The organism is Balneolales bacterium ANBcel1, from assembly GCA_029688905.1.
In the GTDB taxonomy this organism is placed as follows: domain Bacteria; phylum Bacteroidota; class Rhodothermia; order Balneolales; family Natronogracilivirgulaceae; genus SLLW01.
In genome coordinates this window covers 1-57,671 of the sequence record JARULB010000007.1, presented here as the reverse complement: position 1 = coordinate 57,671, position 57,671 = coordinate 1, and the positions used below count along the sequence as shown (strand labels likewise).

The 57,671-nt window shown below is 54.4% G+C and carries 45 protein-coding genes and 1 pseudogene (1 of these 46 running past the window's edge); 32 read left to right on the top strand and 14 right to left on the bottom strand.

Going from position 1 to position 57,671, the window contains the following annotated elements; genetic code table 11:
- Positions 1-411 carry the beginning of an aspartate-semialdehyde dehydrogenase gene (asd, locus tag QA596_10420; GenBank protein MDG5767881.1) on the bottom strand. The gene continues 645 nt to the left of window position 1, outside the view, so only the first 411 of its 1,056 coding nucleotides appear in the window; the start codon lies at positions 409-411; its stop codon lies off the left edge, out of view.
- A 497-nt stretch (positions 412-908) separates the two neighbouring features.
- Between asd and QA596_10415 the strand changes: the two genes are divergently transcribed.
- A complete protein-coding gene (locus QA596_10415; GenBank protein MDG5767880.1) occupies positions 909-2,384 on the top strand; it encodes a glycine--tRNA ligase in 1,476 nt (491 codons plus the stop codon).
- A gap of 188 nt (positions 2,385-2,572) precedes the next feature.
- The gene (locus tag QA596_10410; protein ID MDG5767879.1) at positions 2,573-3,001 is read left to right on the top strand and encodes a peptidylprolyl isomerase; all 429 of its coding nucleotides are present in this window, start codon (positions 2,573-2,575) and stop codon (positions 2,999-3,001) included.
- A 332-nt stretch (positions 3,002-3,333) separates the two neighbouring features.
- Here QA596_10410 and QA596_10405 read toward each other — a convergent pair whose 3' ends face one another.
- Positions 3,334-4,362: an LLM class flavin-dependent oxidoreductase gene (locus QA596_10405; protein MDG5767878.1), complete on the bottom strand. Its 1,029-nt coding sequence runs from the start codon at positions 4,360-4,362 to the stop codon at positions 3,334-3,336.
- A 251-nt stretch (positions 4,363-4,613) separates the two neighbouring features.
- On the opposite strand from QA596_10405, the gene QA596_10400 reads away from it, so the two are divergent.
- The 9 genes from QA596_10400 to QA596_10360 all read left to right on the top strand — a co-directional run bounded on the left by QA596_10400 (position 4,614) and on the right by QA596_10360 (position 14,707).
- Complete coding sequence (locus QA596_10400; protein MDG5767877.1) at positions 4,614-5,279, top strand: DUF2459 domain-containing protein; 666 nt, start codon at positions 4,614-4,616, stop codon at positions 5,277-5,279.
- Between the two features lie 188 nt (positions 5,280-5,467).
- Positions 5,468-7,372, top strand: a complete 1,905-nt coding sequence (locus QA596_10395; protein ID MDG5767876.1) for an alpha-amylase family glycosyl hydrolase — start codon at positions 5,468-5,470, stop codon at positions 7,370-7,372.
- Positions 7,373-7,534: 162 nt separating this feature from the next.
- Entirely contained in the window at positions 7,535-8,932 is a 1,398-nt protein-coding gene (locus QA596_10390; GenBank protein ID MDG5767875.1) for a nodulation protein NfeD, read from the top strand.
- A gap of 161 nt (positions 8,933-9,093) precedes the next feature.
- Positions 9,094-10,074 carry a slipin family protein gene (locus QA596_10385; protein ID MDG5767874.1) on the top strand — a complete coding sequence of 327 codons (981 nt, stop codon included), beginning with the start codon at positions 9,094-9,096 and terminating at the stop codon, positions 10,072-10,074.
- A gap of 343 nt (positions 10,075-10,417) precedes the next feature.
- Positions 10,418-11,233, top strand: a complete 816-nt coding sequence (locus tag QA596_10380) for an undecaprenyl-diphosphate phosphatase (protein ID MDG5767873.1) — start codon at positions 10,418-10,420, stop codon at positions 11,231-11,233.
- Positions 11,234-11,440: 207 nt separating this feature from the next.
- Positions 11,441-12,298, top strand: coding sequence for an undecaprenyl-diphosphate phosphatase (locus QA596_10375; GenBank protein ID MDG5767872.1), 858 nt, complete (start codon positions 11,441-11,443; stop codon positions 12,296-12,298).
- Positions 12,299-12,705: 407 nt separating this feature from the next.
- Entirely contained in the window at positions 12,706-13,344 is a 639-nt protein-coding gene (locus QA596_10370) for a hypothetical protein (protein MDG5767871.1), read from the top strand.
- The gene (locus QA596_10365; GenBank protein MDG5767870.1) at positions 13,292-13,789 is read left to right on the top strand and encodes a magnesium transporter; all 498 of its coding nucleotides are present in this window, start codon (positions 13,292-13,294) and stop codon (positions 13,787-13,789) included. The genes QA596_10370 and QA596_10365 overlap by 53 nt, the downstream gene beginning before the upstream one ends.
- A gap of 174 nt (positions 13,790-13,963) precedes the next feature.
- The gene (locus QA596_10360) at positions 13,964-14,707 is read left to right on the top strand and encodes a hypothetical protein (GenBank protein MDG5767869.1); all 744 of its coding nucleotides are present in this window, start codon (positions 13,964-13,966) and stop codon (positions 14,705-14,707) included.
- 56 nt (positions 14,708-14,763) lie between these two features.
- Here QA596_10360 and QA596_10355 read toward each other — a convergent pair whose 3' ends face one another.
- Both QA596_10355 and QA596_10350 read right to left on the bottom strand, forming a co-directional pair.
- Positions 14,764-15,498, bottom strand: coding sequence for a thioesterase (locus tag QA596_10355; protein ID MDG5767868.1), 735 nt, complete (start codon positions 15,496-15,498; stop codon positions 14,764-14,766).
- Positions 15,499-15,741: 243 nt separating this feature from the next.
- The gene (locus tag QA596_10350) at positions 15,742-18,198 is read right to left on the bottom strand and encodes a TonB-dependent receptor (GenBank protein ID MDG5767867.1); all 2,457 of its coding nucleotides are present in this window, start codon (positions 18,196-18,198) and stop codon (positions 15,742-15,744) included.
- A 718-nt stretch (positions 18,199-18,916) separates the two neighbouring features.
- On the opposite strand from QA596_10350, the gene QA596_10345 reads away from it, so the two are divergent.
- Both QA596_10345 and QA596_10340 read left to right on the top strand, forming a co-directional pair.
- Positions 18,917-19,159: a hypothetical protein gene (locus QA596_10345; GenBank protein MDG5767866.1), complete on the top strand. Its 243-nt coding sequence runs from the start codon at positions 18,917-18,919 to the stop codon at positions 19,157-19,159.
- A gap of 69 nt (positions 19,160-19,228) precedes the next feature.
- Entirely contained in the window at positions 19,229-19,594 is a 366-nt protein-coding gene (locus QA596_10340; GenBank protein ID MDG5767865.1) for a hypothetical protein, read from the top strand.
- 22 nt (positions 19,595-19,616) lie between these two features.
- On the opposite strand, the gene QA596_10335 is transcribed toward QA596_10340, so the two are convergent.
- From QA596_10335 to QA596_10315, 5 genes are all read right to left on the bottom strand, one after another.
- Entirely contained in the window at positions 19,617-20,564 is a 948-nt protein-coding gene (locus QA596_10335; protein ID MDG5767864.1) for a glycerophosphodiester phosphodiesterase family protein, read from the bottom strand.
- A 78-nt stretch (positions 20,565-20,642) separates the two neighbouring features.
- Positions 20,643-21,347 carry a peptidylprolyl isomerase gene (locus QA596_10330; protein MDG5767863.1) on the bottom strand — a complete coding sequence of 235 codons (705 nt, stop codon included), beginning with the start codon at positions 21,345-21,347 and terminating at the stop codon, positions 20,643-20,645.
- Between the two features lie 254 nt (positions 21,348-21,601).
- Positions 21,602-23,137 (bottom strand): AbgT family transporter, encoded by a 1,536-nt coding sequence (locus QA596_10325; protein ID MDG5767862.1) that lies wholly within the window; start codon positions 23,135-23,137, stop codon positions 21,602-21,604.
- A gap of 106 nt (positions 23,138-23,243) precedes the next feature.
- On the bottom strand, positions 23,244-23,879 hold the full coding sequence (locus tag QA596_10320; GenBank protein MDG5767861.1) for a carbonic anhydrase: 636 nt from the start codon (positions 23,877-23,879) through the stop codon (positions 23,244-23,246).
- Positions 23,866-25,020: a hybrid sensor histidine kinase/response regulator gene (locus QA596_10315; protein ID MDG5767860.1), complete on the bottom strand. Its 1,155-nt coding sequence runs from the start codon at positions 25,018-25,020 to the stop codon at positions 23,866-23,868. The genes QA596_10320 and QA596_10315 overlap by 14 nt, the downstream gene beginning before the upstream one ends.
- A 494-nt stretch (positions 25,021-25,514) precedes the next feature.
- Between QA596_10315 and QA596_10310 the strand changes: the two genes are divergently transcribed.
- A complete protein-coding gene (locus QA596_10310) occupies positions 25,515-27,494 on the top strand; it encodes a heavy metal translocating P-type ATPase (protein ID MDG5767859.1) in 1,980 nt (659 codons plus the stop codon).
- Here the strand turns inward: QA596_10310 and pgm are convergent.
- Complete coding sequence (pgm, locus tag QA596_10305; protein MDG5767858.1) at positions 27,449-29,092, bottom strand: phosphoglucomutase (alpha-D-glucose-1,6-bisphosphate-dependent); 1,644 nt, start codon at positions 29,090-29,092, stop codon at positions 27,449-27,451. The genes QA596_10310 and pgm overlap by 46 nt on opposite strands.
- Positions 29,093-29,173: 81 nt before the next feature.
- Between pgm and QA596_10300 the strand changes: the two genes are divergently transcribed.
- The 5 genes from QA596_10300 (at position 29,174) to QA596_10280 (ending at position 34,770) form a co-directional block, all read left to right on the top strand.
- Positions 29,174-29,398: a DUF6132 family protein gene (locus QA596_10300; protein ID MDG5767857.1), complete on the top strand. Its 225-nt coding sequence runs from the start codon at positions 29,174-29,176 to the stop codon at positions 29,396-29,398.
- A 125-nt stretch (positions 29,399-29,523) separates the two neighbouring features.
- Complete coding sequence (locus tag QA596_10295; GenBank protein MDG5767856.1) at positions 29,524-31,695, top strand: hypothetical protein; 2,172 nt, start codon at positions 29,524-29,526, stop codon at positions 31,693-31,695.
- Positions 31,696-31,771: 76 nt separating this feature from the next.
- A complete protein-coding gene (gene proB, locus QA596_10290; GenBank protein ID MDG5767855.1) occupies positions 31,772-32,935 on the top strand; it encodes a glutamate 5-kinase in 1,164 nt (387 codons plus the stop codon).
- 194 nt (positions 32,936-33,129) lie between these two features.
- Positions 33,130-33,459: a hypothetical protein gene (locus QA596_10285; protein MDG5767854.1), complete on the top strand. Its 330-nt coding sequence runs from the start codon at positions 33,130-33,132 to the stop codon at positions 33,457-33,459.
- A gap of 48 nt (positions 33,460-33,507) precedes the next feature.
- Positions 33,508-34,770: a glutamate-5-semialdehyde dehydrogenase gene (locus QA596_10280; protein ID MDG5767853.1), complete on the top strand. Its 1,263-nt coding sequence runs from the start codon at positions 33,508-33,510 to the stop codon at positions 34,768-34,770.
- Between the two features lie 105 nt (positions 34,771-34,875).
- On the opposite strand, the gene QA596_10275 is transcribed toward QA596_10280, so the two are convergent.
- Positions 34,876-36,615 (bottom strand): DUF2207 domain-containing protein, encoded by a 1,740-nt coding sequence (locus QA596_10275; protein ID MDG5767852.1) that lies wholly within the window; start codon positions 36,613-36,615, stop codon positions 34,876-34,878.
- Positions 36,616-36,677: 62 nt separating this feature from the next.
- Positions 36,678-36,995, bottom strand: coding sequence for a hypothetical protein (locus tag QA596_10270; protein MDG5767851.1), 318 nt, complete (start codon positions 36,993-36,995; stop codon positions 36,678-36,680).
- A gap of 676 nt (positions 36,996-37,671) precedes the next feature.
- On the opposite strand from QA596_10270, the gene nifJ reads away from it, so the two are divergent.
- From nifJ to QA596_10205, 13 genes and pseudogenes are all read left to right on the top strand, one after another.
- A complete protein-coding gene (gene nifJ / locus QA596_10265) occupies positions 37,672-41,316 on the top strand; it encodes a pyruvate:ferredoxin (flavodoxin) oxidoreductase (GenBank protein ID MDG5767850.1) in 3,645 nt (1,214 codons plus the stop codon).
- 213 nt (positions 41,317-41,529) lie between these two features.
- Positions 41,530-42,537: a dihydroorotate dehydrogenase-like protein gene (locus QA596_10260; protein ID MDG5767849.1), complete on the top strand. Its 1,008-nt coding sequence runs from the start codon at positions 41,530-41,532 to the stop codon at positions 42,535-42,537.
- A gap of 140 nt (positions 42,538-42,677) precedes the next feature.
- Entirely contained in the window at positions 42,678-43,316 is a 639-nt protein-coding gene (locus QA596_10255) for an NADH-quinone oxidoreductase subunit A (GenBank protein MDG5767848.1), read from the top strand.
- A 92-nt stretch (positions 43,317-43,408) separates the two neighbouring features.
- Positions 43,409-43,885 (top strand): annotated as a pseudogene (locus QA596_10250) (NADH-quinone oxidoreductase subunit B).
- A gap of 188 nt (positions 43,886-44,073) precedes the next feature.
- Positions 44,074-44,559, top strand: a complete 486-nt coding sequence (locus QA596_10245) for an NADH-quinone oxidoreductase subunit C (protein ID MDG5767847.1) — start codon at positions 44,074-44,076, stop codon at positions 44,557-44,559.
- Between the two features lie 81 nt (positions 44,560-44,640).
- Positions 44,641-45,822, top strand: coding sequence for an NADH-quinone oxidoreductase subunit D (locus tag QA596_10240; GenBank protein MDG5767846.1), 1,182 nt, complete (start codon positions 44,641-44,643; stop codon positions 45,820-45,822).
- Between the two features lie 35 nt (positions 45,823-45,857).
- Positions 45,858-46,892, top strand: coding sequence for an NADH-quinone oxidoreductase subunit NuoH (gene nuoH, locus QA596_10235; protein ID MDG5767845.1), 1,035 nt, complete (start codon positions 45,858-45,860; stop codon positions 46,890-46,892).
- A 21-nt stretch (positions 46,893-46,913) separates the two neighbouring features.
- The gene (locus QA596_10230) at positions 46,914-47,633 is read left to right on the top strand and encodes an NADH-quinone oxidoreductase subunit I (protein MDG5767844.1); all 720 of its coding nucleotides are present in this window, start codon (positions 46,914-46,916) and stop codon (positions 47,631-47,633) included.
- Positions 47,634-47,708: 75 nt separating this feature from the next.
- A complete protein-coding gene (locus QA596_10225) occupies positions 47,709-48,215 on the top strand; it encodes an NADH-quinone oxidoreductase subunit J (GenBank protein ID MDG5767843.1) in 507 nt (168 codons plus the stop codon).
- 65 nt (positions 48,216-48,280) lie between these two features.
- Positions 48,281-48,610: an NADH-quinone oxidoreductase subunit NuoK gene (nuoK, locus tag QA596_10220; protein ID MDG5767842.1), complete on the top strand. Its 330-nt coding sequence runs from the start codon at positions 48,281-48,283 to the stop codon at positions 48,608-48,610.
- Between the two features lie 6 nt (positions 48,611-48,616).
- Positions 48,617-50,683: an NADH-quinone oxidoreductase subunit L gene (nuoL, locus tag QA596_10215; GenBank protein MDG5767841.1), complete on the top strand. Its 2,067-nt coding sequence runs from the start codon at positions 48,617-48,619 to the stop codon at positions 50,681-50,683.
- A gap of 39 nt (positions 50,684-50,722) precedes the next feature.
- Entirely contained in the window at positions 50,723-52,306 is a 1,584-nt protein-coding gene (locus QA596_10210) for an NADH-quinone oxidoreductase subunit M (protein ID MDG5767840.1), read from the top strand.
- A 62-nt stretch (positions 52,307-52,368) separates the two neighbouring features.
- Positions 52,369-53,862, top strand: coding sequence for an NADH-quinone oxidoreductase subunit N (locus tag QA596_10205; protein MDG5767839.1), 1,494 nt, complete (start codon positions 52,369-52,371; stop codon positions 53,860-53,862).
- A gap of 743 nt (positions 53,863-54,605) precedes the next feature.
- Here QA596_10205 and QA596_10200 read toward each other — a convergent pair.
- Both QA596_10200 and QA596_10195 read right to left on the bottom strand, forming a co-directional pair.
- Positions 54,606-56,045, bottom strand: coding sequence for a glycoside hydrolase family 31 protein (locus tag QA596_10200; protein ID MDG5767838.1), 1,440 nt, complete (start codon positions 56,043-56,045; stop codon positions 54,606-54,608).
- A gap of 316 nt (positions 56,046-56,361) precedes the next feature.
- The gene (locus QA596_10195; protein ID MDG5767837.1) at positions 56,362-57,639 is read right to left on the bottom strand and encodes a class II D-tagatose-bisphosphate aldolase, non-catalytic subunit; all 1,278 of its coding nucleotides are present in this window, start codon (positions 57,637-57,639) and stop codon (positions 56,362-56,364) included.
- Between the last annotated feature and the right edge of the window lie 32 nt (positions 57,640-57,671).

Sequence of the window (57,671 nt, the reverse complement as noted above, 5' to 3'; positions counted from 1 at the left end):
CGGGTCGAACTTCTGGTCCTTTATAAGCTCAGCGTGGTCCGGGTTCACTTCAGCCACCATCAAAGGTACGGTCTCGTGCTGTCGGTAATTGCGGGCATTGGATATTACGGGGATACCTGCTTTGGCAAAAGAGAGCTCGATATCGGTCGCAACCGCCGAATCGAGTCCGGAGAATACAAAATCGACATCCATATTTCCGGGCTCGCAGGTCGTCACCGTCTGTCCGGCTACATCTTCCGGTATTTCAGTCGATTCCAGCCAGTTTGCGGCATCACGATACGTTTTTCCGGCACTGCGGTCCGATGCCCCAAGCGCGGTAACCTTGAACCAGGGGTGATCACGCAGCAAATGAATAAATTTTTGTCCTACCGCTCCGGTAGCTCCAAGTACACCAACACGATATTCAGCCATGATATCTGATTTTTTAATTCTGTGGTTTTGTTTTCATCGAAATATCCCGCAATTCATGTCGGAGGAAAAACACAATAGTAAAACATGATGGCGGGAGAGGATCCTATATGCGCTGAAAATATCAAAATGGTTTTGCAAAACCTATAAGCGCTTCATTATTAGAGGGATTGTTTCTTGTTTCAGTGTCTGCCAGGTACGGTTTCGACACCCCTGAAAACATCAGAAGTGGCATAGAGCCAATTTTGCCAGTCTGGATATTACAGGAATATGCAACAGTTGCCGTCGGCAGGGTTCCGGCCGCCGAGTTTCATCCGCCTTAAAAATCTGGTATATTTGAGGTTTGCCTGCACCGGGGTGCGGTTGATCTGCGCATTACGTCAGCACGCTCTTATCGAATCCCGGGACGGCAGTGCAAGCTGCCGCATTTGTTCCTGGCAATCCGTTTCATCCTCTCAATCAACATTATTACTCAGTAACCTACCCGGAAACGTATACTTATGGCATCAAAAAACCGACTGGATAAAATCGTATCCCTTTCAAAGGCGCGGGGTTTCATATTTCAATCATCCGAGATTTACGGCGGACTCAGCGCCGTCTATGATTACGGTCCGCTGGGGGTGGAGCTCAAACGAAAGCTGAATCAGGCATGGTGGGCGGCCATGACCCAGAAGCACGATAATATCGTCGGTCTGGATGCCGCCATCCTCATGCATCCCAAAGTGTGGAAAGCCAGCGGCCATGTCGACAGCTTCAGCGATCCCATGATCGATGACAAACAGTCCAAAATGCGCTACCGGGCGGATATCCTCATCGAAGTCCACATCCAGAAACTGCGAGAAAAAGGGGATGACGCGCACGCCGATAACATCCAGCAACTGCTCGATAGCTCCGGAACCCGAAAATCCCTCAATGAGGATTTGTACGATATCATCATGGAGGAACAGATCAAGGGGCCGGACAGCGGCGCGTTTGACTGGACCGAAGTGCGCCAGTTCAATCTGATGTTCAAAACACAGTTTGGTGCCACGGCATCCAGTGAGGAATCAGAGGTGTATATTCGTCCGGAGACCGCACAGGGGATTTTTGTCAATGTTACCAACGTATTGAATACCACGCGTCAGCAGGTGCCGTTCGGGATCGCGCAAATCGGCAAGGCGTTTCGCAATGAGGTGGTGGCCAGGCAGTTCGTGTTTCGCATGCGGGAATTCGAACAGATGGAAATGCAGTATTTTGTCAAGCCCGGAACCGACTCCGACGAGTACGCCCGCTGGAGGGAAGAGCGGTTTGCCTGGCACAAAAGCATAGGAATCAGGCCGTCAAAGCTGCGGTTCCACGACCATCCCGAAGACAAGCTTGCCCACTACGCCAAAGAGGCGGTGGATGTGCAGTACGAGTTTCCGATCGGATGGCAGGAAGTCGAAGGTATCCACAATCGAACAGACTTCGACCTGGGAGCGCATCAGGAGCACTCCGGCAAAAAAATGGAGTATTTCGATCCGCGCAGCCAGGAGCGTTTTATCCCCTATGTGGTGGAAACGTCCATCGGACTTGACCGCTGCCTGCTTATGGTTCTCTGCGACGCGTTTCGCGAGGAAGAGGTGCCCGGTGACAAGGAAGGAACCGTGGAAACCCGAACCGTGCTCAAAATGCACCCCAAACTGGCACCGATCACCGCGGGAGTTTTCCCGCTTATCAAAAAGCCGGAACTGCAGGAAGTGGCGCGGAAAATCACCGACGAACTCTCGGAAGACTACAAGGTGCAGTACGATGAAAAGGGGTCCATCGGCAAGAGATACCGACGTCTGGACGAAGCGGGAACACCGTTCTGTATTACAGTGGATTTTGATGGGCTGGAAGACAATACCGTGACTATCCGCGACCGGGACTCCATGAAGCAGGAACGGATCGGCATCGATAAGGCAGGACAGGTGATTCGTGACAGGATGAAGTCCTGGAATCCGGAAGATGCCTGAACCCGTCAGAGTTACGTGTAACAGATTCGCCGCCTGGTGCGGTCGGAGTGATCGCGGACGTGCCGTGTTTACAGCTCTGAACGCTGTGGCCCCGATCAGTGTACTATTGGAATAAAGTGCATAATATCTCCTGTTTTTATTAGTTTACAGGAGTACGTGATAATTACGAATCAAAAACGAGCAAGATATTGGCTACTATAAAAGAAGGCGATACCGTAAAGGTACATTACACAGGAAAAGTCGCAGACGGAACCGTATTTGATACTTCCAGGGAACGGGAGCCGCTTGAGTTCACCATAGGTGAAGGAAAGCTGATTCCGGGATTTGAAAAGGCGGTTGTCGGTATGAATGTCGGCGACACCAATACGGTCACCATCCCGACTCAGGAAGCGTATGGCGAAAAACGCGACGATATGATCGTTGACGTTGAAAAGAACCAGATTCCGGAGGATATAAAGCCGGAAGTAGGACAGCAGCTGCAAATTCAGCAGCAGGACGGCGGGGCCATCCCGGTGGTAATAACCGATGTTACCGACGACACCGTCAAGCTGGATGCCAACCATCCGCTGGCCGGTCAGGAGCTGATTTTCGAGATCGAAGTAGTTGAAGTAGCCTGACCCGTTTGCAACATTACCGGAGCTGCGCCGGCTCTTTTCATGCCGGCAAAGAATTAGCTGGGAAGCTTCAATGTGAGGCTTCCCTTTTTTTTTGACGGTTTGATAATTGCATCGGCTTGCGGCTTCTGTTTTTGCGGGGAGGGTTGACGCGTTCTATGGATTGACGCGTTCTGATGTGCCACGGACAGGGGCAGTCTGCGCCGGTCCGTGTAAGGCTGCAGAACCACACAAATCAATGGTGCCGAAAGTTTTCAGGTATGTCACCGGCCCCATTTGAAGGCCGAAGCCATTTTCAGGTATGCCGCCGGCCCAATTTGCAAGCCGGAACTCTGTCAGGTTCCCAGTGCCTTGTTCACTGCAGGCGCTACTTCGCTTCCCAGTAGTTCAATGGCGCGCATCACTTTATCATGCGGAATGCTGCCCACCGTCAACTGCAGCATAAATCGCTGGTGCCCGAAAATCTCATGCTGAGCCAGCACTTTCTCGATCACTTCCTGCGAACTCCCAACCGCATTCGCACCGTACATTGTGCAGGAAGCATCGAACTGCTCACGTGTCATCGGCGGCCAGCCGCGCTCGCGCCCGATCCGGTCCATGGTAACTTTGAACGCGGGGTAGGCCTCCTCTTTCGCCTGCTGTGAATCGTCGGCAAGAAATCCGTGGGAATTGATGCTGAGCGCCGGAACAGGATGCCCGGCTTCCAGCGCCGCCTCACGATGCAGCCGGGCGAGTGGCGCAAATTGTGCGGGATTGCCTCCAATGATGGCGATGGCCATCGGCAGGCCCAGCGAACCGGTACGTACCGCCGACTGCGGTGTGCCACCTACCGCCACCCAGACGGGAAGTTGTTCCTGCAACGGCCGTGGATACACCCCGCGATTGTCGATGGCCGGCCGGTGGCTGCCTTCCCAGGTGATACGCTCCGACTCCCGTAACGCCAGCAGAAGCTGCAGCTTCTCAGCGAAAATCTCGTCATATTTGTCGAGCTCCTGCCCGAAAAGGGGAAAAGATTCGATGAAGGATCCGCGACCCGCCATAATTTCGGCCCGGCCACCCGAAAGAAGGTCAAGGGTGGCGTACTGCTGATGTACGCGCACGGGATCCTCCGAGCCAAGAACGGTAACGGCGCTGCTCAGCCGGATGTCCCGGGTCCGTTCCGCAGCTCCCGCAAGTAACAACGGCGGTGTTGACGAGATGTATTCCGGTCGATGATGCTCACCGACGGCAAAAACATCGAGGCCCGCCTGGTCTGCCAGTTCCGCCTCTTCCATCAGGTTACGGATCCGTTCCTGCGGTGTGAGCGTTTGGCCGCTGCCGGCCAATGGAGTATTTTCTACAAAGGTATATATGCCAAATTCCATGGGATGCTGTGCTTGTTGTTACAAGGATATTTTCCGATCTGCTGCCGGTAGCCTTTTGTACCTGAACAGTCTGTTGTCAGGGCCGCAGAAGTCTGACGTTATCCCGGCTGCAGAAAGAATCTTCCGCGCATTGCAGGGCGCCAGGCCTCGCGATGCAGCGAGAATCCGACGGATTCATGAACTTTTCAGGCAGTTCACCGGCAGATTGTTATTTTGCATCAAGAACAACCGAAAACAGTAAATCATTGCAGATGGCCGATATTACCCCGCACTTGCATATCCGCAACGGATTGCTGGCCGTTTTGGCGGTCTGGGCCTGCACAGGATGCCTGGGACCGGTAGCCGAACTCTACCCTGATGATCGGGACGAACGGCCGGTGCCGGTTCATATCGTTAAAGTGGGATGGCATGCCGGCCTGGTGGTGGAATCCGAACATCTTGGCGATGCGTTTCCCGATCATGAGTACATGCCCGATGGCGAGCGATTGAAAATCGGCTGGGGTGACGACAAGTATTATCCGGATTCGGATCCATCGTTCTGGGTGCTCCTGAGGGCGATCTTCTGGCCCAGCCGGAGTGTGCTGCATGTAGTGGGTATGGATGTGCCTGTGGAGCGGTACTTTCCCGGCTCCGATGTGATTACACTGCATATTTCGGAAGAGGGCATGCAGGAGATGACGGACTTTCTTGTGGGATATTTCCGTACAGATGACTCCAATCAGCCGATCTATCACAGCTATGGCCGGTATGGTGCCAGTGCCTTTTTCAAGGCCCGGGGCCGCTATTATATTCCAAAGACATCCAATGTGTTTACCGCCAGGGCGTTGCGGGCGGCAGGAGTGCCGATTACCCCGGTGTATGCCGTCACTGCGGGAAATGTGATGCGCCAGGCCGGAAGGGCCGCGGATGAAGATTGATCAGGAACCGTTTTTTCAACCGTGAGCTAATCTGCTGGTCGGATCTTCCGGCGCGGATATGTTGTACAGATCGTTATCTTTAGCTATGCCATTGCTTGGTTTGACAGCACGTGTGATGTACCTTCGGAACAGGTGAGTGATTCTGCGATATGTAATCGCTATTAAAAAACGGAAATGATACAGACGGCATGAAAAAAAAAAATCTTGGTGCATCTCCCGTAAAGGGCGGATACCGTTTCAGAGTCTGGGCCCCGCATGCCGATGAGGTGTTCATCGTCGGCACCTTCAACGACTGGGACAAAACGTCACATCCCATGAAACCGGAAGGAGACGGAGTGTGGAGCCTGACGATCAGGGGAGCAAAAGCAGGTGACGAATACCGATACCGGATTATTCATGGAAAGGAGGATGCCGGCGAAGCCGATGAAAACGGCGGGGAAAGCCGAAGTCACAAAAAAGGGAGGCCGGGGAAACAGGGCGATGGGAGCAAAAGCGATCCCGGAAACGGCACCGACAAACATGGAAAAGAGCTGCTCCGGATTGATCCTTATGCGCGCAGAGTGACCAACAGCGTGGGCAATACCATCATCAAATATCCCCACTGTAAAAAGCGCATTGACTTCAGACTGCCCCCTTTGAATGAATGGATCATCTATGAGCTGCATATCGGTACTTTCGGCAAGATGGACGGCCATGACGGACCAGGTACCCTCGATGTCGCCATCGATCGACTGTCGTATCTCAAGGAGTTGGGTGTCAATGTGATAGAAATAATGCCGCTGGCCGAGTTTGCCGGGGGATACTCGTGGGGATACAACCCGGCGCATATCTTTGCCGTCGAAAGCGATTACGGCACCCCGCGGTCATTTCGGGAGTTCGTGAACAAGGCGCACCGGCTGGGAATGGCTGTGATACTGGATGTCGTGTACAACCACTTTGGGCCGAGTGACCTGGACCTCTGGCAGTTCGACGGCTGGCACGAAAACAATATGGGAGGTATCTATTTCTATAATGACGATCGGGCGAATACCCCCTGGGGTGATACACGCCCGGACTACGGCCGGCAGGAGGTTCGAAACTACATTCGGGACAATGCCCTGATGTGGTTTGAGGAGTATGACATAGACGGCCTTCGCTGGGATATGACAGCCTTCATCCGTAATGTATACGGTCGTAACAATGATCCGCACAACGACCTGCCTGACGGATGGAGCCTGATGCAATGGGTGAATGAGGAAATCAGGCGCGTCAAACCGGAGGCGATTACCATTGCGGAAGACCTGCAAGGAAATCCCTATCTAACCAAGAAGACCGATGATTTCGGTGCGGGTTTTGACAGCCAGTGGGCCGCACCCTTCGTCCATGCCGTGCGTGACGCGCTAATTGTAGCTGATGACGCAGATCGTGATATGGAAGCCGTCCGAGATGCGGTGCTGCACCGCTACTATCTGAATGCCTTTGAAAGGGTCATATACACCGAATCACATGACGAAGTCGCCAACGGCAAGGCGCGGGTGCCCGAAGAAATAGACCCGGGAAGCGCGTCATCATGGGAAGCCAAAAAGCGATCCACACTTGGTGCGACAATCATGTTTACCTCGCCCGGAATCCCCATGATGTTTCAGGGCCAGGAGTTTCTGGAAGATGACTGGTTTCATGATCAGGATCCCATAGACTGGACCAAAAAGGAGACCTATGCCGGCATTCTGCAGCTTTACCGCAACCTCATCGGCCTGAGGCTTAACAAGACCGGGAAGGCGAAAGGGCTGACGGGGCAGGAGGTCAACGTCTTCCATGTCAATAATGCCGACAAACTGATTGCCTATCACCGCTGGGATAGTGGAGGAGCCGGTGACAGTGTGGTCGTGGTTGCCAATTTTTCGCGGAATAAACATGAACGTTACAATATCGGCTTCCCTCATGTCGGCGAATGGATCGTCCGTTTTAACTCCGACAGCCGGTTTTATGATTCCGGATACCGAGATTTCGGAAGCGATCGCGTGCAGGCCGAAGGGAAGTCTCGTGACGGACTGCCGGCACAGGCCGAACTCAGCATTGCTCCCTACAGCGCGCTTATATTGACGCTGGGGTGAAAGTGGGAAAGGGCCGGGCCTGCATTACGAACATGCCGGCAAGTGAGGCAATGGCATTATAAATGTTCAGTTTTGTGGCTGCCACGCCCTCAAGTTTACAATGTTTGCGTTTTTCGTACCTTGGAAAGGAACCTTATGAAAACCTCAGGCATTTCTGATAGTATGAAACAGATTCATGCCATAGCATTGATGCTCTTTCTAGCGGGTGCCGGATTGGTGCTTGCCGGTGGGGACAGAAGCGTGCCGGAGATGAGCCGGACAGGAGAGACATCTTCTGGAATATTTTCGGTTTTACTTGATGGCGGAGAGCAAAATGATGTGACTCGGGAAGCGAAAACCACGGTGAGCGTGATCCGTGTCGAAGGCTCCATCGGGCCTACGGTCAGCAACTACGTCTCACGGTCACTTGACGAGGCCCGGGAGCGGGAGGATGAAATGCTCATTATTGAACTGGATACCCCCGGCGGGCTGCTGAACGTGACCCAGGACCTGGTGCAGATGATGCTCGCCTCCGAGTTGCCAATTGCCGTGTATGTCTCCCCACAGGGGGCCAACGCCGGAAGTGCCGGCACATTCATCACACTCGCGGCACATGTGGCAGCCATGGCACCAGCTACCAGCATCGGAGCGGCTTCGCCGGTAACCATGGGCGGCGGGGAGGCCGATACCGTCCAGCAACAGAAGGTTTTCAATTACGCCGAGAGTTTCATTGAGAGTGTTGCCGAGCGTCGCGATCGCAACGTTGAGTGGGCAAAGTCGGCTGTGCGGGACGGAGCCTCCATCACCAGCAGTGAAGCGATCGAAATCAATGTCATTAATTTCCTGGCCGAAGACCTGCAGGATCTCCTGGAGCAGATGCACGGTTTTGAAGTGGAAGGGCACAAACTGGTGACCAGTGACGCGGAAGTCAACCGAATCGACCCCAACCTGGCCGAACGCTTCTTCGGCTTTTTGATGAGGCCCGAAATATTGCTGATTTTGACCCTGGTCGCAATTTACGGTATCCTGGGTGAGATCAGTAATCCCGGAGCCATCGTGCCGGGTGTAGCCGGGGTCATTTCACTGGTATTGCTGCTTTTTGGAGTGGCCGCCATGCCCATCAACGTGGCGGGCTTCATCCTGATCGCACTGGCCATTATTCTGTTTGTTATGGAAGCTTTTACTCCTACGTTCGGACTCCTGCTCGGCGGGGGAGCCGTCGCTTTTTTCCTCGGCGCCCTCATGCTGTTTCAGGACCTGCCACAGGATATGCAATTGTCGTTGGCTTGGCTCATCCCCGCTACTGTCATCACCGTTCTGTTTTTTGGATGGGTGGTCTATTATGGTCTCCGGGCGCAGTTCGGCTCCACGCGCACCGGTGTGCAGACCCTGGTGGGGCAGAATACCAGGGCTCTGGAAAAAATTGACGCAGATAAAGGGCGCGTCATGATTCAGGGCGAATACTGGAGCGCTCGCAGCGATCACCCCGTTAAAAAGGGTGAATGGTGTGAAGTGACGGCGGTCGAAGGACTCACTTTACGAGTGAAACCGGTGAATAAAAGCCGGAAAGAAAAGCCGTAATACCATTACCCCAAGCCATGGCTGTTCCGGCCGTTCGGCCGGCAGGCGCGGTCAGCTACCGGTATTCGGCCCTGAGAATCAACTTCTGCAACCGAATTTAATGACGCGATTATTCTGAATCATTACGAAAGTATCATGCAACCCCAAACCAATCTACTGTTATGGATACACTATTTGGAGTTACCGACATTATTACCTGGGTAATTGTGATCGCCATATTTCTCGGAATCGTACTTCCCCAGATGTTCAAAATCATGCGGGAGTACGAACGGGCGGTGGTATTCCGGCTTGGAAAATTTCACATGACCAAAGGGCCCGGTCTGATCATACTGATACCCTTTATTGATAAGATCGAGCGGGTGGACCTCCGGGTTCTCACCATCAATGTGGACAAGCAGGAGGTGATAACCAAAGATAATGTCACCGTGCATGTCGACGCGATCACCTTTTTCCGTGTAGTGGATGCCGAAAAAGCGGTGATCAACGTGGAACATTATCTTTCAGCAACCTCCTGGCTGGCACAGACTACGCTCAGGAGTGTACTTGGACAGGCCGAGCTGGATGAACTGCTCTCCGAACGGGATAAAATCAACAAGCAGATCCAGGAAATCATCGATCAGCATACCGATCCGTGGGGTATCAAGGTGGTAACCGTTGAAGTGCGTGATGTCACGCTGCCCGAATCGATGCAGCGGGCCATGGCGCGTCAGGCAGAAATGGAACGGGAGCGCCGTGCGAAAATCATCAATGCGCAGGGAGAATTCCAGGCCGCTGCAAAACTCGTGGAAGCCGGAAAAATGATTGAAGGAACACCGGTGGCCCTGCAGTTGCGCTTCCTGCAAACCATGTCGGAAATCGGTGATGAGAGCTCAACTCATACCTTCCTGCCTATCCCCATGAACTTCCTGGAAGCGTTCAAACCCACTATTCAGGACAGCTCTGGTCGAAAAGCAACTGCAAGCGTCGATCCCGGGGATGTGGATTTGGACGATCCCGGACTGGAAGACAGTTCCGGCAGTTCTTCGGGTAAGGGGCAATCCGGCGGCGGAAAATCCGGAAGCGGAAAATCCGGAAGCTCCAGGTCAGGTGGAAGAAAAAGCGGAGGAAAGTCCGGTGGAAAATCCAAAGACTCAGAAAAATAGCGGCCGGTCAGATATTTGATGTTTCGGAGGATATTGCCGCCGGTAAATGCTTTTCGGCATTGGATGGCGGGATATTATCCCGGCATGGTTTTTCCGGTTTCGTGTATCTCTGCCAGGTACATGTTGTGCGGCGGCCGGGGGGCAGAGTCTGGTCCTCCGCCCGGGTTCATTAACAAGGCATAATTTCTTTATTCCACTCCGAATCAATATCTTGAGCCAGTTTCCGGGTCAGGTGGCCATTTTGCAGTATCCGGATGATGATCGGACGGAGCGGTCCTGGCTTCACCCGTTGTTCCTCAGGCCCGATCATGTGTCATAACAAAAACTGAAAATATTTATCGGGATGGATCTGCTACATGCGATTTTGCTGGGACTGCTTCAGGGGATTACGGAATTTTTGCCGGTGAGCAGCTCCGGCCATCTGGCACTGGGCCGCGCACTGCTCGGCCGTGACCTGGAGCCGGGAATTACCTTCGAAATTGTGGTGCATTTCGGCTCCTTCTGCAGTATCGCCGTCTATTTCCGGAAAAGAATTCTGGAAATACTCACCGATCTGTTCAAGAGCTTTTCTCCCGCCGGCATCAAAAGCAAACGGTTTGTTACCGACAGCAACACCCGCCTCAGCTACATCATTTTGCTGAGTATGATTCCTGCAGGAATCGTCGGTTTTACCATGAAGGATGCCATTGAGGCGCTTTTCCTGAATCCGTTTTTTGTCTCATGCATGCTGCTGATTACCGGCAGTCTTCTGTACGCCACAAAATTTATGGGCAAACCGGCCGGGGATGTCGACACGGGACGAGGACTTCTGGTCGGGGTGGCTCAGGCTTTCGCCATCATTCCCGGCATCAGCCGCTCCGGATCCACCATATCGGTCAGCCTTTTCAGCGGGATGAGCCGGGAAAACGCCGCCAACTTCTCTTTTCTGATGGTTTTGCCGGTACTGGCCGGGGCCATGTTGCTCGAAATGATGGAAGTTGCCGAAACCGGCATCGAAACCGCAGCGGTAATTAGCCTATTCGCCGGATTCCTGACCTCCTTCGTCTCCGGGTATATCGCTCTGAAGTACCTCATCATACTGCTCAAACGAGAGAAATTTCACTATTTCGCGTTTTACTGCTGGACGGTTGGAATCATCGGAATCGTCTATTTTTATTAGAAAACCAAAACGGTATCGGGATGAGGCAGGCAGTCGCGCGATTCCTTTAAATCCTGTATTTTCAAGACTTCTGCCAGCCGGGGTCACGGCTGCAGATTCCGGCCCATCCCATCGACACGGGAAGACGACGGCCACCGGCCGCACGACACCCGGAACGGGATCCGTTTTCATACCTCCAGTATCGGCATCATCACCAACAGATAACTTATGGCAATTTGGGTAGTCATCATCCTTGGGATCATCCAGGGAATATTCATGTTTTTTCCGGTGAGTTCTACAAGCCATCTGGCGCTTGCACAGCATTTCTTTATCTGGATGGGCCAGGAAATTCCGGCGCCGAATTCTGCCGAGATGATTCTGTTTGATCTGGTTGTGCATGTCGGTACACTGGTATCCATTGCAGTCGTTTTTCGTAAAAGTCTGAGTCGTTTTTTGCGGGATGCCTCCAGAGGATTTCTGGCGGCGGCCAGACGTGACACCTCGCCAAAGGACCGGCTTTTCATCAAACTGACACTGCTGGGCCTGTTTTCCGTGGCCGTTACAGCCATTATCGGACTGCCATTGAAATCTCAGTTTGAGAATGTTTTCGCTCACCCTACTCTTATGAGCGTGACGCTTGTGATCACGGGATTGCTGCTTTGGTGGACCGACATCCTGCCCGATCGAAAAATTGGCTTGCGTCAAATCGGGATTGGAGTCGCCATAGCCATCGGAATCGGCCAGGGGCTGGCGCTGATGCCCGGTCTGAGCCGCAGCGGCCTTACGATCGCTTTTGCCCTTTTTGCAGGACTTAAACGCCGGTGGGCAGCTGAATACAGCTTTTTTATCGCGTTTCCGACAATTCTGGGTGCAACACTGCTCCAGTCGATCGAGGTGTTCCGCTACAGCGGCACCCTGGCTATCGGCTTTCCGGCACTGGCCATCGGTTTTGTCGTTTCCGCACTGGTGGGCATCGCGGCGCTTTACCTGGTCGTACACCTGCTTTATCAGGCGAAGTTTCGTTTTTTCTCCTACTATGTGTGGTGCCTGGCCGCGGTCATCCTGATAGGAAATTACTTTTTTTAAGAAAAAAAATTGACATGCTTGCGCGTAAAAGCCTACCTTTGGCCTGCTTTTCAGGGACTTGCCCGATATTTGATCAGGCAGTCATCCTGCCGGCGGCCGGTTGTCATCACAATAGACATTGGTCAGCGGGCGACAGAATCAGCCGGGTAATACCAAAATAAAATGCCCGGAACGTCGTTAAGCCGCGAACAGATTCATTTTTGTTTGCCAATCAACAACTAAACAATACCGACATGGACGACATCAGTCATTTATGTAGCTATTCAAACTCGCGCCTGAGCGGGCGCTTGTCGTGCCTTGTTGAAACGGTATCACACGTGCAGAGACGCTTCACCTGATGTGATATCCCGGTTTCACCTGGGCGCTGCAACGCCTTCCCCAGGCGCCCTGAATTCTGAGGTGAAACCATGACCAAAGAGCAAAAACTTATTCTGGAACTGGAGGAACGTCTGATCCATGGAGTATCGGACGACCGTACCATTTCGCTGATCCGGAACCATCATCCGGCGATGGCCGCCGAACAACTGGTCCGGTTCTGCGAACCGCACATTGGCGCAAATATCGTTACAAAACTGGAGCATCACCTGGCGGCCGACATGATTGGCCATATGGATGCCGACTACCGGGGCAAACTGCTCGGATTTATGGATACCGAAACAACCGCCGCCGTTTTTTCCAATATGTCGCACGACGATCGTGTCGACTCGCTTCATCTTCTCGACGAGAATACCGCCGAGGCCATTCTCAAAAGCCTGCCTGCAAGCGAACAGGCGGATATCCGAAAACTTGAAGAGTATCCCGAAGGTAAGGCAGGATCGATCATGACAACCGACTTGCTGGAGCTGAAGGCAGAGTTTACCGTCGCCGATGCGCTGGAAACAGCCAGAAAGACAGCCACAGATCGGGAGACCATTTATGTGGGATATGCAGTTCAGCCGGCGCATGTTCGAAGGATCACTGACCTACCCCATCAAGCTCAGAATGGCTTTTCTTATGGTCACTCTTACCGGAGGATTCCTGGTCGGCGGTGTCATCGAATATTTTGAGGAAGTCCTTGGCGCCGTACTAGTCGCCGCAATTTTCATCCCGGTTATCATGGATATGGGAGAAAACGTGGGGACCCAGTCGACGACAATCTTCGCCCGGGGGCTGGCTCTGGGACAGGTGAACATCAACGGGATGTGGAAACACATCCGAAGAGAAGTTTCGATCGGCATGATCATGGGAGTGCTTCTGGGCATCCTCGGTGGTTTTGTCGCCTGGCTCTGGCAAGGCGCACCCAACGAGGTACCGCAGATCGGCGTTGCAGTCGGACTTTCACTGGCCATTGTTATTCCGCTGGCAACGTTTCTTGGTTTTTTCCTGCCGTGGCTGCTTCTCAAGATGGGCTGGGATCACGCGCCAGGAGCCGATCCGTTCATCACCACCATTAAAGACTTTACAGGCCTGGCGCTCTACTTCTTTCTGGTTGGCACCCTGATTGGCGTGTAAACCGAACGACCCAAAGTCTTCGCCTCCGTGCGCCATGACGTAGGACTCTCTGCTGCCCGCTTCCACCAGTAATATCGTGTGGAACCGACCTTGCAGGCGATCCGCCATGGAACCAGGAGGCACCGTAAATCGTTGAATCAGTATCTTTTAAAATGCTTTTAGCAGAGGTATGTCATGTGCAAAAAAATCTCTTACAGCAACTCCGGGAATTATCTCCAGTTTATCGTCTCCCTTATCAGCTACCTGATTCTGCTGGTGCTGTTTCTCATCCTTTCCGGCGGACTGTTTCAGTCGGCCAACGGACAACAAATGGTAGTTGATGATGCGGATATCACCGATTTCCGGGCTTTTCAGCTGGAGGCCTGGCTGGGCAGCGAAGAATCCTGGATCCTGCCGGCATTCAGTCCGGTTAGAAACCTGGAAGTAGGTGCCGGTGCTGTTTTTTCGGACGATGAAACCTACTTCGTGGGAGAACTCAAGTATATGTTCCGCGCTCCGGGTCCGAATACACCCGGTTTCGCGCTGGTGACCGGTGCGTTGATGGCTCTTTTTGAGGAGTTCTATGCATTTGTTCCGGCCACACTTCCCGTTCTGGATGAACGTCTGATGCTGCATGCAAATCTCGGGTACGCACTGGCCCGGTACGATGTAGCCCACGGTGACCACACCCATAGCCATGAAGACCATCTGTTTATATGGGGCGGCCGAGCCGATCTCAATCTGCACGGTCCCTTTTGGCTACTGGGTGAAGTGTTCGGCGCCAACGGCGACACCCCGGATTTTCAGGGCGGCCTGCGCATTGAAGTTATCCCTGGTTTGCTTGAAGTGGACCTCACCTACGGAAATAGCTTCAGCAGGCATAGCAGCGGAATGGGCGTTACCGGCGGTATCGCCTGGACCCCCTCACCATTGCGCTGATATATTCATGCGGATACTGCACAAATACCGTCATCGCGACGGATGCACCGGAGTGACTAACTCCACTCAAAGGTAGCCAAACAGGCATCCTTGTCTCCGTTGCCCACGCGATGGCGGGAACGTGTGGCTCCATCTTCTCCTGAAACGACATCCGCCACGGCAAGTACCTCCTCGCCGTAAACCAGCTCCTTTCGGTAGTCGACCATCACGCGCGTAACACGCTTTCCCTCGCTGAAGTCCGGTGGAAGTGTCTCCAGCGCCCATTCGACATACCGAATGTTGTTGACATGGCGGTTGGTATCGATATCACCCAGACGGATCGGGTAGTGGGTCTCATAGCGGGCGGTTTCGGGCGGTTCAGGCGCTTTCAAAGGAATGGGCCGCTTGCTGTCTGGCGATACTCCGAATGCCTTTATGATCTCCTCCGTAACCGGGATGGGTCGCTTGCGTCGCATGTCGACATAAATCCACAGGGTGGCGGCCCTGGCCAGCAATTCGCCATCGGCATCACGCACCTCATAACGACGAAATCCAAAATAACTGCGAAACGAACTGGGCTCGGTGGTGATGGTGATCTTCTGGTTGAATACCGGATATTCAAGCACCTCGATATCCCACTTGGCCAGCACCCATGCCACCTTGTTCTCTTCATAAAAGTCGAGACCTATTCCGCATTCCTCACTGTGCCGGATGGCCATATCCTCGAGGTATTGCATCAAAGAGGTGATTCGGAGCTTGCGGTCGGCTCCCACATTGAAATAGGGAATATCGTAGGTTCGGGTGAAGGTCATTTTATTCTGTAATGGTGAGAAATTCATCCGCCCTAAAATACGATTCTGAACTGAGGAAGCCAGAAAAAGAGCTTTTTTCCCGCGCCTGTTCTGTCATGAGGCAACCTGCATGGATATCTTGCAGAGCTGAAATCAAAAGATGCGGACCTGTGCTTTTTTTCCGGTACCCGGTACTCGCCGAAAAATAAAGCTTAAATCAAAAGATGCGGACCTGTGCCCGTCTAGGATCGTGGAGCTATCCGCTTACCACTCGAAAATAATTCCGAGGGTGGGCAGTACGGTTCCGGAGGTGTTTTCCAGCGGATAGGTCTGGTAATAGTCGCGTCCGGGCCGGAATTCCGGGTTGTGGTCCGTGCCCGCCGGAATCGGGCGGCCGAATTCATCCCGCCTTACATTCAGGAACGGACGGCCTTCGACTTCGAACGCGTACACATTCTGGATATCCAGATAGGCAGTGAGATTGAAGCGGTCGAAATAGAAGCGTTTGTCAACCCGTATGTCAAGCTGATGGTATGTGCCCAGTCGCTCTTCATTGAGTCGGGTAAAATCCGGCAAACCCTGGCTGTTGGCATCCCAGACATCCTGACGGGATGAGCGTTCGACATCGTAGGGGGTGAAAGGGGCGCCGCCGAGCAGCTGCCACCGGAAGCCGACATCCCATCCACGGGAAAACTGCTTGCCTGCAGTGACGGTGAGAAGATGACGGTTATCCCAGGCCGAGGGGACATACCGCCCCGAAGCGTCCTCAAATTCACTCCAGAACAGGGTGTAGGAGAGAATTCCGTAGAAATCGCGGTAGAGTATTTGCTGGGCCAATAGCTCAATGCCATACGAGCGTCCACGGGAGGTCGGAATCGCGGGTTCGTTGCCGATCACGCCGAAGTCGCTGCCCAGGTTGGCAAGCGATACCTGATTTCGGGTGAGGAAGGGGTAGTCGCGGTACTGCTTCAGAAAGCCTTCAACAGTGAAGATGAGACTCTCGCGAGGCAGATATTCGAAGCCTGCTACATAGTGATTGGCTCGGATATAGCCGATTCCGTTATCACGGTTGGCCAGTGTGCCGTCACCGTCGCGGTAACCGAGTACCGTATAGGGAGGAAGCTGATAGTATATGCCGGTATTGGCGTTAAAACTGAGGTTGCTCCTGAGAAACCATGAGAGGGAGGCACGGGGAGAAAACTGATCCAGCGGGTTGTTTGTGGCGCTGGAGTAATCGGCTGCATCCATCCGGAAACCGGCCGACAGGGCCAGACGACCGTTGAAATAGCGGGAACTGGCCTGCCCAAAAAATCCCCACTGGTTCAGCCTGAGCTCGGATTCAAAATCGATGATGCGCACGGCCTCTTCGCCGGGAATCGATACGCGGTCAAAGGTGTCGTTGGTGAACAGGGCGTGTTCGTAGTTCGCTCCGAATGAGACGCGATAACCGGACAGACGGTACTCATTTTCAACACGTACCTTGTTTTCGGTTTCTGTGGAGGAGTAATCCAGCAACAAATTCTCCGGAGAACTGTCGTCGTTGTCCTCGTATTTGAAAGCACGGTTGTTCAGCTTGTTGCGGCTGACGACTACGGTGGTGGTGCGATTGTCACCGAAATTTCGGTATCGTAGTCCTCCGGTATAATTCCACTGTTCGTTCACAGGGAGATAGCCGAGAATGTAGCGTTGGCGCTCGGTGTCGTTGGCACTGGTATTGAGTGAAAAATCATCAATTGCGCCAAGCCCAATGAGTGTGAACTCATGGTTGACGGATGGTCGGTACCTGTATCGAAACTGTATATCGTTGTATATGGGTAGAAACGGCAGTTCGAGTACTTCAAAAAGAAACTGGAGGTAGGAGCGTCTGACCGAGAGGATGAAGTCGGATCTTTCTCCCAGGGGTCCTTCGGCGGTGAGTCCCAGGTCACTGGCGCCGACGGTGGCGGTAAAGCCGAAATTGTCGCCGGCACTGCGTTGCCGCAGCTCCATTACCGAGCTGAGCGCATTGCCGCGGCTGGCGGGGAAGGCGCCGGTATAGAAATCGACTTCACGGATAAAGTCGACGTTGATGAGTCCGACGGGTCCGCCGGATGCTCCCTGTGTACTGAAGTGGTTGATCGTCGGAACTTCGATGCCGTCCAGATAAAAGGTGTTTTCACCGGGGGCGCCGCCGCGAACCAGCAGGTCGTTGCGGAATCCTTCCACACCGGAAGCCACACCGGGCAGGGATTGTACGACACGGGAGATGTCACGGTTGCCGCCGGGCGCCCGCTCAATCTCCGAGGTACTCACCGTTCGCACGGAGATGGGACTTTCGTCGGTTCGGTTGAAGGGGGACGGGCGGATGACGATTTCGCCCAGTTGCGCGGCATCCGGTTCAAGGCCTACATCCACACGGATATCACGGTTGCGGCGGATATGGACCTCGTATACCGTCTGGCTCTGGTAACCGACATAGCTGAACCGAAGATTGTATCTCCCCGGCGGGATATTGCGAAGTTCGTACTCTCCGTCTTCGTTGGCGCTGGTTCCGAAATTGGTGCCTTCCACCAGCACGTTGGCAAACGGCAGGGTCATACCGTCGTTAGCATCGCGGATGGTTCCGTAGATGATGCCGCGCCCCTCCTCTGAGGAGGTGTCGACTGCGGCAACGGAAAATGCGCTTTCGGCCGTATTGGCCCGGGCCTCAGCGGTAGCCGTCAGGCCTGTCAAAGCTAACAACAGCAAAGCAGCGATCACAAATCGCACGGCACTACGCCTGCCGGCATCTGATGGCATCGAAATCTGCCGGAGAGTAACGGCCAACCCGACTACCGGCCCGGGACTCTGAGCAGTGGCACTAAAACTGCTTTTTAATGGGGCACACATTGCGGCAATACCGCTAAAGATATTATGAGAGTTTTTCATCGTGGTCATCCATGCTGCCATGAATTAAATGATCCGTCCGGGGCAACGCCGTTCTGCGGTTCAGTGCCGTAAGCCGGGGGTGCAACGGGTTTTGTCACCGGTCAGAGGCAACTCTGTACTACAGACCACTGCCCGCTGTAAACAATCCATTGAAATTCATAATCCGGTGAAAATCGTTCCAATCAAGTGATTAATATTTTCCAAAAAGCGTATCCGTAATGATTTGCACCTCCATAATGGAATGGTATGTGGATTTTCGTCTACCCGGCGGACTCACCGCACCGCCCGGCAGCAAACTCCGACATCACCGGCAACTAACTCTGAAATCATCGTGCTACAAACTCCTCTTACATCATCCGGTACCGTTCAGTATATGAGAGCCGGATTAATTAGGCGGCAATAGTTCCAATGCGGTAGCGATGGGAGGCGTCATCGGGATTTTCTGGTGGAGCGAAACGGCAGCCGCTGTGGGAAAAGTGGCGCAGTGTGCCTATTTTGTGTTTTCCCGGTGCACCATTAAAACAGACAGTTTATGGGGAAACGAAAGATCATACGTATCCTGTTTATAGCGTTGGCGGTAATGCTGACGATCTTCGTCGTTGCGGATTCTCTTGGCGTATTTGACTCCAGGCCCTATCGGGAAGTTCCGCATGGCAATCACAGCCATTATGTGCCGCACGACCGTGATCCGAATGTCCCGATCAGCGACTTTCCGACCCGGCCGCCCAGGGAGGGAGAACGAATTACGCCGACCGGACAAATTGTGCCTGAGTAGAGGACATCTGCAATCGGTCGGAAATCCCGTTATCTCTCACATTTTTTTTACTCCTAAAACCGTTTTGTTATGGCAAAGACTACCCGGCTATTTGGTATTATCCTCACCCTGATTGGTATCATCGGATATGTGGCTTCCGGCGCGGCCAGTATCACCGCTTTGATCCCGGCCTTTTTTGGTGTCGTATTCATTCTTCTCGGAAGGCTCGCGGAAAAAGAGTCGATCCGTAAGCATGTTATGCATGTCGCAGTTCTGCTCGCCCTGATCGGTCTTTTCGGTTCCTTTACCGGATTGTTGCAGCTTGGCGGACTGTTGACCGGCAGTACTGAGGCCCCCGCGATGGCAGTACTGGTTCGCTCGCTCATGGCACTGCTCTGCATCGGCTACATCGGTCTTGCCGTGAAGTCGTTTATAGACGCCCGAAAAGCGGCGTAGTATTCCTGACGTAGACCGGTGTTCAGGTTCCTTGCTGCGGAGACTTGTAACGCTTGTTGTCGCACCGGACCCTGCGGCCGTAGAGTTCGTTGAACCTGCCAGGATAATCGGTGATCAGGCCGTCGACACCAAGCCGGATCATCTGCGTCATGTCCTCTTTGCGATTTACTGTCCATGGCACGACCCGCATCCCCAGCTCCCGGGTTCTCTCTACGTGTGCTTCGGTCAGCAGCCCAAAATTGGGTGAGTATATTTCGGGAAGAAAACCGAAGTACTCTATATGGTCATCCACGGTTCCCTCCTGATAGGTCAGAATGGCGACCGGTACATTAGGGGCGATGGATCGGAACGCTTTTAGTGCCCTTGGATCAAAAGACTGCACATTGACACGCCGGAAGATGTTTTTATCAAGTTGATTCTTCAGTTTCAGCAGTTCTTCGTGGAGCAGTCGGGCAAAGACCTCCGGTGGCGGAGTCAGGGTGTTATCCCAGGCCGGATCGGATTTTATTTCGATGTTGAACCGTACCGGTTCCCGGCCAAGTTTTCGGGTGTGACGATCCACGGCTTCAATGGCGTCGATCATCAACGGTTTTGCCGCCGGTTTGGTTTTCTGTTCGGGATGGGCGGGGTGCTGAATGGAGCCGCAGTCATATTCGGCGATTTCCACATAGGAAAGCTCATAGAGCCGGAACGACCGCTCCTGTTGCCGGGGGATGGGGGAGCCGTCGGGCCGCAGGCATATGTCGGATCGGAACCAGGGCTCATGCGAAACCACCAGTTTGTGTTCGCGTGTGACGGCAAGATCGAATTCAATGGTATTAACACCGAGTTCGGCGGCTTTCAAAAAAGAGGCAATGGTGTTCTCGGGCTTCAGTCCCATGGCACCCCGGTGCCCCTGAAGGTCAAAACAATGGGGCAGCTCGGGTCCGCGGTTTGTACATCCGGTAATCATGAATATTGATAAAAGCATTCCGGGAATCAGGATGCATCGATATACCCGTTGTTTCATTGTCCCCCTCCCCATAAAAATCGGATATTGAATATTACATCAGCGGTACACTTCGATACGTTCGATGATCACATCTTCAACCGGCTGGTCTCTGTACTCCCGGCTGATATCGGTTTGAGCAATACTGTTCACCACATCCATTCCCCGTGTGACCCTTCCAAACGCCGTATACTGATTGTCAAGCGACGGATTGTTGCCGTGCATGATGAAGAACTGGGAGCCGGCTCCTGCCGATACGTCTGACACCCGTGCCATGGACAACACACCGGGCTCATGCGTGATGCGGTTGAATTCATGGGGGATGGAGATCAGCGGCCCGCCGCTGCCATAGGTTCTACGATCATCACCACGCGTGTTGGGATCCCCTCCCTGAATCATGAAACCGGGGATGACGCGATGGAACTTGGTTCCGTTGTAGAATCCGCTCTCCGCCCGGGTCACAAAGTTGAACACATGAATCGGGGCAAGATTGGACAGAAACTCCAGTTCTATCTCTCCGTGGTTGGTGTGTATGCGTGCCTTGACATCTTTCATCTGATCGGCAAGGAACGCCATGCGTTCTTCGGCAGCTTTATGTTCTTCCATTTCCTGGTTGATGACGTTGATACGTTGCTGTAATTCGCGGTTCTGGCTGCGCAAGTCGGCGTTGACCCGCTGCAGTCGTTCCAGTTCCTCACTGTTGCCGCACGATGCAACGGCTGCCCCCATCAGGGCAAGCATGACAAATAGCACTGCCTTGTTCATGTCCATCGTTAAATAATTGTTATGAAGGTGGTATTGTTGTTAGTCTAATGAAACTGCTCAGCTTTAGCAATAAGGTAACTCTGAAAATCTTAATCTCTGTAAAAAAAGATTCAAAAAAACTGGACTGGAGTCTCACGGGATACCGTCAGGTCGGGTTGCGCCCGTCTTTTGATACCAGTATCGGTGGCACCATTTCCCTGCTGCAATCAGTATGTCGAGAATGCCGCAGCAGGGGTATATTCAGCGCCAATGATTTACGGGAACGTGTAGGATGCCTGCAGGCCGAGCGGAATTCCAATCGTCCAGTACAGCAGCAGGAAAATGGTCCAGACAATCAGGAAGATGAAGAAGTACGGCAGCATCATGGAGACCAGCGTTCCAATTCCTGTATTTTTAACGTATCTCTGGCAGAAGACCACGACCAGCGGGAAGTAGGGTAGCAGCGGGGTGATGATGTTGGACACCGAATCACCGACCCGGTAGGCGGCCTGGGTCAGGTCGGGGGAGATGCCGATTCCCATCAGCATGGGTACGAAAATCGGACTGATAAGCGCCCATTTCGCGGAAGCCGAACCCACGAGAAGGTTCACTACGGCCGTAAGCAGGATTATACCGACAATCGTCAGCGCTCCGGGCATGGCCAGGCTCTCCAGGAAGCCCGCGCCTTTCAGTGCAAGCAGTACGCCGATGTTGGAGTTGCCGAAGGCATCGATAAACAGAGCGCAGAAAAAGGCCATCACAATGTAATAGGCCATGCTGCTCATCGCTTTGCTCATGCTGCCGATCATGTCCTTGGAATTTTTGAATGTTCCGGAAAGGTAGCCGTACAGGACGCCCGGAATCACGAACAGCAGGAAAATGAGCGGCACGATCGATTGCATGATCGGGGCGTCGAACGCGGTTACTTCACCATCGGGCGACCGCATCGCGGAGTCACCGGGAATGGTCCAGAGAATCAGAGCGATAATTCCGCCGAGCATCACCATGGTGGCAATCCAGAAAGCGCGGATCTCCTGTTTGTTGAGCCGCTCCATTTGCGGTAGGTCGTCCTCGTCGGCATCCACTTTGGTTTTGGCCAGCCGGGGCTCAACAATGCGATCGGTAATCCACCATCCCACACTGATAATCAGAATACTGGAGATAGCGGTGAAGAAGTAGTTGTTCAGCGGGTTGATGAGCATGTCGGGCTGTATGATCTGAGCGGCCGACTGGGTGAACCCCTGAAGAAGCGGGTCGATGCCCGAAGGAACGAAGTTGGCGCTGAAACCGCCGGAAACACCGGCGAATGCCGCCGCGATCCCCGCCAGCGGATGCCTGCCTGCGGCGTAGAAAATCACACCGCCCAGCGGGATAACCAGTACATACCCGGCATCGGCCGCAGTATGACTCACAATGGCCACCATGATCAGCATCGGGGTGAGCAGCGATTGAGGGGTTACACCAAGGATGTACTTGAGTCCGGCGTTGATATACCCGGAGTGTTCTGCCGCGCCCACGCCCAGCATGGCCAGCAGCACAATTCCCAGGGGCGCGAACGTGATGAATGTCTCGGTCATGTTCGCCAGGAAGGAGGCCAGCTGAGTGGCAGTGAGCAGGTTGACGATGTGAAGCGTCTCGCCTGTCCGCGGATCGACCTCGCCAAAATCAAAAGGGGAGAGCAGCGCGGACAGTATCCACACAAAAACCATCAACAGAAAAAAGAGAATAGCGGGATCGGGAAGCTTGTTGCCGGCCCGCTCAATGATGTCCAGAAACCTGCCGAGCATGCCCGGCTGACTGTTTTCACTCATATCGTTACTCTAAAGGGAATTTAGAAGAATCAGGGGGAGACCATCCCCTAAAATAAATGCTTTAGAGATATCGAAATCCTGCGACTCATGCAAGTGAAAAAATGAATCACCGGATGTGGTAAATGGCGGGCAGATCCTCGGGTTTTCGGATGTGGCAGTCCAGATCCAGTAGCTTCCCGTCTTTCATGCGGTAGACGACTCCATGAACCGACAGCTCCTGATTCCGTTTCCAGGCGTTTTGAACAATGGAAGTGCGCGCAACATTGGCCGCCTGTTCCCGGGCATTCCATTCGGAGAGCCGGTCGGCCCGCTCCTCCTCGGGCAGCGCATCAATCTCCTCCCTGTGATCTTCATAGACCTGTTTGACCGGCCGTATCCAGTGACCGACCAGACCATAATCGGCCTGCTCCATGGAGGCCTTCACACCGCCGCAGGAATGGTGGCCGCACACAACAATTTTTTTCACCTTGAGTACATCAACGGCATACTGCAGCACGGAAAGGAAGCTCATGTCATGGTTATGCACCAGATTGGCAATATTGAGATGCGCAAATACTTCCCCGGGGCCGGATTGTGTCATTTCCCTGACAGGAACCCGGCTGTCGGCGCATCCGATCCAGAGGTATTCGGGCTGCTGGCCGGCCAGATGGCGCTTGAAAAAAACGGGGTCTTCGGCCGTTTTGTTTTTCGACCATTCGGCGTTTGCCTGATGCAAACCGGATAAAATTTCAGATTTTGTCATTCGATTCTTCGCTCGCTGCTAGTTGGTGTTGTTTGTTTTCGCTGACCGGAAGCCGGATTGTGAACACCGATCCTTTGCCGGGGGCGCTTTCCACAGAAATCTCTCCGTCGTTCTTCTCCATCAGCTCTTTGCAAATGAGAAGGCCGAGGCCGGTCCCCTTTTCCTGGTTGGTGCCCGGCCGCGATTTCATCTCATCGATGCGAAAGAGGTTATTGCGGGTCTGTTCATCCATGCCGATTCCGCTGTCGCGAACACGTACCGTTGCGGTTTCTTTATCCGCTTCGCTTTCCAGGGTGATGGTTCCGCCTTCCGGGGTGTACTTGATGGCGTTGGATACCAGGTTGCGAATCACCGTGTCCACCATGTTCTTGTCGCACCAGGCCGTGACCGGCCCGGAGGCGTTGTTCTTCAGGGTGATCTTCTTTTTGCTGCAACTTGCTTCGAACAGGCGGACATTCCTTTCGAGCACCGGATTTAGGTCGGTGGTCTCAGCTTCAAACACTTCCTTGTTCCGCTCCAATACCGACCATTCCAGCAGGTTTTCCAACAGATTCAGCAGATTGCGGGACGATTCATTGATCATCTTCGCGAATTCGTGAATATCCTCTTTCCCCATCTGTTCGATATCCTCATAGAGCAGCTCGGTAAGGCCGATCAGACCCTGAAACGGACTTTTCAGATCGTGCGAAATGATCGAGAAAAATTTGTCCTTGCTGGTGTTAAGCTGTTGGAGCTCCTGGTTCTTTTCGATAAGCTCGTCCTGCGACTTTTTCAACCTGACCTGCGTGTCCACCCGAAGCAAAAGCTCGGTTGTATTGAACGGTTTGGTAATATAGTCGCTGGCTCCGATTTTCAGCCCCTTGACAACATCTTCCGTATCATTTTTACCGGTCAGAAAAATTACCGGAATCGAGGCGACCCGCTCATCCGACTTAATGACTCTGCACGTTTCATAGCCGTCCATCTCAGGCATCATTATATCCAGAAGCACCAGGTCGGGTTTTGTGTTTCTTAGAATGTCAATGGCTTCTCTGCCATTGGAAGCCAATACCGTATCGTAGCCTTTTCTTTGAAGTATAGTCTCCATCAGCTGCAGATTCTTGCTGTAGTCATCAACAATCAGGATCAGACTTTTTTGCATGGGCACGGTGGAATAGTATCGCGCTGTAAATGGGGTAGTAGCCTTTATTAATCTATGTAAAAATATGTAATGGTGCGGGATTTATCAAATCAATGACCTGGTATGATCACCGGAATTGACATGGTGTGAATATAGGAATTTGCACAGCGGGATGAAATGGGTCATCCATACCCTGACTTGCCGGAATACCGGGCTGCATTGGCGGATACTCGGCCGGGCCATTCATGAGGGGCCATGACACCCCGGATACCTGATAGTGAATTGAAGTCGTGAACTGATCGTGCATGTGCGTTATACCGGGAAAAGGATATCATGGATGTAGACTGCTTTTAAATTATTGCAGAGCGTAAATTTGCGGCGCCAATCCGCTATCTTTTAAATTTGCGGATGGCCATGTGTCAGACATATCGCCCCGCTGCAATTCGGGACGGGATGTCGCCGTCCCGGTTAGAGCTGGCCCGGGTTCTGCGAACCTGAAATCGTTGGAAGAAATCATGTGGAAGAAAGTAGTTGAGCACCGGGAGTTATTGTTTGCGCTGCTGTGCGGCGGCTTGCTTGCCGGCGCCTGGACCAGCGAGATGCTTTCGGCCGATGGTGCCGCAAGGCCCATTGCTGTCTATCTGTTGTCATACTTTTTCGGCGGATATTTCGCATTTTTTCACATGATTCACAGCCTGCGGCGCAAGCAGTTCGACATCGATTTTCTGATGTTGATTGCCGCCACCGGTGCGGCTGTCCTGGGTGCCTGGGCCGAAGGCGCCCTGCTGCTGTTCCTGTTCAGCCTGGGCCATGCCCTTGAAGATTACGCGATGGGCCGGGCGCGCAAGGCGATCCGCGCTCTGTCGGAACTGGCGCCCACCGAGGCCGTCGTCCGGCGTGGCGACAGGGAAGTGAGCGTGCCGGTTGAAGAGCTTGTGCCCGGCGAGGTGATCATCGTGCGGCCCGGAGAGCGGTTTCCGTCGGATGGGTTTGTCGTAAAGGGAGAGAGCAGTGTCAATCAGGCTCCGATCACCGGAGAAAGCGTGCCGGTCGACAAGCAATCGGTGGCATCCGCCAAAGAGACGAGGAAGGAGCTGTCCGGCCTGGCATCCGAGCACCGGATTTTCGCCGGTACCATTAACGGCGACGCGGTGATGGAGGTAGAAGTGACCAGCCGCGCCGAAGACAGCACCCTGGCCCGTGTCATCCGCATGGTCAATGAAGCGGAAACGCAGAAGTCACCTACCCAGCGTTTTGCAGAAAAGTTCGAACGCTATTTTGTGCCGGTGATTCTTCTGTTTGTCGCGCTGCTGCATTTTGCATGGGTTGTGCTGGATGAACCGTTCGCCGATTCGTTCTACCGGGCCATGGCCGTGCTTGTAGCCGCAAGTCCATGCGCTTTAGCCATCTCCACGCCCAGTGCCATTTTGAGCGGGGTGGCCCGTGCCGCCAGGCTCGGCGTACTGGTGAAAGGGGGGCGTCCGCTGGAACAACTCGGCGGCCTGCGCGCCCTGGCGTTCGACAAAACGGGAACCCTGACCGAAGGCCGGCCGCGTGTTACCGATGTGCTCCCCCTTAACGGCAAGGATGTCAACGGACTGATGCAGGCGGCCGTCGCTATCGAGCAGCGGAGCGACCACCCGCTGGCCAGGGCCATTGTGAAGGGAGCGCCCGAGTGGATGGATTCTCCCGATATCCCGGAAGTGTCTGAGGTAAAAATGATTGCCGGAAAAGGAATCACCGGCGTCATCGATGGAAAACAGATTGCAATCGGGCAGCCCGGGCTGTTTAACTCCAAAATGCCGGACAATGTCGCAAGCCGGGTGGAGGAGCTTCAGAACAAGGGCCGCACTACGGTTCTGGTCAGGGAGGGAGAGCATTTTACCGGTATAATCGGCCTGATGGATATGCCGAGAGCAGGTGCTTCCGGGGTAATTGAGAGCCTGCGCACCATGGGGATCCGCCGGATGGTGATGCTGTCCGGGGATCATCAGCGGGTGGCCGGCACCATCGGCTCGCAATTACGGGTGGATGAGGCCTGGGGAGATCTGCTTCCCGAACAGAAAGTGGATGCGGTGCGTAAGCTGATGGAGCAGGAGGGCGAAGTGGCGATGGTCGGCGACGGCGTCAATGACGCACCCGCCATGGCCCATGCCACGGTTGGAATCGCCATGGGAGCGGCCGGTTCGGATGTCGCCCTGGAAACGGCCGATGTGGCACTGATGGCGGATGATCTTGGCAAGCTTCCCGTTGTCGTCGGCCTCAGCCGTCGCACCCGACAGATTATCCGGCAGAATATCTTTATCAGCCTCGGGATGATCGCGTTCCTGGTACCGTTCGTGCTGTTCGGCTACGCCGGTATGGGCATAGCCGTGCTGTTGCACGAAGGTTCAACGCTGGTCGTGGTCATGAACGCGCTTCGCCTGCTCGGGTATCATCACGTCGAAACTCAACCCGAAAGCGCATCCTTGACGATGGCCACCGCTTCTTCCTGAATTTTCTTGAGGTGACTTTCGTCCCTGAAACTCTCGGCGTAGATTTTGTAGATATCCTCGGTTCCGGAGGGCCGCGCCGCGAACCAGCCGTTTTCGGTCTCCACCTTGAGTCCGCCGATTGCAGCATCATTCCCGGGCGCCCTGGTGAGTTTTCTGAGGATCGGTTCGCCGGCCATACTCTCGGCTTTGATCTGCTGCGGTGACAGGTTTGCCAGGATCGACTTCTCTTCCGGTGAGGCCGGAGCGTCAATGCGCTCGTAAACCGGGCGGCCAAACTGCTTTTCGAGGTCCCCGTAGTGGGCGGCCGGATCCTTGCCGGTTTTGGCCGTGATTTCCGCGGCCAGCAGGTTCAGGATGATGCCGTCCTTGTCGGTGGACCATGCCGTGCCGTCAAACCTCAGGAAGGATGCACCGGCACTCTCCTCGCCTCCAAAGCCGTACGATCCGTCCAGCAAACCGTCGACAAACCACTTGAACCCGACCGGCACTTCGGCCAGCGGCCTGTTGAGCGACTTTGCGACCCGGTCAATCATGCTGCTTGACACCAGCGTTTTACCGATCGCCGCGTCATTCCGCCATTTCGGGCGGTTTTGGAACAGATAGTGGATGGCTGCGGCCAGGTAATGGTTGGGATTCATCAACCCGGCGCTGCGCGTCACAATTCCGTGACGGTCAAAATCAGGGTCGTTGCCGAAGGCGATATCAAACCGCTCCTTGAGTCCGATCAAGCTTGCCATGGCGTAGGGAGACGAGCAATCCATACGGATCTTTCCGTCCCTGTCGACCGTCATGAACGCGAACCTGGGGTCCACGTCCGGATTCACCACTTCCAGATGGATATCGTATTCGCCGGCGATGGGTTCCCAGTACTCCACACCCGATCCACCCATCGGATCCACACCGATGCGCAGCCCGGAACTACGGATCGCCTCCATATCAACCACCTGCTTCAAATCCCTCACATACGGCATCATGAGGTCTTCCGCTCTGACATGGTCTTTTTTCAGAGCCTGTTCCAGGGGGATGCGTTTGACCGAGGCGAGTCCGTCTGCCAGTAGCCGGTTGGCCTCATCCTGGATGGATTTGGTGATATCGGTGCCGGCCGGTCCGCCGGTGGGAGGATTGTATTTGAAGCCGCCGTCGGATGGTGGATTATGGGACGGCGTAATGACCACGCCGTCGGCAGAAATATCTTTGTGAGCCCGGTTGAAACCGAGAATGGAGTGTGAAATGACCGGCGTGGGCGTATAGCCGAACCCCTGCTGATATCTGATTTCGACACCGTTGGCGGCCAGAACCTCGATGGCGGTCATCAGTGCCGGTTCGGAGAGCGCGTGAGTGTCCATGCCGATGAAAAGCGGTCCGTTGATGCCGGCCTGCTTCCTGTAGCCGGCCAGCGCCTGGGATACGGCCAGAATATGCGGCTCATTGAATGTGTGCTTCAGGGAGGAGCCCCGGTGTCCGGAAGTGCCGAATTGCACTCTGTGGACCGGGTTGTCCGGATCGGGCTGATAGGTGTAGTAGGCCGACACCAGCCTGGGTATGTTGTCGAGTAACTGGTAAGGCGCCTTTTTGCCGGCAAATTCGTGGATAGCCATAATACGCTTGAAAGGTGAACGTTTCCCGTTTCTGCTAGTGTTTGATTTCTGTATCCGAACTTTTAAAGATGGGCCCGTATCATGTCAAAATCAATTTATTTTATCCTCGGTGGAGCGCTCCTGGGCGCCCTGGGCGGCTATGCCTACTGGTATTTTATTGGCTGTAATACCGGCTCCTGTCCGATTACCTCGATCTGGTATCACGCCACCGGATACGGAGCGATCATGGGCGGACTTTTCGGCAATATTATCACTCCCGCCAAACCGGAAAAAGAAACACCGGAATCCGGCAAAGAGGAACGCTGAGCATCGCCCTGTTTTTTTTTCAGCCTTGCATATGTGATAAAAAAACATATTATTACGGGCTTATCTTGATAAAAAGACTGTAGAAGCATCGCCCCCGGTGCATATTTAAAAACGAAGGATCGGTTATGACGAACAACAGCAGATTTGACCCGCTGCCGGAGGAATTGGTACAACATCTACCGGCCGTGGTGCGTGAAGAGCTCGATGAGTACGAGCAGCAGATCAAGGATTTTCGAAAAGGGCAGATCGGTGATATTAAAATGCAGAAAATCCGGCTGCAGCTTGGAACCTACGCCCAGCGCCAGCCCGGTGTACAGATGCAGCGGATCAAAATTCCCTACGGTGAACTGACTCCCGCCAAATTGCGCCGCCTGGCCTACGCTGCCGATAAATACGCCAGCGGGTTCATGCATCTGACGACCCGGCAGGATGTCCAGCTCTACTACATCCTGCTGGAAACCGTACCCAACATGATGCGCGAACTGGCTGATGCCGGCATCACCACCAGGGAAGCGTGCGGAAACACCATCCGCAATGTGACGGCCAGCCCGTTTTCCGGCACTTCTCCCGACGATGTGTTTGATGTGACACCCTACGCGGACGCGTTTGTTCAGTTCATGCTGCGAAACCCCATCTGCCAGAATATGGGTCGCAAGTTCAAGGTCGCCTTCGAAAGCAGCGGTGTGAAAGACGATGCCGGGCTGCGAATTCATGACCTCGGATTTCGTGCGCAAATCCTCGAAGTCGGAGGCCGGCCGAAACGCGGGTTCCAGGTCTGGGTAGGCGGCGGACTCGGTTCCAGCCCCATGCTGGGCCATCTGTGGACCGACTTCCTCCCCGAAGAGGAGCTGATCCCGTTTTCAGCGGCGGTAGTCCGGATTTTTGATCGCTACGGGGAACGAAAAAGCCGGATGAAGGCTCGCATGAAGTTTCTGATCAAAAAACTCGGCATGGACAAGTTCCGCTCTCTGGTTGAAGCGGAGCGGAAAGCGCTGGATGTGGATTCCTCCTGGAATGCGTATCTGAAAGAGGCGCACAATCCCGGTATTCCCGCGGCCGAAGCCGACGCTGTCCCGGAGGCCGGGGCGAGAGTGGAAGACGATCCGCAGTATCTGCTTTGGAAGGGAACGGCGGTCACGCCGCAAAATACAGGCGGCCACGCACTGGTCCAGCTGCTTGTCCACAACGGCGATCTCCCTTCCGATGACGCCAGAAAAGTGGCCGACATCGCCGAAACCTTTTCCGGCGGCGATATCCGTATCACCATCCATCAGAACCTGGTGCTGCGAGGAGTGCCGCTTCAGGCTTTGCCCTCGCTGTTTGTCGCCCTGCGGGATGCCGGGCTCGATCGTGTGGGCGCCGAGACCATCACCGATATCACCGCCTGCCCGGGCGCCGATACCTGCCGCCTGGGGATCACCTCGGCCAAGGGCCTGGCCACCGCGCTTGATCAATCCTTCCGGAACGGCCTCGGCAAATACGCAGAAATGGCGCGTGATCTCAAGATCAAGATCTCCGGATGCCCCAACGCATGCGCCCAGCACACCTCATCCAATATCGGCTTTCAGGGAGCGGCGACCACCAAAGACGGGCGGCGGGTGCCATCCGAAATGGTGTATGTAGGCGGAGCGCTTCAGGGCAGCGAAACGACCCTGGCCGAATCCATCATAAAAATACCTACTCGAAATGCACCCAAAGTGGTGGAAAAACTCCTGATTCTGTACGACGGCGAACGCCAGAACGGCGAATCGTTCAATGAGGCCATGAGCCGGCTGGGAAAGGAACGGCTGAAATCGGAACTGGAGGAGTTCACGCATGTTCCGTCGTTTGAGCAAGCCCCGGAGTTTTACAAGGACTGGGGACATGAGGATGAGTCGTTTGAGCTGCTGACCGGCGTGAAAGGTGAGTGTGCCGGCGCAACGGTGGAAGAGAAGGAGCCGTCGTTCGGTGAGGCCGAAGCATCGCTGCAACAGGCCGAAGCACATCTCATCCACAAAGATTACGAAGTGTCGGTGCTGGAATCCTACCACGCGATGGCCAATGCGGCTCATGTGCCGCTCTACTCCAAACTGGTCGATCCGTTTACTCCGGCGCAGACCACCTGGGAGTTTGAAAACCTGTTTGTCCGGACCGGCGAGGTGGATGACCGGTGGCTCGACATCCACCGAAAACTGGAGGATGCCATTCGGCAGGAACCGACCGAAGAACACGCCAGAGCGATGCTGGAGATGGCCCGGGAGTTTTATGAAGTCTGCCGGGAAGCGGAGAAAGGTCTCAGCGGCGAAACTGTCGCATGAGTGCGCTTAGCCGATTTCGAACCATTTCGGTATTTATCCGGCATGAATGGACGGCGGGATTGTGTTATATTCCGGCATGGAACCGAAACACAAGGAAGTGACTGAAAAGAAAGGGTCCCGTGCGGGGCTGCCTGAGAATACAAGGAGGTTGGTAGTAAAGGTCGGCAGCCGCGTGCTGGTCGATGGCAGGGGGCGGCCCGACCCCGAGCGGATCGCAGCGCTTGTTGCGCAAATCGCCGAACTTCAGCAGCAAAACTACGAGGTGATATTCGTCTCGTCCGGCGCCATTGCCGCCGGCGTGCAGTCGCTGGGCTGGCCGCAAAGGCCCGTAAACCTGCCCGATCTGCAGATGGCCGCCGCAATCGGACAGGGAGTGCTGCTCAACCTCTACTCGGAGCAGCTGGCGCGTTACGACTGCCGCCTGGGCCAGGTGCTGCTTACCCATGCCGACCTGAACGACCGCATCCGCCATCTGAACGCGCGCAACACCATCATGGCCATGCTCCGCAACCGGATTATCCCCGTAGTGAATGAAAATGACGTGGTGGCTGTGGATGAGATCCGCTTCGGCGACAATGACCTGCTGGCAGCCATGGTATCGACCCTCATCGATGCCGACCTGCTGGTGCTGCTGACAACGTCCGACGGCCTGTTTCGCTCCGAGAAAGGACGGCTGGTGGAACGGATCCCGCTGCTGCACGATATTACCGACGAAACCCTGGCCATGGCGCAAGGCAAGGGAAGCGGCTGGTCATCCGGCGGGATGGGCTCGAAACTGCAGTCGGCCGACCGGGCCATCCGGGCCGGAACGCCTGTGGTTATTGCGAACGGGCACCGGGAACAGATACTCCGGAGCGTGCTGAACGGCGAGGATGTGGGGACCCTGATTACCGGTTCACCGCATCAGCAGAAATTGAGGGCACGGAAGAAGTGGATCGCGTTTTTCCACCGCACCCAGGGCAGCATCTATGTCGATGATGGTGCGGGAAAAGCGATTATGGACAAGGGGCACAGCCTGTTGCCGGTGGGAGTAGTCGGCACCGATGGCAAGTTCCGCGCCGGGGCGCTTGTCAAAATCCGTACCGCCGATGGTAAAACCATTGCGCGCGGACTCACGGCATACAGCTGTGACGATATCGAGCGGATCAAACAGCGCCGCTCCGCCGACATCCCCTTTGTGCTGGGCGAACGCCACTACAAGGAGGTCGTCCATCGCGACAATATGGTTTTGATGAAATAACGATTTGAACCCCAACGATTCCCCAGCCTCATTTTCAGCAAATGCGGCATTTGGGGCATCACATAAAACGGCATCCTGTGGCACATCAAACCAAACAAAAATGCATCTGGACCGGCCGGCACGACCCGCGGGTCACATCCGTTACACTGATGTCCCTGAACCGGTTTACAGTTCCGGAAGAGAAAACATTTCATGTGCTTCCGGAATATGAGCAGCAATTTTTGGCGTTTCACCGGCGGTTTGTCCGTTATGCCCGCCCCTTTTTTCTGGGCATTTTGGGGCTGGTGGTTTTGCTTCTGACGGTGACATTGTTACCGTTCATTTTCCCGGTTTCCCATTCCGTCATTTTGTTTGGGGTCGGAGGAATAACCGTTGTCATGGGTGTTCTGATCATGCGTTTTCCCTTTGCCACACCCGAAACGGTAGATTGGCTGGGCCTGGAAATGGCGCAAAAGATGGCTCGCTGGGCAGGGCTGGCGACCTTAGCAACCGGAATCGTGATCTGTCTGCTGACATATTTATAGCCGTACCAAAGAACGTAACCGTACCAAAGGACTGTAACCCCATATACCATGAGTGAATCCATCAAAAATCAAATCAGGGAACTGGGCCGGAATGCGCGCAAGGCGTCGCGGGAGTTGATGGCCCTGGATACCGCACAGAAAAACGACGCCCTGAATGCGATGGCCGATGCGCTTGAGCGGAGGAAAAGTGACATCCAGGAACAGAATGCACTCGATGTTGCCGAAGCGAAAGAGAACGGGTTGTCGGATGCGATGGTGGACCGGCTTGTGCTGAATGACCAGCGAATGGCTGCCATGATTCAGGGCTTTCGGGATATCGCAAAGCTTCCCGACCCGGTGGGTCGCGTACTCAAGGCATGGGACAAGGACAACGGCCTGCACCTGGAAAAAACGGCCGTACCTATCGGGGTGATCGGCATGATTTACGAATCACGTCCCAATGTAACCGGAGACGCGGCGGCGCTCTGCCTGAAAGCGTCCAACGCCATCATCCTCCGGGGCGGTTCGGAGGCGCTGCGCAGCAACCAGGCCATCGCGCACGCGCTTCAGGAGGGGGGCGCGGCCACAAAACTCCCGGCGAACGCGGTTCAGCTGGTCCCCGTACGCGACCGAGAAGCGGTGACGGCCCTTATTACCATGGACGAGTTCGTGGATGTGATCATCCCCAGGGGTGGAGAGGGACTGATCCGAGCCGTTGCTGAAAATGCGACCGTCCCGGTTCTCAAGCATTACGAGGGTATCTGTCATGTGTATGTGGATGGTGAAGCCGACCCGATCAAGGCATGGAGCATAACGGAAAACGCCAAATGCCAGCGACCGGGGGTCTGCAACGCCGCCGAGACCCTGCTTGTGGATGCGGCGATTGCCGCCGACTGGTTGCCCAAAATGGCGGAGATCCTGCAGAAGAGCGGTGTTGAGCTGCGCGGCGATGAACAGGCTCGCGCTCTTGTGCCTGCGATGAAACCGGCTGCCGAAGAGGACTGGCACACCGAGTATCTGGATTTGATTCTCTCGGTTCGTGTTGTGGACGGGCTCGACGAGGCGATTGGCCACATCAACCACTACGGGTCGGGACATTCCGATGCGATTGTCACCGAAAACAGAGAGCGGCAGCAGCGATTCGGCCGTATGGTGGATTCGGCTGCGGTCTATATTAACACATCCACCCGGTTCACCGATGGCGCGGAATTCGGAATGGGCGCGGAGATCGGGATCAGTACCGACCGGCTGCACGCGCGCGGACCGGTTGCGCTGGAAGAGCTCACGACCTATAAATATGTGGTTACCGGTAACGGCCAGATCAAGGAATAGCCGCGAGACGGAAACCGGTTCGGCGGAACGAAACGAAAGTGGCCTCCGGGCTTACAGAACGGCAGCGACCTGACCCAAAGGAGGGAACAGAGCTGTGAGGTGATATCACCCGGCGCCGCCCCCGGATCCGCCCCCGGCCGATCCCGCGCTTGCCCCGCCAACTCCCGAAACCCCGCTGAAGCTGCTGGTACCGCTTGAAGCCAGGGTGCTGAGGCCCGAAGCGATGTCCGCCGGACTCGATCCCATCGTCAGCGGAATCACCCAGAGAAAAATCGGGCTGTTGGGCGGCAGGTCCGAAAGCCGCTTTTCCAGCTGCTTTTGGGTGAGGCCCAGGGCGATCGCATTGACGAAGTGACGCCCCATTTCGTCCCGGTTAAAGGAGTTGTTCGGACCCTTTTTTAGCGCCTTGCGGTAATTCCGCCACTCCGCAGCCAGGCGAGCGCCCTCTTCACTGGTTTTGGGAAGCGTTGTACTGAGCATCATCATCAACACCGTGAAAATCAGTCCGATTACACCGGCCGGCCCTGCAAGGAAGATGACGCCGACCATGGCCGCCAGTATCGGCAGCTGGGCCAACAAGTGAAAAGCCATGGCCCGGTAGGCAACCGGATCAAACCAGCCTTTCTCCCGCAGCGCTTTTTTGAATACCTTGCGCCACTGTTTCCACCATTTCCAGCCCTTTTTGTCGGAGAGTTCCAGGATTTTGCCCATGGCGGTCACGCCCTCATCGAGGCGCAGGTTGACTTTATCGATCAGCTGAACCTCCCATTCGGTGAGATCTTCCGCCGGTTTCTTGCCGGTCTTTTCCAGATGATATTCGGGAGTTTCGGTACTCAGAAACTTCTTCTTGCCCTTTTTTTCAACGATCCGGAAATAGCCCCGCCGTGCCAGGTCAAAGAGCGTGATGCCGAGACTGAGCTGGTCGGGTTCCTTGTATAGCGGTCCGAGCAGCAGCACTCTGATCATGGCGGGGGGATGGTCGGAAGGCACCGTGTAGCGTGGAACGCGTTTGACGGACGGCGTTTTGTGGCGGCGCCCATAACGACGGTAGAACCAGATGTAGAGCAGCAGCGAAGCAGGGATCAGAACCGCCATCAACCCGATGCCCACCATCCGCAGCTGCTCATCCCGTTTGCGAGCCTCAATTCTTGCCATTTCTTCCGCTTCCACCCGCTCGAGCGTGAGTCTCCGGTCAGTTACATCGGCATCCGCCAGTACCCCGGTTGGAAACAGAATTCTGGGACGAATCACATCGGAGCTGCGGAATCCTTCCCCTTCCAGAATCAGGAGGTTGCCTTCGGCAGTATGGGTTACATGCTCTGGGGTGTCGCGGTACCAGATGTGCCACTCCGCCGGCTCAATGCGCTCAGGCAGGGCGATACGCACCTGCACGTGACGAGGGGTGCGGTCCAGGCGGTCCGACAGGAACGTCCAGAACCACTCGGTGTGCTCGGGTCCGATCACGAGCGCTTCCGCAAGGTTATACTGAATTGTATAGCGCCGTTCGGTGACCCCCTCGGTCTCGATATACCAGGTGATGCGCAGCTCGCTGTCGCTTCGCTCCACGGTAAAGGTACCGGGTTCGCCGCTGTTGTCGTTGACCAGGGCTCTTCCATCTTCACGGACCCGGATGCGGCTGACGGACTCAAAACCATCCAGGGCAAGGGTATAGTAGACAAAACTGTAGGTTCCGTCGAACTGGTACGTCCGTTCCTCAATATACCGGATGGTTCCGTCCGGGGTGATTTCCGCCTGAATGCCGATTTCAGGGATGTCGTAATCACGCGCAACCAGAGTTGGCGGGAGGAAGAGCAGCAATACTATCAGGGCCGGGAAACGATTCATGATCACTCAGATTGGGATAACCGGTTTTGTGAAAGGGTCGGAGGCAGGGGCGCTTCTGCGCTTCATTCTCTCTGTTCATTCAGCCACTCATACGACCGGACCACAATGAAACTCTCCAGACTGCCCCGGAACTCCTTGCTGACCGGAGTGCCGGTAATGCGGATGCGGCCCCGGTTGTCGCGCCAGAGCCGTAGCATTTCGTCACGCTCCATTTCAAGATACCAGTGTTCGCGGTCGTCCGTGACCAGCACCACATGGGTGAAAGGCTCATTCCCGACAAGTTGCAAGGTTCCTTCCCAGCACTTCACCATGCCCCGGTCATCGGTCAGTGATAGCCCCGCAGCTGCTGTCAAGAGCAGTAAAACCATCATCTTGGCCATTGTGATTCGGATTATTTTGTGCGGCAAACCCGTCGCATGGATAATAAAGGCATGAATCCCAGTATATTGAGGAAACATGCAATGAAATGCAATCTGCTATTCCCCCTTTTCAAAATAAATAATATCTTTAGCGGGTGCAGACGACAGGTCAAAGACAGGATTATTACAGAAAAGCCCTTTTTTTATTATTAATTATAGAGTTAAATTAAGGCTGAAAGGCAAAAGCGCCGGAAAGGGGCACCCTTTCCCGCTCCATTCTGTAACTTTTTTCTCTTCACAAAGGAGACCTGACGAAACCGGTTAAGTGTTCAGCTTTTCATGGAAACCTGGTCGCTCTTGCACGAAACTGTTTTTATACCACAATTATTTACCTCAAACCTTTTTAGATCGCATTATTAAAATGAGACATCCATGGAAAAAGCATTGCAGATAAAGTAGTTGAGACGTTTTAGCGATCATGCCGGACCGGAAAACGGACGGTGGTGCTGTTAAAATGAAAACTGCTGCAGAACGGATGCGGATTATCCCTGTGGATGTATCTCCTGAACTTATTAATCAGAATTGGAACGTATGCAGATGAAATAATCATGACCGGGCTGGTGTCAGGACACACAGCCGAATGATTAAAACCGGTCATGGAATTGCATGTGTCCGCTTAATCTAAATTTTTAAATACATGAAACGCCCGCAAGTAACTATTGATGCCAACGAAGCCGCATCGTATATCGCACATCACCTGAATGAAGTTATTGCCATCTACCCCATTACACCGGCATCTCCCATGGGAGAGTGGGCCGACGCCTGGGCCATGGCCGGCAAAAAAAATATCTGGGGCACCGTTCCCGATGTCGTGGAACTTCAAAGTGAAGGCGGCGCCGCCGGTACGGTTCACGGAGCCCTTCAGTCGGGAGCGCTCTCCACGACGTTTACCGCCTCGCAGGGCCTGTTGCTGATGATGCCCAACCTCTACAAAATTTCCGGTGAACTGACTCCCACCGTTATACATGTCGCAGCGCGAACGGTCGCTGGGCACGCCCTCTCCATTTTCGGAGACCACAGCGATGTGATGGCCATGCGTATGACCGGCATGGCGATGCTCTGCTCCAACAGCGTGCAGGAGTCCATGGATATGGCCATGATTTCCCACGCTGCCACACTGGAGTCACGAATCCCCTTCATTCACTTTTTTGACGGTTTCCGCACCTCGCATGAAGTGCAGAAAATCGAGGAGGTCACCTTCGACGACATGCGGGCGATGATCGACTACGACTGGGTGATTCAGCATCGCGAACGCGCGCTGACCCCCGACAACCCGCTGATTCGCGGAACCGCGCAAAATCCGGATGTCTTTTTCCAGTCGCGTGAAGCCGCCAATACCTTCTACGACAACTGTCCGCGCATCGTCCAGAAAACCATGGACCGCTTTGCCGAACTGACAGGCCGCCAGTATCATCTGTTTGACTACCACGGTCATGCCGACGCCGAAAGGCTGATCGTGCTGATGGGCTCCGGTGCCGAGACCGCTCATGAAACCGTCGACCGGATGAATGCCGACGGCGAAAAGGTCGGCATCCTGAAAGTGCGGCTGTTCCGCCCGCTGGACATGGAGGCGCTTGTCAAGGCTATCCCAAAAACAGTGCACAGCATTGCCGTACTAGACCGAACCAAGGAGCCGGGAAGTGCCGGTGAGCCGCTGTACCAGGATGTGCTTACCGCGCTGCAGGAAAACCGCACTGCCGGTTTCCACAAATTTGCCGATGAGCCGCGTGTGATTGCCGGACGCTACGGACTCTCCTCCAAGGAGTTTACCCCGCCGATGGTCACCGCCGTGTTTGACCAGCTCAAGGAAATCACGCCGAAAAATCACTTCACCATCGGTATCAACGACGATGTGACCCACTCCAGCCTCGATTGGCAGAACGGTTTCGCAACCAACGGCTCAGCGAAAACCGAAACGGTATCCGCCGGCAAAGGCGGTGCCGACAAGGAGGGCAAAACCTTCCAGGCCATGTTCTACGGACTCGGAGCCGACGGTACGGTTAGCGCCAACAAAAACTCGATCAAGATTATCGGCGAAAACACCGATTATTTTGCGCAGGGCTATTTTGTGTATGACTCCAAAAAATCCGGAGCCATGACCACCTCGCACCTGCGATTCGGCCCCAATCCGATCCGTTCCGCGTACCTGATTGACAAGGCCGATTTCATCGCCTGCCACCAGTTCCGATTTGTGGAGCGAATGGATATGCTTCGCCATGCCGCCGATGGTGCAACCTTCCTGATCAATACCCATTACGAAAAAGAGGAGCTCTGGGACAACCTGCCCGACAAGGTGCAGCAGCAGATCGTGGACAAAAACATCCGCCTGTTCTCCATTGACGGCTACAAAGTGGCAAAGGAAAGCGGCATGGGCAACCGGATCAACACCGTGATGCAGGTCTGCTATTTTGCCATCTCCGACATCCTCCCGAAAGAGAAAGCGGTGGCCGCCATCAAGGATGCCATCAAAAAAACCTACGGCGCAAAGGGCGAGGCCGTCCTGAAAAGCAACTACGCCGCCGTGGACAACGCCCTCGAATATCTGTTTGAGGTGGAAGTGCCCGGCAAGGTGACCTCCAAAAAATCGATGCTCAGCCCGGTTTCACCGGTTGCCGGACTGGAGACCCCCGAGTTTGTGGATGATGTGATCAGTGAAATCATCGCCGGAAACGGAGACGACCTGCCGGTCAGCGCCTTCCCGGTCGACGGCACATTCCCGACCGGAACCACCTGCTTTGAGAAGCGGAACATCGCCCAGGATATCCCGGTGCTGGATCCGGATGTCTGTATCCAGTGCGGCAAGTGCGCGATGGTGTGCCCGCATTCGGTCATCCGGATCAAGGCGTTCGACAAGGAGCTGCTTGAAGACGCCCCGCCGACCTTCAAGTCCATGAAAGCCAAAGGCCGGGAGTGGCCGGACGACACCATGGTCAGCATCCAGGTATCCCCCGAGGATTGCACCGGCTGCGAACTCTGTGTGGAAGTGTGCCCCGCCAAAAACCGCAAGGAGGTGGGCCGCAAAGCGCTCAACATGGACAGCATCGAGCCGCATCTCGAAAACGAGAAGGAGAACTGGGACTTCTTCCTGAAGATTCCGGAGTACGACCGTTCAAAGCTGAAGGCGGGCACGGTGAAAGGATCGCAGTTCCTGCAGCCGCTCTTCGAATTTTCCGGAGCCTGTGCCGGCTGCGGCGAGACACCCTATGTAAAACTGGTTACCCAGCTCTACGGCGACCGGATGGTTATCGCCAACGCGACCGGCTGTTCTTCCATCTACGGCGGAAACCTGCCGACAACGCCCTACACGAAAAACGAGCACGGACTCGGTCCGGCGTGGTCCAACTCCCTGTTTGAGGATAATGCCGAATTCGGTCTCGGATTCCGCCTGACGATCGACAAGCAAGCCGAACAGGCGCAGCGCCTGCTGCAGGAGGTCAACGGCTCGGTTCCCGGCAAGCTCAAGGAAGCGATCCTGGACGCTGATCAGTCGGACGAACCCGGAATTTTTGAGCAGCGCGAACGTGTGGCCGAGCTCAAGAAAATTCTGGAGCAGTCGGCCGGGGATGAAAACTCGAAACGGCTCAAGAGTCTTGCCGATTACCTGGTGCGCAAGAGCGTCTGGATCTTCGGCGGTGACGGATGGGCGTATGATATCGGTTACGGCGGACTCGATCACGTGCTCGCTTCCGGGCGCGATGTCAACATCCTGGTTCTCGATACCGAGGTCTATTCCAACACCGGCGGGCAGCGCTCCAAGGCAACTCCGCTCGGGGCCGTTGCCAAATTTGCCGCAGCGGGCAAGGAGACCGCCAAGAAGGATCTCGGCCTGATTGCCGTATCCGGCGGCGGTGCTTATGTGGCACGCGTGGCCATGGGATCCAACGATACCCAGACCATCCGCGCGATCATGGAAGCCGAAGCGTATCCCGGTCCGTCGATAATCATTGCCTACAGCCACTGTATCGCTCATGGCTATAATATGAAGTACGGTCTGGATCAGCAGAAACTGGCAGTGGACTCCGGCTATTGGCCGCTGTTCCGGTTCAACCCGTCACTGGTCAGTGAAGGCAAGAACCCGTTCTCGCTCGACTCCAAGCCGCCGAAAACGGCATTTAAAGATTACGCATACAACGAAATGCGTTATCTGATGCTTTCGAAATCCCATCCCGAGGCTGCCGCGAAGTTCATGAAGCAGGCCCAGGAAGATGTGAATGAACGCTGGCGTCAGTATGAGCACATGGTGAAGCTCTACGAGCCGGAAAGCAAAGAGGAAGAAGCGTAGGAATTATGGAGGATAGTTCCGGCAGGCCGTTATCGCGGTCGCCGGAGCCGGATCTCCCTTCGGATTGCCGCGCCGGGAACGACTCCGGTGAAGCTGTCCGGTCACAAACGGTGTAAAGGCTCGATGTACCAGAGGAAAGACGAAGAGCCAACACCGGAAAGTGTGTCCCGAGAGTATTCTGTTATTTAATTATTACCCCATACGATCGAATCTATGAATCTGGAAACCAATTATTTAGGATTAAAACTGAAAAGTCCGCTGGTCCCTTCCGCCTCGCCGATGAGCAGCGATGTGTCGCTGGTCAGGCGCCTGGAAGATGCCGGGGCCTCCGCAATTGTGATGTACTCCCTGTTCGAAGAGCAGATCACCAGGGAGAACAAGGCGCTGGATCACTTCATGAATGTGTCCGCCGAAAGCTATGCGGAAGCGCTGAGCTATTTCCCGGAGCCGCATGAATATCACAACCTGGAAGCCGAGGAGTACCTCGAGCAGATCAAAAAGCTGAAAAGCGCGGTAGATATTCCGATTATCGCCAGTCTGAACGGCGCTTCCAAAGGCGGCTGGATGGAGTACGCGAAGAAAATGCAGGATGCCGGCGCCGATGCGCTGGAGCTGAATGTCTACTACATCGCGGGCGATCCCGAAATGACCTCCGAGGAAGTGGAAAAAATGTACATCAACGATCTGAAGGCGGTCAAACAGTCGGTTTCGATTCCCGTATCGATCAAACTCGGCCCCTATTTCAGTGCTTTCGGCAATATGGCGAAGCGCCTGGAGAAGGCCGGCGCCGACGGACTCGTACTGTTCAACCGTTTTTATCAGCCGGATATCGATCTGGAAACGAAGGAGGTCGCGCCGACGCTGGAACTCAGCAACTCGTTTGAAAAACGATTGCCCCTGCGCTGGATCGCCATGCTGCGTCCGCATCTCAAAGCCAGTCTGGCCGCCACAACCGGCATCCATTCGGCCGAGGATGTCATCAAAATGCTGCTGGTCGGTGCCGATGTAACCATGCTGGCCTCCGCACTGCTCCGCGAGGGCAGCGGCAAGCTGCAGACCATCGCTTCCGACATGAAAACATGGATGGAAGAAAACGAATATGAGTCTGTTGAGGAGATGAAAGGTGCTATGAGCGCCGCTTCGGTCGGTGACGCGTCGACGTTTGAGCGGGCCAATTACATCCGCATCCTTCAAAGCTACGACACCAAAGGGCTCAGGTAAACGGTATGCGGCTTCGCTCCCGGATTCGCATGAACCCCGGGAGGCGCCGCACCCGGTCATCGGCTCCGGATGAGATTTGTCTCTGTAATTATTAGCTTTACCCATAACCTTAATATTATTATTCCTAAATACGCTGCCTTATGCTTGCTGATTACGGGTTCGTATTACTCTTTCTGGTCAATGGCGCAGTATTTGCCGGCATCACACTGCTGGTTGCATGGCTGCTTCGGCCCAACCGTCCCAGTGAAGGAAAGCTCACCACCTACGAATGCGGAGAGGATCCCGTCGGTTCCGCCTGGATCCAGTATAACAACCGTTTTTATGTGATCGCCCTGATGTTTCTCATTTTCGAGGTGGAGGTTGTACTGCTTTTTCCCTGGGCGACCGTCTTCCAGAGCATGGGCTGGTACGCATTCTGGGCCATGATCGTCTTTGTCTCCCTGATTTTTGTCGGTTTTCTTTATGAGCTTGGCAAGGGAGACCTGCAGTGGGACAAGCCCCGGCCCGCCGTTCCCCGATACGTGGAGGGTGTTGGCGTGGTTCCGGCCGATTGGCGGGAGCCTGCCGCGGTTAACGGTAATGGTACGAAAGCCGAACCGGAAGCGGCACAAACGGCTGCGGCTGCGTCAGAACCACCGGCAGGCGGATTGTCCGGATCCGGAAGCGGGGAGGCGGCAGCCAACAAACCGGAGGAAGGTTCCGCCGGCTCCGAAACCGATATCCGGCAGGAATCACCGAACGACGACCAGGCCGGCACCGGCAAAAACGACGGAAAATGACAAAAGAATGGCTTCACCGGGCCGGAATGACACATTGCAGGCTTCGCCCGGCTGTTCGCGCATGATTTATCACGATTTGTAACAGTACACCTATGGGTTATCTCGACACCAAATACAAAGACAGCAACATCATCATTGTATCGCTTGAAAAAGCGCTCAACTGGGCACGCAAAAGCTCGCTCTGGTACATGCAGTTCGGCCTTGCCTGCTGCGCCATCGAGATGATGGCCGCGGCCGCTTCCCGATACGACCTCGACCGGTTCGGCATCATCCCGCGATCCTCACCACGTCAGGCCGATGTGATGATCGTGGCCGGAACAGTGACCCTCAAAATGGCGACCCGCATCCAGCGGCTCTACGAGCAGATGTCGGAACCGCGCTATGTGATCAGCATGGGTTCCTGTTCCAATTGCGGCGGCCCCTACTGGGAACACGGCTATCATGTGCTCAAGGGCGTTGACCGTGTGGTTCCGGTGGATGTCTATGTGCCGGGCTGCCCGCCCCGTCCCGAAGCTCTGCTTGAAGGCTTTCTTCACCTGCAGAACAAGATCATGAACGAGAGCCAGGTGGAAGGCGTCGATCCGACAAAAGCGGTGGTGATTGAAGACAAGGGCGGTGAAAACCTCTCCGTAAAAAATGTCGATGAAACCGAAGAGCACAAAAAGGCACAGATCGACTTCCCGCAGCAGGATGTGCAGAAAAAGCAGCAGGGAGCGTGAGATATCAGGCGAAGCATGCAAATCATTGAATGGACACCATGAAACCTATTGAAGAGATTACCGGCATCCTGACAGAAAAATTCGGTGAGGATGTGATCGAGCTGAAACCCGACGAGAAGGTCGACCCCTGGATTGTGGTGAGAGTAGACAAAATCGCGGACATCGCGAAGTTTCTGCGCGACGAACCCGGACTCCGTTTCGACTCCCTGATGTGTCTCAGCGGGGTTCATTACCAGAAGGAGGAGCAGCTTGGAGTCACCTACCACCTCGACTCGACCACCGAAAGGCATAAACTGACCCTCAAGGTGCTTATGCCCCAGGACGATGCGCATCTCCCCACTGTCGAACAGGTCTGGAAAACGGCCGACTGGCACGAGCGGGAAGCCTACGATATGTTTGGTATCCGGTTCGATGGCCACCCCGACCACCGGCGCATCCTCTGTCCCGACGACTGGGAAGGCTACCCGCTGAGAAAGGATTACAAGGTCCAGGAATTTTACCGCGGAATGAAAGTGGAGTATTGATGATGGAACAGGCCGGGGAGCGGCATACAGCCCCGCTGCCCCGCAATGCAAGGAAAAGATTTTGATCCGGAATAATCGCACATGACAACAACCAGAGAAAAAAAGCCCGAAGTAACGTTTACTCCCCCGAAAAGTGCCGGAAACGGACTCAAGACCCAGGAGATGGTCATCAATATGGGTCCGCAGCACCCCTCCACACACGGAGTGCTCCGGGTGGAACTGACCCTCGACGGCGAAATCGTGACCAAAGCGGTTCCCCACATCGGCTATCTGCACCGCTGTTTTGAAAAGCACAGCGAGGAGATGAACGAATACCCGAAAGTCATCCCCTATGTGGATCGGATGGACTATGTCGCCGCCATGAACAACGAACTCGGCTTCGCCATCGCCATGGAGCGCATGATGGACATCCAGGTCAACGACCGGGTGGAGCACATCCGGGTGATCATGTGCGAACTGCAGCGCATAGCCAGCCACCTGCTGGCGCTCGGAACCTTCGGCCTCGATATCGGCGCCTTTACTCCGTTTCTCTACTGTTTCATCGAAAGGGAAAAGGTTCTCGACATCTTTGAAAAAGCGAGCGGAGCGCGCCTGCTCTATAATTATATCTGGATCGGCGGACTCATGAACGATGTGCCCGACGATTTTAAAACCGATACCGCCGCATTCGTCACCTCGTTCCGCCCCAAGATCAAGGAGCTTAACGACCTGCTCTCCGACAACAAGATTTTTGTCGAGCGTACCGCCAATGTCGGAGTGCTGCCGGCGAAAGTGGCGATCAATTACGGCGTCTCCGGACCCAGTTTGCGAGGCTCCGGTGTCAAATGGGACCTGCGCCGCGACGACCCCTACTCTATCTACGACCGGTTCGATTTCGATGTGATTGTCGGCGAAGGCCGGATGGGAACTCTGGGCGACTGCTGGGACCGCTACATCGTCCGCGTCTGGGAGATGGAAGAGAGCCTCAAAATAATTGAACAGGCCCTCGACAGTATGCCGGATGAAGGTGATGTGCAAGAGGCCATCCCCAAAAAAGTGCGTCCGCCTGCCGGCGAAATCTACTGCCGGACCGAAACGCCGCGCGGGGAACTGGGCTACTACATCATCAGCGATAAAAAGACCACTCCGTACCGGGTCAAGGCCCGTGCCCCCAGTTTTGTGAATCTCAGTGTATTACCCGCCATCTCCATCGGCGCCATGGTGGCCGATATGGTGGCTATTATCGGAAGTGTTGATATTGTACTCGGCGAAGTTGATCGTTAACCGATTATTGCCCAACTAATTATATAAAAATTATTATGCTGGAATATCTGGAAAATTTGCTGCCGGCCGCTCCCCTGGCTGTCTTTCTCTTTTCCATCGTGCCGCTTACCATCATTCTGGTTTATGCGCTGTTTGCGATCTGGCTGGAACGCAAGGTGGCGGGCCATATCCAGGATCGCCTGGGCCCGATGCGTACCGGCGGATGGCACGGATGGTCGCAGACCATCGCCGACCTGGTCAAAATGCTCCAGAAAGAGGATATTGTGCCGGCCAAAGCCGACCGGTTTTTCTTCAAAATGGCGCCGTTTATCGCATTCGGTGCCTCATATGCCGCTTTTGTGGCGATCCCCTTCAGCAGTGCCTATATCGGCAGTATGATCGATGTGGGCGTTTTCTACATCGTCGCCATCACCTCGCTGCTCTCCATCAGTATTATTATGGGGGGATGGGCCTCGAACAACAAATGGTCGCTTCTGGGGGCGATGCGAACCGCTGCGCAGACGGTCAGTTACGAGGTGCCGACCATCGCCACCATCCTGTCGGTGATCGTGGCCACCGGTACGCTCAACCTGATGGAAGTCACCGAAATGCAGTCGGGCAACGGGTTTCTCGGTTTTCTGCCCAACTGGATGATCTTCCACAGCCCGTTCATGGTCATCGCGTTTGTGATCTTTTTCATCGCGATACTGGCGGAGTCGCACCGGGTGCCGTTCGACCTTCCCGAATCGGAATCGGAGCTGGTGGGCGGATACCAGACCGAGTACTCCGGCATGCGCTGGGGCCTGTTCATGCTCACCGAATACGCCGACATGCTGCTTTTATCGCTGGTTACGGCCGCGCTGTTCTTCGGCGGCTGGAACAGTCCGTTCGGCTCCTTCATGGACGGCCCGCTCTGGGGCGCCTTCTGGATGCTGCTCAAGGGCATGATCGTGGTCTTTGTGATGATGTGGCTGCGCTGGACCCTGCCGAGGCTGCGCGTGGATCAGCTGATGAACCTGTGCTGGAAGTACCTGATTCCGCTTTCGTTCGTGAATCTGGTGCTGATCGCGCTTTGGGAGATGATTTTTTAATTCGTATCAGAGGTACGCTTTATGGTTAAACTACTCAATGACACCTACACAACCTTCAAAACGATATTCACCGGGATGGGAATCACCTGGGGGCACCTGTTCCGGCGATCGGTGACGGTGCAGTACCCGGAAGTGCGAGACGTGCTTCCACAGCGGGTGCGGCTCAAACTGGATGTCAATATGGACGACTGTATCGGCTGTCGGCTGTGTGAACGGGCCTGTCCGGTGGAGTGCATCACCATCGGCACGATCAAATCCACCGACGACGACGATCTCGGGGAGACATCCACCGGCCACAAAAAGAAGCTGTGGGTCAACGAGTTCGATATCGATATGGCAAAATGCTGCTACTGCGAGCTTTGCGTGCACCCGTGCCCGACCGATTGCATCACCATGGTCGAGGATTACGAATATTCGTCCTACGACCGGAACGACCTGATTTTCTCGTTTTCAGACATGACTCCGGAACAGATAGAGGCGGCACAGGTCAAGCTCGAGCAGGAGGAAGAGGAGAAAAAACGCAAGAAGGAGGAAGCCCGAAAGGCCAAAGAGATGAAGAAGGCCGCGGAAGCAGCGGAGGCCGGTGAGGCGAACGAAGGCAGTGCGGAGGCGAAGGAGGGAACCGGCGGTGGCGGAGATACCGACGCCGAAGCCGCAAAGGAGGCCCGCCGGGCCGAACGTGAAGCACGCAGAGCCGCCAGAAAAGCGGAACGCGAAGCCAAAAAGAAATCGGAAGATTGAACAGTATGATGCCGCGGGAGGGTATGGCACTCCCGCAAAATTGGAAACTATTGAACATACGGGTATAGAAAACTTATGGATCTGTCTGCGATAGCCTTTTATGTATTTGCGATCCTGATCATCGGCAGCGCCGCATTTATGGTGTTCTCCAGGAACATCGTGCACTCGGCGTTCGCGCTCATGTTCACCCTCGGCGGACTGGCCGCTTTCTACGCATTGCTCTACGCCGGTTTTGTTGCCGTTACCCAGCTGCTGGTTTATGTGGGGGGGATTCTGGTGCTCATCCTTTTCGGAGTGATGCTCACCACCCAGGGCTTTTTTGAGAAAGTCCGGACCCGCACCGTCAACCTGCTGCCGGCGACTCTGTTCGCCGCCATCATCGCTGTGCTGCTGATCGGGGTATTCGTTACCACCGAGTGGGTGCTGGCACCGATGGAAGACGGCGCAGCCACCATGACGGGCCTCGGCGAACTGCTGCTCACCGACTTCATGCTCCCGTTCCAGGTGTCGGGCGTACTTCTGCTGCTGGCCATCATCGGCGCGGTGCTCATGGCGGCCCGGACACGCACCCCGGACTCCTGAATCTTTTAAACTTTTTGCTCTGCAATCAGCAGCTCGAAATCACAACATTGTAAACTGAAACTGATATGGTCTTACCCGAATGGCTTGCAGAACCCGGCCTGAACCACTTCCTGGTGGTCAGTGCCCTTCTGTTTTCGCTCGGATTACTTGCCGTCATCTCCAGAAGGAACATCATCATGGTTCTGATGGGAATCGAACTGATTCTCAACTCCGCCAACCTCAACTTTGTGGCGTTCAGCCGGTACGGCGCCCTGTCGCTTGACGGCCACATGATCGCCCTGTTTGTCATCATCATCGCCGCGGCGGAGGCGGCCGTGGCACTGGCCATCGCTCTCAATATCTACAACCGGTTCGGGTCGGTAGATGTCGAACAAATCAGCGAGTTAAAGGAGTAGAAACCTATGGGATTGGATACTTTGATACTGTTTTCATTGATCGCGCTATTTCTGCCGCTGGCCGGTTTTGTGCTGCTGATTTTCTTCGGCAAGCGCCTGCCCCGGCAGGGCGACTGGCTCGGAACCGGGATAGTATCGGTGACACTGATACTCTCGCTTTTCATCATGTTTGCAAAGCTGGCCACACCGGAAACGGTTACGGCAAGCTGGACCTGGGCGCAGTTCGGCGGCATTCCCGGCATCGGGGAGGTCACCGTGGAGCTCGGCATTCTGATCGACAACCTCTCGGCGGTGATGCTGGTCGTAGTGGCCCTCATCAGCACCCTGGTGCATTTTTTCTCGATGGGGTATCTGAAGGGGGATGTGCGCTACTCCCGGTATTTTGCCTATCTGGGCATCTTTACCTTTTCGATGATGGGCATCGTGCTTACGCACAACCTGCTGATGATGTACATATTCTGGGAGCTGGTGGGGCTGAGCTCCTACCTGCTCATCGGACACTGGTATGAAAAGAAGTCGGCGTCCAATGCCGCCATGAAGGCGTTTATCGTCAACCGGGTGGGCGATGCCGGGATGTTCATCGGCATCATGATCATTTTCGTGCATTTCTCGACCTTTTCGTTCGACGCCATCTTCAGCGCGGTAGCCGCCGGCAACCTGCCGTTTGAAAGCCAGGCATGGCTCACCGCCGCGGGGGTTCTGATTTTCTGCGGAGCGATCGGCAAATCGGCCCAGTTCCCGCTGCATGTCTGGTTGCCGGACGCGATGGAGGGCCCGACACCGGTCAGCGCACTCATCCACGCCGCCACAATGGTTGCCGCAGGTGTGTTCCTGGTAGCGCGCCTGTTCCCGCTCTTCACGGCCGACGCCCTGCTGGTGATCGCTTATGTCGGCGCGTTTACCGCCCTGCTGGCCGCAACCATCGCCATCACCCAGTACGACATCAAAAAAGTGCTGGCTTGGTCCACTATCAGTCAGCTCGGCTACATGATTATGGCGCTTGGCGTCGGCGCTTACGCCGCCGGATTCATGCACCTGGTTACCCACGCCATGTTCAAAGCCGGACTGTTTCTTGGCTCAGGCGCGGTGATCTACGCCATGCATGTCGCTTTGCACAAACAGCACGACCACGACACCGACGCCCAGGACATCCGCAACATGGGGGGCCTGCGCGGCAAAATGCCGGTAACCTACTGGACCTTCCTGATCTTTACCCTGGCAATCTCCGGCATCCCGCTCACCTCCGGCTTCCTCAGCAAGGATGAAATTCTTGCCGGTACCCTGGCCTTCAGCACGCTCAGCGGACACTGGCTGCTGCCGCTCATCGCGTTCGCCGTGGCCGGTATGACCGCCTTCTACATGTTCCGGCTTGTGATACTGACCTTCCATGGCAAGCCCGCCGACCCCGAGCGACTTTCACTGATTCGCGAAGTGCCCGGCGTGATGGCCGTTCCGCTGATTGTCCTTGCAGCGTTATCCACGTTCATTTTCTTCAGTTTTAACCCGTTCGGCGCAGCGTCAGGCTGGCTGTTCCAGGCGCTGGAAAGGCCCGCGAGCGTTGTGCCCGAAGCCATTGCCCCGGCCACCTGGGCAACCCTTTACGAAGCTATCAGCCGGGTGCATACCCTGGTGATGATCCTTTCGATCGTGATTGCCGTTGCCGGCCTGGCCTTTGCCTGGATGGTCTATGAAAAACGGTCGTTCAGCGCAGATAAAATGGCATCCGCCATGGGTCCGCTGTACCGGGGCTCACGCAACAAATGGTATTTCGATGAAATGTACCAGGCGGTGTTCGTCAACGGCACCCTGTCGCTTACCCGCATTTCCAACTGGTTCGATTTTAACATTATCGACGGCATCGTGAACGGTGCAGGAACGGTTACCCGCGGGGTCTCCCGCATCAGCGGATGGATCGACAACACCTTTGTCGACGGTCTGGTGAACTTCCTGGCGAATATTACCGGGCGCATCGGCATGAAGGTTCGCCGCATTCAAACCGGCAGTATTCAGCACTACCTGGTTTTCGCCCTGTTCGGCTTTTTGATTATCACCATTGTGCTACTCTCGATTTAAATTATTCCGGCAGAAACATCATAAACAGAAAAAAACGGTATGGAATTATCAATATTCGGCATCGGTATTCTCACCTGGATCGTATTCCTCCCCATTGTCGGGATGCTCATTGTTCTACTGATTCCCGGTGAACAGAAAAATGCCATCCGCTGGACTGCGGCAGGTGTTACGGGCATCCAGCTGCTGCTGGCGGTGGTGGTCCTGGCCATGTTTGACCGCACCGCCCTGGGCATCAACGACGCGAGCAGTTTCCAGTTTGTGGAACAGTTCGAATGGATCATCGTTGAGGCGGTGCCCTGGGTCGGCAGAATCGAAATCATGTACTTCCTCGGTATCGACGGACTCAGCGTGCTGATGGTGCTGCTCACCGCGCTCATCAGTGTGATCGGCGTCGTCTCTTCCTGGAGCATTGAAAAGAAGGTGAAAGGCTATTTCGCCCTCTATCTGCTGCTGGTTACCGGCATGATGGGTGTGTTTGTGGCACTCGACTTCTTCCTGTTCTTCATCTTCTGGGAGGTGATGCTCCTGCCGATGTATTTCCTGATCGGGATCTGGGGTGGGCCCCGCCGTGAGTACGCCGCCATCAAGTTCTTTATCTATACTTTCGCCGGCGGTGTGCTGATGCTTCTGGTGATGCTGGCACTCTACTTCAGCGTGGCCTACACCAACGGTGCCGGTGAGCAGGTCCATACATTTAACCTGCTGCATATGATGAATTCTGCGAACTTCGTGGAAGGCTCCATCCTGTATGGCCTCGACACCACCTGGCGCTATGTGGCCTGGGTAGCGCTGTTCATAAGCTTCGCGATCAAGGTGCCGCTTTTCCCGTTCCACACCTGGCTTCCCGACGCCCACGTTGAGGCGCCGACACCGATATCGGTGATCCTGGCCGGAGTGCTGCTGAAACTCGGGACCTACGGCATGTTGCGTATCATGTACCCGATTCTGCCCGACGGTACGGTCTACTTCATGTACCTGATGGCGTTCCTCGGCATGATCAGCATCATCTACGGAGCGCTTTGCGCCATGGCGCAGGAGGACTTCAAAAAACTCATCGCCTATTCGTCGATTAGCCACATGGGTATCGTGATGCTGGGGATGGCTTCGCTCACCAACCAGGGAACCGTTGGCGCGGTACTGCAGATGTTCAACCACGGAACCATCACCGCCATGCTCTTCCTTATCGTCGGCGTACTGTATGACCGGACCGGCAAACGCGGCCTGTACGATTTCGGTGGTATCGCCAATCAGATGCCGAAATACACCGGCATCGCCATGGTGGCCATGTTCGCGGCGCTCGGCCTGCCCGGCCTCAGCGGGTTCGTGAGCGAGCTGTTCTCGTTCCTCGGAGCGTTCGCCGCCTTCCGCTGGATCACCATTATTTCGGTGATCGGAATTGTGCTGACCGCCGCTTACATCCTCTGGACCATCCAGCGGGTGTTCCTCGGTGAACTGGGTGATGAGCACAAAAGCCTGGCCGACCTGACCGGCCGCGAGCTGCTCATGTTCGTGCCCCTGCTGATCATCGTAATACTGCTGGGGGTCTATCCGGGTCCGGCTATCGAACTTATGAACGCCTCACTGAGCCATCTGGTCGATTTTGTAGGTGCGGGCGTCCGGTAACAGGTGAGCTGAATCACAAAAAACATTTGGAAATACACGGTTTTTGATAATCTGACAAAGGTATGGCAGAACATATTATAGAAAGTATTTTCCGGTTTCTTCCCGAGATCGCGCTGACGGTGACGCTTGTGGCGGCAATTGTCGCGGATCTGATACTGAAGGACCGAAACAGGAACGTGGCCTGGGTTGTGCTGGCGGGTCTGGCTGTTACCGCCATTCTGGTTTGGCAGCAGGCAGGCTGGAATGTCTCGATTTTCAGCGACACCGTAGCGGTGGATCCGTTCGCCGTGTTCTTCAAGATGCTGCTTGTCGTGGCCGGGGTATTCATCGTGCTGTTTTCGGTTAAGAGCCGCGAACTGGAGCATAACAGCACCCGGATCGGGGAATACTACATGCTGCTTACCGGGGTGCTGCTCGGCATGTTCCTGATGGTCGGCGCCACCAACCTGCTGATGATGTATCTGGTGTTCGAAATGACGAGCATCAGCTCCTATGTGCTTGCCGGATTTACCAAAAATCTGCGCAAGTCGGCCGAAGCCTCGATGAAGTACATCATCTTCGGCGCTGTTTCTTCGGGTTTTCTGCTGTACGGATTATCCCTGCTGATCGGCATCACCGGCGCCATTGATATCTACGGGGTGCGTGACGCGCTCCAGGCCGGGGTAGAGCAGACCGCCGCCCTCTACCTGGCGGTCATCATGATTATCGTCGGGTTCAGCTACAAGATAACGGTGGTCCCGTTCCATTTCTGGGCGCCGGATGTGTATCACGGCGCGCCGGTCACCATCACCACCTTCCTGGCAACCGCATCCAAAATCGCCGGTTTCGCCATGATGATTCGCTTTTTCCGCGTTTCGTTCATGGAGTCGGGCGCCCTCACCGTGCCCGGCTTTGACGGTGTGCTGGCCATTGTACCCTGGAATGTGCTGCTGGCCGTACTTGCGGCGGTTACCATGCTGGCCGCCAACCTGATGGCGCTGTGGCAGGAAAATATCAAACGCCTGCTGGCCTACTCCAGCATCGCGCACGCGGGTTTTATTTTGATGGGTCTGGCACTGTTGACCGATGAGGGGATCAGCGCCATGATGATCTACCTGGCCATCTACCTGTTCATGAACATGGGCGCGTTTTATGTGGTCATGCTGGTGTCCAACAAACTGGACACCGAGCTGGTCAGCGACTATGAGGGGCTCGGACAGCGATCGCCTTTCCTGGCTGTAACCATGGCCATTTTCCTGGTTGCGCTGGCAGGATTTCCTCCGACAGCCGGCTTCATCGCGAAAGTCTATATATTCGGCGCTACGATAAGCGCGGGGTGGATTTGGCTGGTGGCCGTTGCCGGACTCGCAACCATCATTTCGCTTTTCTATTATATCCGGGTGGTCCGCAATATGTTCCTTGCCGAACCGGCGGAGGGCGCGTCCGGTATGATACGCTTCGACCGCGGTACCATGGCGATTCTGATCGCACTGCTGATTCCGGTGCTGCTGCTGGGCATCTGGTTCTCGCCGATCGTTGCCTGGGCGCGCGACGCGGTAGTCATGTTCGGATTATAATATAATTTTTCTGGAAGAAGCATAAAGTTCATCAAGGGGTCTTTTGTTATTATTTGCTATCATGGGGTTATGATTGCGGATGAACCATGTTTCGGCTTTAAGTAAAACGGCATTCGAAAAGCGGCTTGATATTGCGATTATTAATATCACTATTTCTCACAGGTAAGATTATCGGTTGTTCTGCTGAGACCGGCAAAAGGGTATCTGATGAGGATGTCGAGCTTTCGGATTTTGTAAAAATATTTTGAAGAGAGATAGTTTCAAACAGAGCGTCACTGACCGCAACAGCTTGTCCGTTGCCTGCCGTTGCCGACAGACAGCAGAGCTCACTGTTTGGGTCTTAATCGGTGAATACCGAGTTCAGATAGTACGCCTTTTGAAAAGCAGAATCAGCAGCCTCTGATGCAAGTTGCTCATCTTCGGTGTAGAGCACAATTCGGAATATTGTACCCATCCATTGTGAGGAATAGTCGTAACGGACGGGTGTATTGAAGAGACTGCCAGATTCTTGATCAGCTTTAGTGGAAGATGGTCAAAGCGATGTAAACAAGGGAGCCTCCCTGATATGTGGATCGGGAGGCTCCGCCTTCTGAAAATGCCTGTCACAATAATAAAAGGGATCCGCAAGCACAGCTTTATGAAACAAAACCTTCAAAGCCATTTAACCGGGATCTTTGAAAATATACCTGACTGTAGTACATCGATCGTGCAGCAGGCAACCCGAATCAGTGCGACCGGGTCAATTATGGCACCTGAACAAAATACGGAAGTTCATCCAAAGCGGCATCGGTAACTATGGTAACGGGGCCTGTGAAGAGATCTCCTTGTGTGTTTTTCCAGGTTCCCCGAGGAAGTACGACTTCCCTTGAGCGTTGGCCGGCTTGCATCACCGGAGCAACCAGTACAGAGTCCCCCAAAAGGAATTGATCGGTGATGTTTGCGTAACCCTCATTTGGGAAAACATACTCCATATAGCGAACAACGGGTTCGCCGCTAATGGCGGCATGTTCGGCAAGTTCAACAATATACTCTTCGAATAATGAGCGTAATTCGGTAGCCTTCAAAACGGCTTGAAAATGTTCATCATCAAGAACTCTCCATGGAGCAACAGAAAACTGCATCATCGGCATCAAAGCATGAGTTTGCGTCGATCTGACGACAAGTTCCTGATCGACTTCATCGAGATTGATGAAAGAGCCCATCAATCCCCCCCCGATCATATCAGGACAGGTGAAAGCATATCCTGCCAGGCCTTGCGTGAGTATGTGCGGGACTAACTGATTCAGATCTTCCCAGGAGTGTCCTTTGTCCCGAAGGCGCTGTGCCAGTGGCTGTCCCCCCATCTTCCAGGTTGCCCGGTACTCGTTGAGGGGGTATTTGAGTCCGATTTCAGCAAATAGTCGGGAATGTTCATTCGGTGTTACATCTTTGTATGCATAGGTATCCACATAATATTCGGCATCACCGGCGTCCAGCTTGAAGCCGTCTACTCCGTAGGTATCCATCAAATAGTGAAGCTGTTCATGAAACCATGTTCCGGCTTCCGGATGCGTCAGATCCAGCAGAGCACTTTGGCCATTCCACCAGTGGATGACCTTTGGTTGACCTGTTTCGTCTTTCAGAAGCAGATCCTGGTCCCGCAGAAAACGATAAACTTCGGTATCGGGACTTACAAAAGGACATACCCAAAGCATGACGGTAAAACCCAGTTCATGAAGTTCATCGACCATGGCTTTTGGATCATCAAAACGTTCGCTCCTGAACTGCCAGTCGCCGTAGCTTCGCTGCCAGTTATCATCAATCATGATAATTCCGGGAGGAAGGCCATTTTCGATAATGGCATGGGCATATTTCAGAATATCATTCTGATTCTGATCGTAAAGGAGTTCGATCCATGTATTGTATTGTGGTTTGCGGAACAGGCGCTCATCAGGCATGGTTCCGGTGGGGTGGAAGTGACGGTTACTAGCTGCCAGATAGGCTTCCCGCAACGTTTCTCCCTGATCATAGAGAAGAAACTCTCCTTCAGGCTTTTCCAATTGGATGAGATTCTTATCCCAGGAAACACGAAAAGGCTCTGATGACCATATATAGCGCCCCTTGCTGGAAACCATCAGAGGCTGGGCCTGATTCTCATAAAGGTAGCCGTAAAGGTCGGCTTGGTAAGTATCTTGCAGAGGCATATAGTGCCCGTGATTCACAATTCCAATCCACCAGTGTTCATTTTCCAGTGCTTCTACTTTGGTAATGCCGGATTTTTGGTTACTACAACCAACAATCATGACAAAAAAGAGGATTAAGCAGATTTTGGCTTGCATGGTTTTCAGGATTAAGGGTTTATTAAACGGAATCCATTCCGGTGGAGAATAATGGGTGAATGGATTCCATGAGAGGAGAATAGTCTGAATCCGTTCAAAGATTCAGACAGTGCTGAGAATGCATGTGTGATATCGTCAGCTTTAGCTCGTTACAGGGAATATGTAACGCGGGTATGATAGGTTAGGCAGGGATCTCTTGTTGTGTTAATCGTTGGTTAAAGTGAATGAGATTAAAACAATGGAAATATTTATGCATCGATTTTTTTATGGACCACTTCACATAACTGTCGGCATCCCGATAGCCGGAGAGGTTGTTGTAAAGCTTTTTGCGGGTATCGAGAACATCGGGATGTGTCCAGATATATCGGCTGCAGGTCCTCATCAGCCACTCTCTTCGGGATTGAGTAAGATCCTGGAAGTCAGCACCGGTTTCATCTTTCTGAAGCCATTTTTGCCATCGATTGCTGGTGAGGACAGCATGTTCAAGAGCTTCGTATAACCCCGATTGCTTGCCGATCTTTTTTTCAAGTTTCATCAGATCCATCAGGGCAAGAAATTCCTCTTCGGTAAATTCAGGACCCACATTGGCTCCTCCCATGCCACTAAGCGGGTAATCTTCCGGATTATCTACATAATCTGAATAATGGCCTTTAATTGCGGCACCGTACACTTCTGTTTGAGAAGTCAGGTCGCGGGCCATGGATGGCTCGAAATAGGTGGTATGAAGATCGGTGCCTACTTTGCCAACCACAAAGCATGGCCAGGCATACTCCATGTTAGCCTTTTTCAGGCCTGTATCCAGGAGGGAGAGGAATTTATTAAAGCTGTCTTTATTGGCCAGGCCGCCATGTACCTCTTCGGTACCGACTTCATAGGCAATTCTCGGATATCCCCTGGACGAACGATAGTTTTCGGAATGAATGATCAGATCCTGTGTGCGATCGGCCACAAGATCAATGGGTACAGGGTCATCTCCGGGAATGGTTCTGTCAACCGTAGGGTCAATGTGTAACAAATCATAACCGGCATCAATGCAGGCTTCAAGCGACACTTTAACGGCGGCCATTGTCTCATCAAAAGAAAGGTTATCGCGTGTATGGCTATCTTTCAGCCAGGGGCCACCATGATCCAGACAGGGCATCACCGGACTTTCCAGGCCGATTTTCTCGCTGTATTCGGAAATAAAATCGACCAGTGCCCGGGGAGTCCATCCGGTATAGCCGCCATCGGTATCCACCTGGTTGAGAGTCGCTGCAAATAATAATGGGGCGTCCGCCTCTTTTGAGGCCTCAAGGGCAGCACGTGTCACCGTTTCCGAGTTCGGACAAACGGCAAACAGAGCTGCCTTGTTTTTAAAAGGGCCACGAACCTGATCAATCAGATAATTAACAATAGGTTGTTCATTCTGTTCGGCGAGTGAGCGTATGTCGAGATTGATATTATTTGTTGAAGTAACCATAATGAAACAGATTCAATATTATTATTGATATA

Coding starts and splice junctions, on each gene's coding strand:
- QA596_10415 (MDG5767880.1), top strand. CDS start 909: ATGGCATCAAAAAACCGACTGGATAAAATCGTATCCCTTTCAAAGGCG.
- QA596_10405 (MDG5767878.1), bottom strand. CDS start 4,362: ATGGAATTTGGCATATATACCTTTGTAGAAAATACTCCATTGGCCGGC.
- QA596_10400 (MDG5767877.1), top strand. CDS start 4,614: ATGGCCGATATTACCCCGCACTTGCATATCCGCAACGGATTGCTGGCC.
- QA596_10395 (MDG5767876.1), top strand. CDS start 5,468: ATGAAAAAAAAAAATCTTGGTGCATCTCCCGTAAAGGGCGGATACCGT.
- QA596_10390 (MDG5767875.1), top strand. CDS start 7,535: ATGAAACAGATTCATGCCATAGCATTGATGCTCTTTCTAGCGGGTGCC.
- QA596_10385 (MDG5767874.1), top strand. CDS start 9,094: ATGGATACACTATTTGGAGTTACCGACATTATTACCTGGGTAATTGTG.
- QA596_10380 (MDG5767873.1), top strand. CDS start 10,418: ATGGATCTGCTACATGCGATTTTGCTGGGACTGCTTCAGGGGATTACG.
- QA596_10375 (MDG5767872.1), top strand. CDS start 11,441: ATGGCAATTTGGGTAGTCATCATCCTTGGGATCATCCAGGGAATATTC.
- QA596_10370 (MDG5767871.1), top strand. CDS start 12,706: ATGACCAAAGAGCAAAAACTTATTCTGGAACTGGAGGAACGTCTGATC.
- QA596_10365 (MDG5767870.1), top strand. CDS start 13,292: ATGGTCACTCTTACCGGAGGATTCCTGGTCGGCGGTGTCATCGAATAT.
- QA596_10360 (MDG5767869.1), top strand. CDS start 13,964: ATGTGCAAAAAAATCTCTTACAGCAACTCCGGGAATTATCTCCAGTTT.
- QA596_10355 (MDG5767868.1), bottom strand. CDS start 15,498: ATGACCTTCACCCGAACCTACGATATTCCCTATTTCAATGTGGGAGCC.
- QA596_10345 (MDG5767866.1), top strand. CDS start 18,917: ATGGGGAAACGAAAGATCATACGTATCCTGTTTATAGCGTTGGCGGTA.
- QA596_10340 (MDG5767865.1), top strand. CDS start 19,229: ATGGCAAAGACTACCCGGCTATTTGGTATTATCCTCACCCTGATTGGT.
- QA596_10335 (MDG5767864.1), bottom strand. CDS start 20,564: ATGCTTTTATCAATATTCATGATTACCGGATGTACAAACCGCGGACCC.
- QA596_10330 (MDG5767863.1), bottom strand. CDS start 21,347: ATGAACAAGGCAGTGCTATTTGTCATGCTTGCCCTGATGGGGGCAGCC.
- QA596_10325 (MDG5767862.1), bottom strand. CDS start 23,137: ATGAGTGAAAACAGTCAGCCGGGCATGCTCGGCAGGTTTCTGGACATC.
- QA596_10320 (MDG5767861.1), bottom strand. CDS start 23,879: ATGACAAAATCTGAAATTTTATCCGGTTTGCATCAGGCAAACGCCGAA.
- QA596_10315 (MDG5767860.1), bottom strand. CDS start 25,020: ATGCAAAAAAGTCTGATCCTGATTGTTGATGACTACAGCAAGAATCTG.
- QA596_10310 (MDG5767859.1), top strand. CDS start 25,515: ATGTGGAAGAAAGTAGTTGAGCACCGGGAGTTATTGTTTGCGCTGCTG.
- pgm (MDG5767858.1), bottom strand. CDS start 29,092: ATGGCTATCCACGAATTTGCCGGCAAAAAGGCGCCTTACCAGTTACTC.
- QA596_10300 (MDG5767857.1), top strand. CDS start 29,174: ATGTCAAAATCAATTTATTTTATCCTCGGTGGAGCGCTCCTGGGCGCC.
- QA596_10295 (MDG5767856.1), top strand. CDS start 29,524: ATGACGAACAACAGCAGATTTGACCCGCTGCCGGAGGAATTGGTACAA.
- proB (MDG5767855.1), top strand. CDS start 31,772: ATGGAACCGAAACACAAGGAAGTGACTGAAAAGAAAGGGTCCCGTGCG.
- QA596_10280 (MDG5767853.1), top strand. CDS start 33,508: ATGAGTGAATCCATCAAAAATCAAATCAGGGAACTGGGCCGGAATGCG.
- QA596_10275 (MDG5767852.1), bottom strand. CDS start 36,615: ATGAATCGTTTCCCGGCCCTGATAGTATTGCTGCTCTTCCTCCCGCCA.
- QA596_10270 (MDG5767851.1), bottom strand. CDS start 36,995: ATGGCCAAGATGATGGTTTTACTGCTCTTGACAGCAGCTGCGGGGCTA.
- nifJ (MDG5767850.1), top strand. CDS start 37,672: ATGAAACGCCCGCAAGTAACTATTGATGCCAACGAAGCCGCATCGTAT.
- QA596_10260 (MDG5767849.1), top strand. CDS start 41,530: ATGAATCTGGAAACCAATTATTTAGGATTAAAACTGAAAAGTCCGCTG.
- QA596_10255 (MDG5767848.1), top strand. CDS start 42,678: ATGCTTGCTGATTACGGGTTCGTATTACTCTTTCTGGTCAATGGCGCA.
- QA596_10245 (MDG5767847.1), top strand. CDS start 44,074: ATGAAACCTATTGAAGAGATTACCGGCATCCTGACAGAAAAATTCGGT.
- QA596_10240 (MDG5767846.1), top strand. CDS start 44,641: ATGACAACAACCAGAGAAAAAAAGCCCGAAGTAACGTTTACTCCCCCG.
- nuoH (MDG5767845.1), top strand. CDS start 45,858: ATGCTGGAATATCTGGAAAATTTGCTGCCGGCCGCTCCCCTGGCTGTC.
- QA596_10230 (MDG5767844.1), top strand. CDS start 46,914: ATGGTTAAACTACTCAATGACACCTACACAACCTTCAAAACGATATTC.
- QA596_10225 (MDG5767843.1), top strand. CDS start 47,709: ATGGATCTGTCTGCGATAGCCTTTTATGTATTTGCGATCCTGATCATC.
- nuoK (MDG5767842.1), top strand. CDS start 48,281: ATGGTCTTACCCGAATGGCTTGCAGAACCCGGCCTGAACCACTTCCTG.
- nuoL (MDG5767841.1), top strand. CDS start 48,617: ATGGGATTGGATACTTTGATACTGTTTTCATTGATCGCGCTATTTCTG.
- QA596_10210 (MDG5767840.1), top strand. CDS start 50,723: ATGGAATTATCAATATTCGGCATCGGTATTCTCACCTGGATCGTATTC.
- QA596_10205 (MDG5767839.1), top strand. CDS start 52,369: ATGGCAGAACATATTATAGAAAGTATTTTCCGGTTTCTTCCCGAGATC.
- QA596_10200 (MDG5767838.1), bottom strand. CDS start 56,045: ATGCCTCTGCAAGATACTTACCAAGCCGACCTTTACGGCTACCTTTAT.
- QA596_10195 (MDG5767837.1), bottom strand. CDS start 57,639: ATGGTTACTTCAACAAATAATATCAATCTCGACATACGCTCACTCGCC.